This is a genomic window from Corynebacterium sp. HMSC074A09, from assembly GCF_001811545.1.
Classification (GTDB): domain Bacteria; phylum Actinomycetota; class Actinomycetes; order Mycobacteriales; family Mycobacteriaceae; genus Corynebacterium; species Corynebacterium hiratae.
On sequence record NZ_KV805150.1, the window covers coordinates 108,914 to 163,432 of the forward strand.

The following is a 54,519-nucleotide window of genomic DNA, read 5'->3' on the forward strand; positions in this document are numbered from 1 at the left end:
ACCAGGTTCACCGCGCCGGGCCGGTGCGTGGGCGCCACTCGGGCAATCTGCTCGGCGTACTCGGTCGCGGCGTTTTCTACGCGCGTGGTGAGGGAATCAAGAAGTGGGCGCAAGTTCGACATGGTGCTCCTTCGTCGTGGCTGTCACCCACATTGTGCCGCGACTTCCTAGACCGCGCCACGGAAGCCGAGCTGCCGCCAGGCCTCATACACGGCTGTCGACGCCGCGTTAGACAGATTCATCGAGCGCCGCGCCGGCATCATGGGAATGCGCACGCGTTCGGTGACGCGCGGGTGGAAGGCGTGTTCCTCCGGCAGTCCGGTCGGTTCGGTGCCGAAGAGAAGGACGTCGCCCTCCTGGTATTCGACGTCCGTGAACCACTTATCCGTGTGGGTAGTGAAGGCGAAGACCCGCGCGCCGGGCAAGCTGTCCATGCAGGCCTCGAAGTCCTTGTGGATCTTCAGATCCGCCAAGTCATGGTAGTCCAAGCCCGCGCGCTTGAGGTGTTTGTCGTCGAAATTGAAGCCCAGCGGCTCAATGAGGTGCAGGCGCGCGCCCGTGACGGCGGCGGTGCGGATAGCGTTGCCAGTATTGGTAGGGATCACGGGGTTGTCGAAGACAATGTGCAGGCGGCTCATAAGCATCAGTCTAGGATGGTGGGCATGAGCGCTACCAAACTAGATGGCAACCTGTACCGCGACGAGATTTTTGAGGACCTGGCCCAGCGCGTGGCCGCCCTTAAAGAGAAAGGCATTACCCCGGGTCTGGCCACGGTCCTGGTGGGCGATGACCCGGGTTCGCATTCTTATGTGAAGATGAAGCACCGCGACTGCGAGAAGCTGGGTATTAACTCGATTCGCAAGGACTTGCCTGGCGACGTTACCCAGGAAGAACTCGAGCGCGTCATCTCAGAGCTCAACAACGACGACGCCTGCACCGGCTACATCGTGCAGCTGCCGCTGCCGAAGCACCTGGATGAAAACCGCGTGCTGGAGCTCATCGACCCGGCCAAGGACGCCGATGGCTTGCACCCGATTAACCTGGGCAAGCTGGTGCTCAACGAGGACGCCCCGCTGCCGTGCACGCCGAACGGCTGCATCCACCTGCTGCGCCGCTTCGGAGTGGAGCTTAACGGCGCAAAGGTGGTCGTCATTGGCCGCGGCGTGACCGTGGGCCGCCCAATTGGCCTCATGCTTACCCGCCGCAGTGAGAACTCCACGGTGACGCTGTGCCATACCGGCACCAAGGACCTTGCGGCTGAGACTCGTCAGGCTGACGTCATCATTGCTGCGGCCGGCAAGGCACACATGCTTACTGCCGATATGGTCAAGGAAGGTGCCGCGGTTCTCGACGTCGGCGTCTCCCGCGTCGACGGACAACTCGCCGGCGACGTCGCCGAGGACGTGTGGGACAAGGCCGGTTTCGTCTCCCCTAACCCGGGTGGCGTGGGCCCGCTGACGCGTGCATTCCTAGTGAGCAACATCGTCGAGCGCGCTGAGAAGCTGGCCGCGCAATAAAGCCGCAGATGACTACGCAGGGTCCACGGGAGGGGCGTCGAGAAGCGCCGGCAGCGCCGCCGGTGTCCTTGTCGAACCCACACGACGCGCACCTGAAGCCTTCGCCGTTGCCCCCGGCAGTGCAGTGGGTCGCCATTGGGTTGTTCGTGGCTGCGGTGGCGGTATCGGGAATCTATGCGGTATCCGAGCACTGGCGGCGCGCCACCATGCTGCTGGGAGGGGCGCTTATGTGGCTTACGGTGGTGCGCCTGACGTGTGATTCCTCGCGGGTCGGCGTGCTGGCGGTGCGCTCGCGGCGCTTTGACGCCTGCTTTACCGGGGCCTTGGGCGCGGCGATGGTGTTCGTGGCCTTTTCCATCGACGCGCTTGGATCATGACGCGTGTGGCTCCTAAAAAGAGCCAAACGGCTCTATCAGATGAAATACTCGTCGCCCACGTAGGCCGGTCCCACATCAAGGCCATTCGGGGCTGACAGCAACAAGAAGTTGCGCAGGATGCGGTTCATCTGCCGGGTCTCCGTCAGGAAGGCGTCGTGGCCCACGGGGGAGACAATCTTGGCCATCGCCAGCAGGTGGTTGACGTTGCGGGAGATGTGCTCCTGCTGGTGATAGGGGTAGAGGATATCCGTGTCCACGCCCACGACCATCGTCGGCACCTGGGATGCCGCCAACGCTTTGATGAGCCCGCCGCGCCCGCGGCCGACGTCATGCCGGTTCAACGCCTCCGTGAGCACCACGTAGGAACCCGCATCGAAGCGCTCGGTGAGTTTCGCCCCCTGGTAATCCAGGTAGGAGTTCACCGCGAAACGCTGATTGAGCTGGCGGTGCGGCCCCAAGGGATTCTCGCCTTGCTGTGCGGTAGCGCCGAAGCGCTCGTCGATCTCCTGCTCGCCGCGATACGTCAAATGCGCGATGCGGCGCGCCGCTGCCAGACCATCCCGCGGAGTCTTGTCCGTGAGGTAGTAATTTCCGCCATGCCAAAACGGGTCGCGCTCGATGGCGGAAATCTGCGCGGATTGGATGCCAATCTGCCAGCCCGAAGCCCGAGCAGACACCGCAATTACGCACACCGCGGACACGCTTTCCGGGTGCAGCAAGCTCCACTCCAGCGTGCGCGCGCCGCCCATCGAGCCGCCGAGTACCGCGTGCACACGCGAAATGCCCAGTTCCTTCAAGCAGTCGTGCTCGGCCTCCACCAAGTCCCGAATCGACAGCGCCGGGAAGCGCCCGCCCCACGGCTTTCCATCCGGGTGCAGCGACTTCGGCCCCGTCGAGCCATTGCAGCCGCCCAGCGCATTGGTCGCGATAACGCACCAGCGCGTGGTGTCCAGAGCCTTGCCAGGCCCCACCAGGTCGGACCACCAGTCCGCCACATTGGAATCACCGGTCAGCGCGTGCTCGACCACGAGGACATTGTTGACGCCGTCCGGGTCGCCGGCGAAAGCACCCCAGCGTTGGTAGGCCACGTGGGCGTCGGCAAGCACGGCGCCTGCTTCCGTGGTGAAATCCCCGATGGGGACGACGGCGAGCTCGCCTTCGGGCGCGAGTTCCGGGATGGCGCTAACCAATGGCCGCGAACCCACGCTCGAGGTCGGCGATGATGTCGTTGACATCCTCGATGCCCACCGACAGGCGCACCGTGGCCTGCGTAATGCCCGCGGCCTTGAGCGCTGCCTCGTCGGACTGGGAGTGCGTGGTGGTCGCCGGGTGCACCACCAATGAGCGAGTATCGCCGATGTTGGCCAGGTTCGAGTGCAGCTTCAGCGCATCGATAAACGCCCACGCCTCCTCGCGGCCGCCGTCGATGTCGAAGGAGAGCACGGAGCCGGTGTAGGCGTAACCGAGCTTCTCCTTGGTGGCCTTGTACGGCGAGGAGTCCAAGCCGGCGTAATTGACGGTGGTGACCTTGGCGTGGGACTCCAGGTACTCTGCCACGGCCTGGGCGTTGGCATTGTGCTTCTCGACGCGCAACTGCAACGTCTCAATGCCATTCAGCGTCAGCCAGGCGTTGAAGGGGGAGATGGCGGCACCCGTATCGCGCAGCAGGCCTGCGCGCGCCTTGACGGCGAAGGCCGGCGCGCCCAGGTCGGCGTACTTGAGGCCGTGGTAGGCCTCGTCCGGGGTGACGAAGTAGGGGAAGACGGGCTCGCCGTCGCGCTCGACGGTCCAGTCGAAGGAGCCACCGTCGATGATGGCACCACCGATGGCGGAGCCGTTGCCGCTGTAGAACTTGGTGGTGGAGACCACGACGATGTCTGCGCCCAGCTCCAGCGGGCGGGCCAGCGCGCCGGTGGCGATGGTGTTATCCACGATGAGCGGGACCTGGTTCTTGTGGGCTACCTCGGCGATGGCGGGGATGTCGAGGACATCGGCGACTGGGTTGCCGAAGGTCTCGCCGTAAAAAGCCTTCGTGTTTGGCTGGACGGCGTCCTGCCAGGAGGCCGGGTCATCCGGGTTCTCGACGAGGGTGACGTCAATGCCGAGGCGCTTCAAGGTCACGGTAAAGAGCGTGGAGGTGCCGCCGTAGAGGCGCGGGGAGGTCACGATATGGTCGCCGGCGGAGGCCAGGTTCAGGATGGCCGCGGTTTCGGCGGCCTGGCCGGAGGCGAAAGCTACGGCGGCGACGCCGCCCTCGAGCGACGCCAACCGGGCCTCCAACGCATCCTGCGTGGGGTTGGTCAGGCGGGTATAAATCGGGCCGGCATCCGAGAGGTTGAAGCGGTTGGCGGCGTGCTCGGCGTCGTTGAAGACATACGAGGTGGTTTGGTAAATCGGAACGTTGCGTGCGTTGGTGGAGCCGTCCAGGTTCTGTCCGGCGTGGAGGGCGCGGGTCGCGAACGACCACTCGTTGACTTCGGAATTATCGTATTTGGTGCTCATGTCACAAAAGGCTAGACCAAGCGGTTCAGTGCTGTTAGTGGCTTTCTAGAAACCGCAGGCAAGCCCGAGAATAAAAATAGACCGAGCGGTTGGTTTGGAGGCCTGTGTGTGCTGTAGATCTCCATGCAGTGCGAAGGCTCAAGGCCGCTGTTGGATGTCGATGCTTTCCCCAACGAGCAGGCGCTGGTAGCCGGTTACGCCGGCGCGTTGGAGCATGCCGTCGGTGATCTGCTTGCCGGCGTCGGACAGTACGGCGTCATGGATGGGCACCGTCAGCCGCGCGCCGATGCGCATGGCGTAATCCGCGGCGTCCGCCCCGCGCACCCACGGCCCGGCGATGGGGAGTAGGAGGACATTTACCGTGCGTCCCTTCGGGACGCACCATTGGTCCCCGGGGTGCAGCACACCATTAAAGAAATAGCCCAGGTTCTCGGGGCGCGGAATGCTGGGGTGGATTTCCTCGTGAAGCCCGCCCACCGCGTGAATCTCAAGGCCCAGAACCGTGAACGTCTCTCCAGCATGCACGATGGTGCCGGAGCCGAGGGCGTCGATGGCTTCCTGCGTTCCCCACACTGGCAGGCCGCTTGCACGCACGGCATCGACGTCGAGGTGATCGCCGTGCGCGTGCGTGAGCAGCACCGCCTCAGCGCCTTCCAGGCAGCTGAGGTCTGAAAGGGGGCCGGGGTCGATGACGATGCGCCCCTGGGGAGCCTCGACAGCCACGGCGGATTGCCCATGCAGAGAAACCTTCATGATCCCCACGCTAGCCAAAAGTAAAGGAATACAGCGAGAGGCCTTCGCTTACTTCCAGCTCGATTGTTTCGGTGTGATTGTCCGGTTCCCTGACGAGATCCACCGTGCCGTCCTCGGTGATGTCGAAGGTGCGGACCGAACCATTCGCGCGGTGCACGCGAACCGTTCCTTGCCCTGATGCCACGAGCTGTACCCAGGCGGCGCGATAATTCAGTCGCAGCCGCGCGTTAGGTCCGGCGGTGATGGGCTGGTCGGCCAAAGTCCACGTCCCGCCCAGCGAATACTGACCTAACGGCGGCTCGCTCGTGGTGAACTGGTGCGTGCCGTCGTGGTAATCGGGGTTGGTGAAATACTGTGCGCGTGCGGTGCCGAGGTAGGTCTCCGGCGAGCGCGGAGCGCTGTGAGCATCGGCGGCTTCAATGGGCTCAGGCAGTTCTATGCTGGGGTCGCGCTCGAGGAGAAGCTCACGAATGAGGCGCTCGGTCTCGGCGTAGTCGCCCTCGCCGTGGTGGGATTGGCGCAACATGCCGTGCTTGTCGACGAGATAGTGCGCCGGCCAGTACCGATTCCCAAAGTTCTTCCACGTGGCGAAGTCATTATCCTGTGCCACTGGATACTCGATTCCCTGCTCGCGGGCCGCACGGCGCACGTTGTCGGCCTCGTGCTCGAAAGCGTATTCCGGCGCGTGGATTCCGATGATGTCGAAGCCGTAGTCCTTGTAATGCGCATAGAGCTTGGTCAGGTGCGTGTTGTTGCGCTGGCAGTTGATGCAGGCATAGGCCCAAAAATCGATGAGCGTGACCTTGCCGGAGGTCCGCGGATCGACGGGCGCATCCGTGTTGAACCAGCCGGTCAGCCCCGCGAACGCGGGCACGGGGGTTCCTTCGGCTGTGAGGGTGGCCTGTTCAACGGGCGTGGCGTCGGTGTTGATACTGGGGAGCTTCTGCTGCAGCCACGCGGGCGCGCCGAGTGAGATGGCGCCGGCCATGGCGATCACCACAATTCCCGCGGTGACGCGTACCTCGCGTTGGTGGGAGCGGAAAGCATCGACGCGTTTGCCCACCTCGTTGCCGCCTAAGGCGAAAGCCAGCAGCGGGATCGCCACGCCGAGGGCGAAGGAGAGACAGAGGAGGAGGATGTGGGCGTCGACAGTCCCGGTGGCGCCCGCCACGGAGATTGCGGCCAGTACTGGACCCGCGCAGGGAACGAAGACAGCCCCCATGGCTAGGCCGACAATGAAGCCACTCTTGTCGCGGGCTGTGGCTTGCAAGCCGCCAGCTTTCGGCAGCTTCTGGAAAGGCCACTCGAGGGCTTCCTGCACGCGAGGGAACACCATTCCCAGGCCCACGAGAACGAGCAGCGCGATTCCCACTTTCCACAGGATGTCGGCGGGCAGGCCCAGGGCATTGAGCAGCGTTGTGGCGAAAAGAGTGACGAGGCTAAAACTCGTCACCAGCCCGCCGACGACCTGCCAGGGGCGCCACCGTGAGCCGCCGCTGACTGCGAGGACCAGCGGCAAGACCGGCAAGATGCAGGGCGAGATGCCGGTGATAAGACCACCGGTAAACCCGATGAATAGCGTAGATAACATCCTGTGCTCCTTCGCTTGTGATGCGGTGTGCGTATGCAACTAGTTCGGAACACGAGTGAAAAGCGGATTGCTTTTAAATCCATCCAATCCGCATCGCAGGGTGGCTCCGAATGGTCAGATACAGGGTCCGGAAGGCCGGACCCGAGGACCTGAAGAAGGAGTACCGAAATGAAGAAGCTTGTTACCGCCGCCGCTGCACTTGCCATTGCCGCCAGTGGGCTGGTTGCCTGCAACGACAAGAAGGAAGAAGTGGACATGAAGCCCAGCTCTGAGATGATGGCCCCGAGTTCTGATGCGATGGAGTCGGATTCCATGATGACTGAGGAAATGAAGAGCGATGAGATGATGGCGCCGAGTGAAGAAATGACTAAGTAAAAGTGCCATGTCCGCCCCGCTGCTGGAGGTAAGCTCTACACCCGTGTCTGCGATGTCCCCTGATGAACATGCGCGGCTGAACCACCTGCTCGTTCAGACCGCTGCGGCAGACAAGCATGCCTTCAGCGCGCTGTACGACGCCCTCGCGCCCACCGTGTACAGCGTGTGCCTGAGCGTTCTGCGCAATCCCGCCTTAGCCGAAGAGGTTGCCCAAGATGTCTTCGTTGAGGTGTGGACTTCCGCTGCGAAATTTGACCCGCAGCGGGGAAACGCGCGGTCGTGGGTGGGTAGGTTGGCGCATGGGAGGGCCGTCGATAAGCTGCGTAGCCACGTTGCTGCAGTGCAACGCGATAACCGCGACGCGCTGTTGGACCAGGCTACCTACACCGAGCCCCTCGAAGATGAGGCCCTGGGACATGTCGAAGCGCAGCGCCTGCGCCGGGCTATCGACGAGATTGGGGAGCCGCATTCCACCGCGGTAGCCCTCGCATTTTTCAATGGCTTGACGCATGCTGAACTGGCAGAATCAACGGGAGTACCGCTGGGTACGGCGAAGACGCGTGTGCGCGAGGGCGTTAAGAAGCTAAAAGCGATTCTCGGAAGGGAGGGAAGATGAGCAATACGCATGAGTTTTCTGATGAGACTTTCGACGACTTCCTCGATTCCCTCCCCGAGGTCGAACCGCCAGCGCGAATGAAAGATGCTGTCTTTGCGGAAATTGACGGTGGCGAAGCTGCTGAGGTCATCGAGCTTCCACGCCGCCGCTGGCGGGCCTTCGTAGCGGTGCCGGCTGCCGCCGCAGTGCTCGTCGCAGGCGTGGTAGCCGCGCCGCAGCTCTTGCAGTTGGGTCAGCAAGATGCACCGGATAGCGCGCAAGTAGAGGCTGAATCGCCGGGCGAAAAATCCATGCACGACATCATGGGCGCAGAGGACCTTATGCAGGGCAATGCCGATGCCTCGGGCGCGCAACTGGATATCGTTTCCTCCGCCTCGATGGCGAAATCCGGCGCGATGGTCGATGGTCAGCCGCAGCTCGCCGACGGCATGGGCGCCCAAGTGTGGGCAGTTGGTGCCGATGGTGAGATGGCTTCGGCGGGGGTTATCGGCCAGGACCCACACGATGGGGTGTGGATGCCCTTCGACGGCGCAGCGGTCAAGGTCATGGTTACCGAGGAACCTGCGGGTGGCAGCGAGCAACCGACGGGCCGTACCCTCGCCACCGTGACCTTGGCCAGCGCAAGCTAGCCCAGTATGTGCTAGGCAAGTTATGCGTCAGCCAGCTACGTGTCAGCTAGTTAAGGCCTGCTTGACCAGCTCCAGCGCGGCGGCGAGCTCAACATCGCTCAAATGCCCGAAGCCCAAGACCACGCCTTCCTCGGCGGCCACGCCGCCCCAGTAGTCGCTGAGCGGGGTGAGCGTTAGCCCTAGGGAGGCGGCGCGGTCGACCACGGCGTTATCGCACAGCAGCACCGCGTGGAGCCCGCCGTGGATGGGCAGAAGGGTAGCGGGGGCGTCTTCCAGCGCGGCTTGGACGAGGTCGCGGCGGCGCTTGTAGGCGCGGCGCATCCGTCCGGTATGCCGCCGCAGCGCACCGCTGGCCAGATAGTTCGCCAACGCCGCCTGGGGGATTGCGCCGACAGGCTGGCCGAAGACCTCCCGCACCCGATCCACCGCCGTGCGTAAGCTCGGGGGCAACACCAGGTAGCCGCAGGCAATCGATGGCGAAATCACCGAGGAAAACGTTCCTAGCAAGACGGTGTGCTCGGGAGCGAGCGCGGTCAGCGCGGGCAAGGGCTGGCCGACGTAGCGAAGCTCGGAATCGAAGTCATCCTCGATGATGAGCACGTCGTTGTTGCGTGCCCACTCGACGAGCTCCGCGCGCCGGGCGGCCGGCAGGGAACCGCCATAAGGGTGCTGGTGGGATGGCGTGACGATGAGAACGTCGAGATCAACGGTGGGGACGGTGACGCCGTGGGCGTCGGTGGGGACGTCGACAAGCGTGTGGCCCAAAGCTTGGGGAACGCGGCGCAGGCTGGGGTAGCCGGGGGACTCCACGCCCACGCGCAAGTGGCCGCCCAGCGCGCGCAGCAGCACCGAGAGGCCGTCGCGGGCGCCGGCGGTGATGACGACGTAGGCCGGGTCGACGGTGAGCCCGCGCATGTGGCGCAGGTGCGCGGCCACCTCGCGGGGAAGATCGCCGGAAGGATTCACCGCGGCCTTGCGCCACGCCGCCCTCCATTCGGGGGTGATGATTCCTTCGGTATCGGGCAAGCCGGGGGTCAACTCCACGCGCGGTGGGGCAGAGCTGGGCCGCGGCGCGGGGTGAGGCTGTGGGGTGCGCCCATGGGGCAGGTGCGGGTTGATGACTGTGCCCGAGCCAACCGACGCAGTGAGGTAGCCCTCGGCGGTGAGCTGTTCGTAGGCGGTGACCACGCTGCCTCGGGAAATGCCCAGATCGCGCGCCAGCGAACGCGTCGACGGCACCTGCTCGCCGGGCAGCAAAATGCCCGCCGCGACTTGGGTGCGGAGGGCTTCGGCAATCTGCACCGGCAACGCGCGCGTATCAGATGGATCGAGGCGGAAAGACACGACCCCATCATAAGTGGTCTAATTCGACACTCGGAAAATGGCTCTTGTCTTGGACCAATTTTCTGGGCCACTATGTGAGCCATGACTGAACAGAAGATTGAACAGGGACGCGCCACCACGCGCGTCAAACGTGGACTGGCTGACATGCTCAAGGGCGGCGTCATCATGGATGTCGTGACGCCGGAGCAGGCCCGAATTGCTGAGGACGCAGGTGCGTCCGCCGTCATGGCGCTGGAGCGCGTGCCGGCCGATATTCGCGCTCAGGGCGGCGTGGCCCGCATGTCTGACCCGGACCTCATCGAGGGCATCGTCAACGCTGTGGACATTCCGGTGATGGCGAAGGCCCGCATCGGCCACTTCGTGGAGGCGCAGATTCTCGGCGAGCTGGGCGTAGATTTCATCGACGAGTCCGAGGTGCTCAGCCCGGCCGACTACGTCAACCACATCAACAAGTGGGACTTCGACGTGCCGTTCGTGTGCGGCGCGACGAACCTGGGCGAGGCCCTGCGTCGCATCACCGAGGGTGCGGCCATGATCCGCTCCAAGGGTGAGGCCGGCACTGGCGACGTCTCCGAGGCCGTCAAGCACCTGCGCACCATCAAGGGTGAAATCGCGCGCCTCCAGAACCTGGATCGCGATGAGCTCTACGTCGCAGCCAAGGAGTTGCAGGCGCCGTATGACCTGGTTGCTGAGGTTGCGGAGACCGGCAAGCTGCCGGTCGTGCTGTTCGTCGCTGGTGGCGTGGCCACGCCTGCCGACGCCGCCCTCGTCCGCCAGATGGGCGCCGAAGGCGTCTTCGTTGGCTCCGGAATCTTCAAGTCCGGCGAGCCTGCGAAGCGCGCGGAGGCCATCGTTAAGGCGGCCACCCTCTACGACCAGCCGGCCGAGCTGGCCAAGATCAGCCGCGGCCTGGGTGAGGCCATGGTGGGCATCAACGTCAACGATATCCCCGCCCCGCACCGCCTGGCTGAGCGCGGTTGGTAAACGCGGTGCGACCACTCGTCGGTGTCCTCGCGCTGCAGGGCGGCGTGGAGGAACACCTCGCCGTGTTGGAGAGCCTCGGTGTCGAAACGCGCCGGGTGCGCCTGCCGCAGGATCTCGACGGGCTGGACGGAATCATTCTGCCGGGCGGCGAGTCGAGCACCATCGATAAGCTGGCGCGCTCTTTTGGCGTCGCCGAGCCGCTGCGCCGCGCTGTCGAGGGAGGGCTGCCGGTCCTGGCCACTTGCGCGGGGCTCATCTACAGCGCCCGCGAGTTGGAGAACCCCGCGCCGGGCCAGCAGACGCTAGGGCTTATCGACGTCACCGTGCGTCGCAACGCCTTCGGCAACCAACGCTTCTCCCAGGAGCGCATCGTTCCCGTCGCGATGCAAGGTCAGCGGCCCGATGCAGAGACCTCAGAGGTTGGGGCGCGGCGCCGGGACGCCGAGGCTCATGGCATAGGACCCCGAAGCATCACGCTCGATATTGAGGCGAGCTTCATCCGCGCGCCCATCGTTACCCGCGTGGGCGACGGTGTCGAGGTCATCGCCACCCTGCCTGCCCCTGCGCTTGGTTCTGTGGCTGGTGGAGCGACAAGGGCTGGTGGCGCGATAAGTAGCAGCGGGGCCATCAGTGCGGGAGTGGGCGGCAAAGGTGGTATGACACACGCAGATTGCGCCAGACATGATGGGGCCGAAGTGATCGTCGGTGTGCAGCAGGGACGCGTCACAGCGCTGAGCTTCCATCCGGAAGAAAACGGTGACTCGCGCCTCCACGCCGCGTGGCTCGCTTCTTTTGCTAAATAACTATCGCCCGATAGTGCTCTGGGATACATTGAGATGTGCTAGCTGAACACATCACTCCCAGAAAGGCTCCTCGCCGTGAGCACACCTGCCCCAGAACAAGTCCGCGAAGACATCCGTTTCCTCGGCCGGGTGCTCGGCCGGGTCATCGCGCAGCAGGAAGGCGAGGACGTTTTTGAGCTCGTCGAATCCACCCGCCGCATGGCCTTCGACATCGCCCACGGCGATGCCAAGCCGGAAGACCTCGTCGCTATCTTCCGCGACCTCGACATCACCAAAGTCAACCTCGTGGCGCGAGCGTTCAGCTATTTCGCGCTCATCGCGAATCTAGCGGAGGACTTGGATGACGAGTCCGTCGAGGCGCCGGTTTCCCTGCGCAAGACATTCGCCAAGCTCAAAGAAGAAGGCGTCGCGCCCGCCGATGCCGCCTCCGTCATCCGAGGCGCTCACGTCGCCCCCGTTCTCACCGCGCACCCCACCGAAACCCGCCGCCGCACCGTCTTCGATACCCAGACCCGCATCAAGAATCTCCTCAAGGAAGCTCACCGCGGCGGCGACATGGCGGCGATCGAGAAGGAAATGTACCTGCGCATGACTCTGTTGTGGCAGACCGCGCTGATTCGTATTGCCCGCCCTACCCTCGAAGACGAGATTGACGTCGGCTTGCGCTACTACAAGCTTTCACTGCTCGACCAGGTTCCCGCCCTCAACCGCGCCATTCGCCACGCCATGCGTGAGACCTTTGGCCAGCAGCTTCCCGATTCCCCCGTCGTCCGCCCCGGCTCCTGGATTGGTGGCGACCATGACGGCAACCCCTTTGTTAACGAGCACACCTTGACCTACGCCACCCGCAAGGCCGCGGCGACGGTGCTGCAGTACTACGCCGACGAGCTCGGCGAGTTGGAGCGCGAGCTCTCCCTGTCGGATCGATATTCCTCCAGTTCCAAGGAACTGGGCGCGCTTGCCGACGCCGCCCACAACGACGAAAAATCCCGCGTCGACGAGCCCTATCGCCGGGCCATCTTCGGCATCCGGAAGAAGGTGCTGGCGAGGTTGGAGGGGGAGGCGTCGCCAAGCGCGTATGCGTCTCCGGAGGAACTCAAGCGGGACCTGGACGTGATCGACCGTTCGCTGCGCCAGTTCAACGATGACATCATCGCCGATGACCGCCTTGCCCGATTGCGCTCGGCGGTGACGACGTTCGGGTTCCACCTTTCGACGCTGGATATGCGCCAGAACTCCGAGTCCTTTGAGAACGTTCTCACCGAGATTTTCGCCGCGGCCACTATCACCCCGGACTACAGCGCGCTGGGGGAGGAGGAGAAGGTCACCCTGCTCGTGCGCGAGCTGCAGACCAACCGTCCGCTGCTCTTCCCCGGCTCCGAGCGGGAGTTCAGCGAGGATACCTCGAAGGAGCTGGGGATTTTCCGTGCGGCGGCGCGCGCCGTGCAGGACTTTGGGCCGAAGTCGGTGTCGCACTGCATTATCTCCATGACCGGCACCGTCTCCGATATCTTGGAGCCGATGGTGCTGCTCAAGGAGGTGGGACTGAGCGAGGTCGATGTGGTGCCGCTGTTTGAGACCATCGAGGACTTGAAGGCCGGCGCCGGCATTCTGGAGAAGCTGTGGCAGGTGCCCGTGTACCGCGAGCATCTGCGCTCGCGCGGGGATATCCAAGAAGTCATGTTGGGGTACTCGGATTCCAACAAGGATGGCGGCTACCTGCAGGCAAACTGGGCGCTGTACGACGCCGAACTGGCTCTCGTTGAGCTCTGCGCGCGCCACGGCGTGGAGTTGCGACTGGCGCATGGTCGCGGCGGTGCGGTAGGCCGCGGCGGTGGCCCGACCTATGATGCGATTTTGGCGCAGCCGAAGGGCGCGGTATCAGGTTCGGTGCGTATCACCGAGCAGGGAGAGGTGATTTCTGCGAAGTATGGTGCGCCGGAGACTGCGCGCCGCCACTTGGAGGCGTTTGTTTCCGGAGCGCTGGAGGCATCGTTGTTGGATACCGAGCCCATTACGGATCCGGAGCGCGCCTACGACATCATGCGCGAGCTGGCGGCGTTGAGTGGCGTGGCCTACCGCCAGCTTGTCGACGACCCCGGGTTCATCGCCTACTTCACCCAGTCCACCCCGCTGCACGAGATTGGTGATCTCAACCTGGGTTCGCGCCCGACCTCGCGTAAGCAGACCACCGCGATTACGGATTTGCGAGCGATTCCCTGGGTGCTGTCGTGGTCGCAGTCCCGCACCAACATCCCGGGCTGGTTCGGCGTGGGCAGTGCGGTGACGGCGTGGGTGAAGCAAGCCTCCGGAGGATCGACAGCTGTCAACGGCGCAGTAAACACCGACGGAATAAACACTGCCCCAGCAGACGAAGAGAAGCGCTGGGAAGAGCTGCGCGAGCTGTACCGCACGTGGCCCTTCTTCCGTTCTGTGTTCGCGAACATGGCGCAGGTCATGGCTAAGGCGGAGATGCAGCTGGCGCGCCTGTATGCCAACTTGGTCGACGACAAAGAAATCGCGGACCGTATCTTCGGCCTGATTTCCGAGGAGTTTGAGCGCACCCGCGAGGTCTACCTTAAGGTCACCGGCAACGCGGAGTTGGTTAGTGAGAACCAACGCCAGGCGCGGTCGCTCAAGCGTCGCTACCCGTACCTGCTTCCGCTTAACGCCATCCAGTTAGAGTTGCTGCGTCGCTACCGTAAGGGCGATGATCAGTTCCTGGTGTCGAAGACCATTCAAGTCACGATGAACGGGTTAGCCACCGCGCTGCGCAACGCCGGCTAGAATCTACGGCCAACCGACCCGCACGCCGAATGCCCCGCGAGGAAGTGATTTCCTGCGGGGTACGACCAAACAGTGCTGGAAGAGTGCCCTGGCGGAACGGGGCACACTGGTGCGCAAGATGACCTTGAGGTTTGTTGAAGCGTTAGTTGAAGGCGCTGGTGAAGACCGGCGCGGCGTCGTATGGCGGGATCCATGCCACCCGCCCGCCGATGCGATCCATGTGGCCGCGTGAGGGCGGGGCATCGGGGTCGTCGTCGTTGACCCCGTTGTGGTACGGACACAGCGGCACCAGGTTGAGGATGTTGGTGGGCCCGCCGCGGGCCCAAGCCTTAATGTGGTGGATTTGGCACTTCTCAAAGGGAACCTTGCAGCCCTCCCAGGCGCAGCAGGGATTCTCCGCGGCCAAGGCAAGACGCTGCTTGGCGGTGGCGAAGCGCTGGAAGCGGAAGACATCGAGCGGACCGTGTTCGCGGCTGACCGCCACGATGACTCCCTTGTCTAGCAAAGCGCGCTCCACCAGCTGCGAGCCGGTCATGGTCGCGCCACTGGTGGTGCGGACGATGAACTCTTCGCCGTCCTTGTCGGTATTGCCCTTGAGCAGCTCGGCGTAGTCATCAAGCTGCAGGACCGCCATGGTGGCAACCTCAGTCTTGACACCGCCACCGTCTAGATTCTCCAGGAAGCTTTCACCGGGGCGTTCCTGGTCGATGCCTTCGAAGACGCCGGTAAGCTGCAACGAGTCCGCGGTGACCGTGAGCGTGGCCAGACCGTTGCCATGCTGGGTGAGCTTGGCGCGCTCGGCATACGTGCGGGGCTTGCGCATCTGGCGCAGCCTTTTGCGCGCTACCTTTTCCACCAGCTCCGCGCTGGTCTGGCATAGCTCCACACGCAAATCCCACGCTTTGTGGTGGTCCCGAACTTTGGCAACGAAGTGCTCGATGAGCTGCAAGGTCACCAGCCCGTGCCCGCGCCGGCGCGCGGCTTCCACTGCCGTGCGCTGCTTCTTCGTCGAGGATGTGTGCCCGAAGTAGGTGTGGTGGAGGGAGAGGAACACGGTGGCGTCGGCAGGCGTGGCGCCGAGGGCCACCAAATCAGATTCAGACAGGCCCGCGCACTCGGCCACCAGGTCAATGGCGCGGCCGAGGGCGGCGAAGAACGTCTGTAATCTCATACCCCGCAGCCTAAAAGCACTCCACCCCACCTCCAAGCCCCGAACTAGCCATCCGATGAAATCTGTGGATAACTAGTCGGCACTCGGCTTTAGGCGCCGGCGAGGCCGCGGCGCTTAAGCAGCGGCGCAACGTCCTTGTCGCGGCCGCGGAACTCGCGGTAAGCCTCCGTGAAGTCGCGAGACGCGCCCTTCGACAGGATGACATCGCGGAACTTCTGACCGGCCTCGCGCAGGTCGGTTTGCTCTTTGAACCACTCGAAACCATCGGCGTCGAGCGCTTCGGCCCACAGGTAGGAGTAGTAGCCCGCCGAGTAGCCGCCGGCGAAGATGTGGTTGAAGTAGGTCGAGCGGTAGCGAGGCGCGATGAGCTCGTTATCCAGCCCGGCCGCGCGCAGGGCTTCGGCCTCAAATTCGGCGACGGCCTCCGGGGTAGCCTCCAACTTGGCGGCCTCGGCAGCACTTAGGGAATGCCACGCGAGGTCGATGATCGACGCTCCCAGATACTCCGAGGTAGCGAAACCCTGGCCGAACTCGGAGGCGGCGGAGATAGCGTCGAGAAGCTCGTCCGGAATAGGTTCGCCCGTCTCGACGTGGCGGGCGTACTCCTTGACCAAGTTCTTATCGAGCGCCCAGTTCTCGTTGATCTGCGAGGGGAACTCCACCCAGTCGCGCGGGACGTTGGTGCCGGCGAAGGTGGGGTAGCGGACGTCGGAAAGCAGGCCGTGCAGGGCGTGGCCGAATTCGTGGAAGACGGTGCGGACCTCGTCCATGCTCAGCAGCGGCTGGGAGCCGTCGGCGGGCTTGGTGATGCCCATAACGTTGACGATGACCGGCTTCCGCTCCAGCAGCCTAGACTGCCCCACGAACTCGCTCATCCATGCGCCGCCGCGCTTGGTGGGACGCCCGAAGTAGTCGGTAAGAAGAAGGCCGATCCCCTTATCCCCGTGCGAGTCGATATCTACGTGCGGGTCCTTATTCACGTGATTGACGTCTCCGTCAATCACCTCCCACACGCGAACCCCCTCCGCATAGCCTTCGAGGTCATCGCGGGGGATAACGGTGATGCCGTAGAGGCGCTCGGCGGCGGCGAAGACGCCCTTCTCCAGGACCTGGTCCAGCGGGAAGTACTTGCGCAGCTCCTCCTCATCGAGAGAGAAGTCGCGGGCGCGGACCTTGGATTCCCAATAAGGCCAGTCCGCGGCGCTGAAACCCTGGCCGTTGAGCGTTGCTTCCTCCGTGAGGAGCTTCTGCTCGCCTTCGGCGTTGGCCGCGGCGGCGGGGGCGAGGTCGAAGAGCATGGTGCGGGCGGCGTCGGCAGTCGCGGCGGTTTCCTCGGCGATGACGTAGTCGGCATGCGTGGCAAAGCCCAGCAGCTCGGCTCGCTCGGCGCGCAGCTGCACGGCCTCGATGAGCCCCGGGATGTTGTTCTCGGAGCCCCTGCTTGCCGACGCCCCATACAGCCTCCCCCTCGCATCCTCCCGCGCCAGACGACTCAGCTCGGACTGCACGGTCGGCAGCTCCAGCGGGATGACAAAACCTTCGCGGCCCAGTGCTTCGGCGTCGGCCTTGGCGGAGGCGATGCGCTCGGCGGGCAGGCCCTCGAGTTCCTCCTCGGTGAAGGAGACCGCGCGCTCGCGGGTAGACGCCATGAGGTTGCGGCCAAATTCTTCAGAGAGCGCGGAGAGGCGCTGGTTGATCTCGGACAGGCGGGCCTTGCCGGCAGCGTCGAGGTCCGCGCCCTTGCGGGCAAAGGTGCGCAGGAGGTGGTCGTGGAGGCGCTGGCCTTCCGCGTCGTCGGCAGGCGGCGTGGCCTCCTTGATGCGCGCGTAGAGCACCTCGTTCTGGTAGATCGCGTCATAGTGCGCGGACAGGCGCGGGTAGATGTCGGCGGCGATCTCCTCCATTTCATCGGTGACGTCGGTGCCGGAGAGGTTGCCAAAGACCGCCATGACGCGGTCGAGGTCCTGCCCGGAGCGCTCGAGCGCCTCCACGGTGTTTTCCCACGTAGGCGTGGTGGGGTTGTCGGTGATGGAGGCGATTTCGGCGTCGTGAAGCGCGAGTGCTTCGTCGAAGGCGGGGCGGTAGTGCTCGACCTTGATCTCCGCAAACGGCGGGAGCTGGTAGGGCAGCGTGGAAGGTGTCAGTAGTGGGTTAGTCATAAGAAACTACCGTACCTAATAAGCTCCGCCCTATGTGATGGCTTTCACTAAATTATCCGACCGGGATTGGCGTGCGTTCCCTGCGCGGGGCGGTGGCACGGTTCACAAGGGTGACATCGAGAATCAGGAACGCTGCCAAAGTGATTCCCAAAAGCGGCAGGAAGACGCCCACGGTGGCGGCGAAAAGCGCGCCCAACCCTGTGGTGGCCCAGGAAAAGTGGGCAGTCGGGAGGAAGCGTGGGCGACGTTTCCACCACATGTAGTACCCCAGTACTACGAGAGCGGCGGTGGCGAGACCCAAGGCGAGGAGCGCAATCTGCAGCGGCAGTCCGAACATGATGCCCATGTGCAGGTAGATGCCCCAGCTGCTGAGCTTGCTAAACAGCGGCAGGCTGGAGAAAGGCTGGCGGTCGATGACGTCGCCGGTAGTGCCATCTACCGAAATTGCATCGGAGGTGGTGCGCCATTCCACCCAGCGTTCGCTGACCTGCCAGGCGGAGTTGGCGTCCTCCGGCGGGTAGAGGCGCAGCGGTCCGGTCAGTCCCTCGGCGCGGCCGGTGGCGAGGACGCGTTCGGCCTCGGCAGCCACGTTCGCGCTTGACCACGCCCCTCCAACCCCATGACCTTCATGTCCTTCATGGCCGGTGTGCTCATGCGTTTCAGCGGTGGTGCCGGGGAGGGCAGTCTCGATGGGGGTGGCCTTCCAGTTCATGCGCTCGACGAGGGAATCGACGTTCCCGCCGGCCAGTCCCGACCACGTGATACCGGTGGCAGAGAGGCCAAGCAGGCCGATGAAGATCCAGGCGCCAACAGTGGAATGCAGGCGGGTGGCCTTCCAGCGGGCAGAGCGCTTGGGCTGCTGCTGCGCTGCGTTCGCGGTTGCCTTGTTCTTCGGGCGGCGGCGAATCCACCACATATAAAGACCGCCACAGGCCATGACCCACAGCCAAGAAGCAGCCAGCTCCGAGTAGAGCTCACCGACCTTGCCCAAGTGGAAGCTTTCGTGCAGGGAGGAAATCCAGCGGCGCAGCGGCATCTCACCCAGGCCCGAGTAGGTGGGGTAGTCCCCGATGACCTCGGCGTTGGCAGGATTGATGAAGACGGTGCGCTGGAGGCTTTCGTCGATGCTGTCATCGGAAACCAGCACGCGCGTCGAATCCGTCGGTGTCGTGGCCGGCCAGACCTGCGTGACCGGCATGTCAGGCTGTTTGTGCTGCGCGGCCTGGATTTGTTCCTCCAAGCTCACGGGGTGCTCGACCGCCGGAACGGTCATGACGTCGCGGTACACCACCTTCTCCAGGGTGGGTGCCATGGCATAGAGACAGCCAGTCAATGCCGCAACGAGGATGAAGGGGCCGACGAACATACCGCCGTAAAAGTGAATGCGCTGAATGAAAGATCGCAGAGCCGTCCGACTCATATGTAGTGCTCTTTTCAGTGTGTACAGGTAGGGCCCGTAGTGGGTGCCTGAGGGTGAATGCTTTCGGGCACTCAAGACGGGCGATGGACAGGCGCTGATATCAACTGCACTACTAGTCGGAGGCGGTGGTTGCTTGGTTCCCGTGGATTGAAAAACTCTCTCTTTTGCTGTGCGGTGTAGCTTTTACAACCTTTGATGAGGTTAGGGGTTTGCATAAGCCGTTGTCGGACTTCAATTGATGGTCGGCTACAGAGATCTGCCAATAGGGATAGCGAGGCTAATCTCATATTGATAGCCTGAGCACATGAGCATTATGAAGATCTGCCCCCCCTGCACGACAACATAAGACTACCGCGGTAGTCATTGCTGGCGTAATGCTGGCAGGCTTTGTGAAGATTCCAACTGCGCATGCGCAAAACTACAACAATCCGTTTCCCACTGAACCCTCCGACTCTTACATCCAAGACTGTGCGAACAATCCGGCTACGTGCAAATTGCCAGAAGGAGTGGCAACTGGTGCATCTCCCGAGAAGCAGGAGGCATGGAACAGATGCTTAGTGGCGATGACCGTTGCTGGTGTTCCTGCGGGCCGGGCGGTGCAAGGAATGCTTAAGGCAATTGCGACCGGAGTTGTAGCGGGTGGCCTAAACGGTTACGCCAGTTGCGACTGGGATGCAATTCTCGCTAAGTAGAGGTGTTGAGAGCATGAAATCATTTTTGGCTGGTTGGATTTTGTCGATAGGCGCGGTACTTATGGTGGGGTATTCCTCTGCTGACTTGATGTGGGTAGTCCGGACGGCCCTACTTACGACGATTCTCTGGGTATCAGCCTATTTCATTTCTAAGAAGCGCCAGATTCAAAAAGTGGATGGCATCGACCGTAGCTGATGCTCCCATGGTTGTACGGGACGCTAGTCACCTGATTTTAGGCAGCGGAGAAATTGCCCAATGGCATCGGAGGAGGAGGGGGTGTTACACCGCCGGTAGAGCGTGAGGTGGGACCATGTCTCGCGTCACGCAGCGGCGTCGAAGGCGACTTGGTGGTTAAGGACGTCTTCGTAGGAAAACGACGGCGCCGCGCGCTCCACTACGGAGAGGATGCGCGCGGCGGTCGGAAACATGACGGGAGAAAGAGTTACTTCTTCAGGCCATCAATGATCTCGTTGAAGGCAGCGACCGGGCGCATGGTCTGGTTGAGCTTCTCCTCGTTCGGGGCGTAGTAGCCGCCGAGGTCGACGGGGGAGCCCTGGACGTCGAGAAGCGCCTGCTCAATCTCGCCTGCCTTGGCCTCGAGGGCCTCAGCAACCGGCTTGAAGGCCTCGGCCAGCTCGGCGTCGTCAGTCTGCGCAGCCAGCTCCTTGGCCCAGTTGAGGGTCAGGAAGAAGTGGGAGCCGCGGTTGTCGTTCTCGCCGACCTTGCGGGACGGGGACTTGCCCTCATCCAGCAGGGTCTCGGTGGCCTTGTCCAGCGCTGCGGCCAGCACGCCAGCCTTGGCGTTGCCGTTGGTGTTGTTCTCGTGGCGGAAGGACTCTGCCAGAGCCAGGAACTCACCGAGGGAATCCCAGCGCAGGTGGTTCTCCTCCTGGACCTGCTGGACGTGCTTCGGGGCGGAGCCGCCGGCACCGGTCTCGAACAGGCCGCCGCCTGCCATGAGCGGAACCACGGACAGCATCTTGGCGGAGGTGCCCAGCTCCAGGATGGGGAAGAGGTCGGTGTTGTAGTCACGCAGGACGTTACCGGTCACGGAGATGGTGTCCTCGCCCTTGCGGATGCGCTCGACGGAGATCTTGGTCGCGGTGACCGGGTCCTCGATGGAGATGTCGAGGCCCTCGGTGTCGTGATCCTGCAGGTACTTCTTGACCAGCTCGATGAGGTTGGCGTCGTGGCCGCGCTCCGGGTCGAGCCAGAAGATAGCCTTCATGCCGGACAGGCGAGCACGGTTGACAGCCAGCTTGACCCAGTCCTGGATCGGGGCGTCCTTGGTCTGGCAGGCGCGCCAGATGTCGCCGGCCTCGACGTCGTGGGAGATGAGAGCCTCGCCCTTGGAGTTGCGGACCTCGACGGTGCCCGCAGCCGGGACCTTGAAGGTCTTGTTGTGGGAGCCGTACTCCTCAGCCTTCTGTGCCATGAGGCCGACGTTCGGGACGGTACCCATGGTGGTCGGGTCGTAAGCGCCGTTAGCCTTGCAGTCCTCGATCACGGCCTGGTAGACACCGGCGTAGGAGGAATCCGGGATGACGGCGAGGGTGTCCTGCTCCTCGTCGTTCTTGTTCCACATGTGGCCGGAGGTGCGGATCATGGCCGGCATGGAGGCGTCGATAATGACGTCGGACGGAACGTGCAGGTTGGTAATGCCCTTGTGGGAGTTGACCATGGCGAGGTCCGGACCCGCGGCCAGCGCGGCGTCGAAAGCGGCCTTGATCTCAGCGCCATTCTCCAGCTTGTCCAGGCCCTCGTAGATAGCGCCCAGGCCGTTCTCGCCATTGAGGCCAGCGGCCTCGAGCTCCTCGCCGTACTTCTCAAAGACATCAGCGAAGAAAGCGCGCACGACGTGGCCGAAGATGATGGGGTCAGAAACCTTCATCATGGTGGCCTTGAGGTGAGCGGAGAAGAGAACGCCCTCTTCCTTGGCGCGGGCAACCTGCGCCTTGAGGAACTCGTCGAGTGCCTTGGCGGACATGAAGGTGCCGTCGATGACCTCACCCTTGAGGACCGGCAGCTTCTCCAGCAGGGTCTGCTCGCCCTCGGCGGTCTTCAGCACGATGGAGAGGGTGTCCTCCTCCGGCATGATGACGGACTTCTCGTTGTGGCGGAAGTCGTCAGCGTCCATGGTGGCCACGTTGGTCTTGGAATCCGCCGACCACGCACCCATCTTGTGCGGGTTCTTCTTAGCAAAGTTCTTGACCGCAATCGGGGCGCGGCGGTCGGAGTTGCCCTCACGCAGAACCGGGTTGACGGCGGAGCCCTTGACGGCGTCGTACTTCTCCTGAGCCTCTTCGTACTCCGGAAGGTCGTAGCCGGCGGCCTGCAGCTCAGCGATGGCCTTCTTCAGCTGCACCAGGGAAGCGGAGATGTTCGGCAGCTTAATGATGTTAGCTTCCGGGGTCTTGGCCAGCTCGCCGAGCTCAGCCAGGGCATCGGAGACCTTCTTGTCACCAAGGCGCTCCGGGAACTGGGCCAGGATGCGGCCGGCCAGGGAAATGTCGCGGGTTTCCACCTCGATGCCTGCGGTGGACGCGAAGGCCTCCACGACGGGCTTGAAGGAGTAGGTCGCCAGCAACGGCGCCTCGTCGGTACGGGTCCAGATAATCTTTGCCATGGTTCTCCTAAAGAAGTTGAAAACTGTTCAACCTCACAGGATACCTGTCTTATTTTCTCGCGGTGCCGGTCCCCCTGTGACTCGCACCACCAGCGGGGGAAGTCTGTGTACTTGGCACAACCTTTCCGGCTGGACTTACGAGCTCGGCAGGGAAAGTACTAAGGTCTGCCCACGTGAAACCGATGAATACCCGTATCCAACGCCGCCCCGTCCCACGCCAGACGGAAATCTCCGCGACGCGCCGCACCATCGTCATGATTGCCATGGCGCTGGGTGCTTTCGCCATCGGTACCACGGAGTTCACCTCCATGGGCCTGCTGCCGCTCATCGCGGATGATTTCGGCATTACGGAAGACACGGCGTCGGTAGTCATCTCCGTCTACGCACTCGGTGTCGTCGTGGGCGCCCCAGTCATCGCCGCACTTACAGGCAAGCTCCCACGCCGCCGCCTCATCATCCTGCTCATCGCCTTCTTGCTCGTGGGTAACCTGCTGACAGCCCTGGCCCCGAACTACGGCGTCCTGCTGGTGGCGCGCTTCATCGCGGGTCTGCCGCATGGCGCATACTTTTCCGTAGCTAATCTGGCTGCGGCATCGATGGCGCCACCGGGCAAGCAAGGGTTTGCCATGTCGATGGTGGGCATGGGTCTGTCCATCGCCACCGTGATCGGCGTGCCCGCGGCCCAGGCCCTAGGCCAAGGATTGGGCTGGCATGCGGCGTACTTTTTGGTCGTGGCCATTGCGGGGCTCACGATGGTCCTGCTCTTTTTCCTCTTCCCGCACATGACGCGCATGCCGGAAACGGATATGTTTACTGAGCTCGGCGCGCTGAAAAACAGCCAGGTTCTGCTCACCGTATTCCTCGGCACCGTCGGCTTCGGTGGCATGTTCGCCGTCTACACCTACATCACGTGGACCATGACGGAGGTCGCCGGCATGGACCCGAGCCACACGTGGATTGTGCTCATGGCCTATGGCATCGGTATGACTGTTGGCAATGTCGCCGGTGGTGCGCTGGCGGACCGAAACCTGGAATTCGGCATCATCTTTGCTCTCATCTGCATGGTCGGTGTGTCCGTGGCCTTCTACTTCCTGGCTCACAACGCATGGGCGGGCACGATTGCCTTTGGTGTCTTGGCCTTCTTCGGCTCCATTCTCGTGCCTTCCTTGCAGCTGCGCCTGGTCAACGTAGCGGGGGATGCGCAGACCCTCGCGGCGGCGTTGAACCAGTCCGCGCTCAACATCGCTAATGCAGCGGGCGCGGCTATCGGTGGCGCGGTCGTGGGCGCGGGCTACTCCTATAACTCCACCGCGCTGGCCGGCGCGGGCCTGGCGGTGGCCGGCTGTGTTACTTGGGTCGTCACCATGTGGGACAAGCGCCGCCGGGGCCCTTCCGTGAAGATTATTGAACAGAGTTAGACTGACCGGCATGAGTTTCACCATCGCCTCCGTCAACGTCAACGGCATCCGCGCGGCCTGCAAACAGCGCAATGAGAACAACCCGGGGATGAACGCGTGGTTGGATACCACGCCGGCCGATGTCGTCCTCATGCAGGAGGTGCGCGCCAATCCCGAGCAGACCCAGAAGGCCCTGGCCCCGGCTCTGGAGGCCGGATGGAACCTGGTGCAGGCCGAATCCGCCGCCAAGGGCCGCGCGGGCGTGGGCATCTTATCGAAGCATGCGCTTGGCGACGTCTCCGTGGGCTTCGGCTCCTTCGCCGAATCCGGCCGCTTCATTGCCGCCACCGTGGAAGGCGTGCGCGTGGCCTCTTTGTATCTGCCCTCCGGCGATGTGGATTCGCCGAAGCAGGATGAGAAGTACCTCTTCCTGGACGAGTTTTCTTCAGTCTTGGATGAGATGGCTGCGACCTACCCGGAGGCTGTTATCGGTGGTGACTGGAATATTTGCCACCGCGCCCAGGACTTGAAGAACAACAAGCCCAACGAGAAGAAGTCCGGCCACCTGCCGGAGGAGCGCGCTTTCATGGATCGCGTCTTTGGCTCCTTCCCGGATGCGCAGCCGCAGGAGAAGAAGGGGCTCGGGGATTGGCTCGGCGTGGTGGATTATGAGACCAAGACCGCCTGGGAAGCGGCCGCGGACCCGCAGTGGTTTGACGTCGCCAGGCGCCTGCACCCGGAGGCTGAGGGGCCCTATACCTGGTGGACCTACCGCGGCCAGGCTTTCAATAACGACGCTGGGTGGCGCATCGATTATCAAGCGGCCACGAAGTCTATGCTGGAGCGCGCGCAGCGCACGTGGGTGGAGAAGGCGCCGACGGTGGAGGAGCGCTGGTCCGATCACTCTCCTCTTCTGGTGGAGTACAAGTAGCCGAATCCAAGTAGTGGTACGATAATCCCGTCTTAACGTCCTTTTCTATTTCGCAGGAGATACTCATGACCCGCGCAATCATCTACTTTGTCCTCGGCGCTATTCTGCTTGCCCTGGGTATCTGGTGGTGGACCATCGTCGGACCGTCCTTTGCCTTCCTTGGCCCGATCGTCCTCCAGGGTGTTGGTGGCGCGTTCATGGTGGCCGGTTTCGCCGTCATGATGGACGTTATTAGCCCGACCTCCCGCAAGATTTAACTGAGGCAGCGCCGCCCCAGCGGAGGCGGCAGAGTAGAGTAGTCAACCATGACTGACTCCACTTCTGCATCGACCTCCGCTTCCCGAGTCCTCTCCGGCATCCAGCCCACGGCGGACTCCTATCACCTGGGTAACTACCTCGGAGCGCTCAAGCAGTGGATTGACCTGCAAGACTCTCACGAGGCTTTTTATTTCATCCCGGACCTGCACGCCATCACGGTGGAGCAGAACCCGGAGGAGCTGCGCCACCGCACCGTGGCGGGCGCCGCGCAGCTCATCGCATTGGGCATTGACCCGGCGAAATCTACCCTCTTCGTCCAATCCCACGTCCCCGCGCACGCGGAGCTGACGTGGGTTTTGCAGTGCCTGACCGGCTTCGGTGAGGCCTCCCGCATGACCCAGTTCAAGGACAAGTCCCTCAAGCAAGGCCAGGACCGCACGTCCGTGGGCCTGTTTACCTACCCCGTCCTGATGGCCGCGGATATCCTCCTGTATTCCCCGCACTATGTGCCGGTGGGGGAGGACCAGCGCCAGCACCTCGAGCTCACTCGCAACCTGGCGGAGCGCTTCAACAACAAATACGGCGAGGTCTTCCGCGTGCCAGAGGCCTTCATTCCGGAGGGCTCAGCCAAGATTTATGACCTGCAGGAGCCGACGTCCAAGATGTCGAAGTCGGGCGCAAACCCGAAGGGCATCGTGAACCTGCTCGATGCTCCTAAGACCTCCGCTAAGCGCATTAAGTCCGCGGTGACCGATGACCTCGGCGTGGTGGCCTTCGACCGCGAGAAGCAGCCCGGCGTGTCCAACCTGCTGGCTATCCAGTCTGCGCTGACCGGTGAGAGCATCCCGAACCTCGTGGACAAGTACGCGGGCCAGGGCTATGGCCACCTGAAGGTGGACACAGCAGAAGCGCTGGAGGCCTTCACCACTCCGCTGAAGGCACGCTACGACGAGCTCATGGAAGACCGCGGCGAGCTCGAGCGCATCTTGGCCCAGGGTGCCGAGCGCGCCACGGAGATCGCCTCCCCGCTCGTGGACAAGGTCTACGAGGCGGTGGGCTTCCTCCCCGCGCGCCGCGGCTGAGTTGGTTAGCATGATGAAGACTGTGTAGAGGACTCTGTAACTTATTTCTGTAATTCATAAAAAGGGGAAAGCCTGTGGCGCCAACGACTCAACCCGATGAGAAGAAGACCGATGACTACGGCATCGAGCGTGCTAATGCCGATGAGCCGGGCGCGGTAGATAAAGTCCGCGAGAAGTCCGGTTTTATCGACCACATCATGAAGATGCTGGACCGCTACGGCAGCCAGGGCGGAAACCAGTTCGCGGCCGGAATTACGTATTTCTCGGTTCTGGCTATCTTCCCCATCTTCATGCTCACGGTGGCAGCCATCGCCACCGTGTTGGCCAATCGCCCCGATCTCATGCAGCAACTGGAGGAGCAGATCGCGAACTCCGTGTCTGGCGATCTGGGGGATTCGATTACGCAGATTCTGCATACCGCGATTGAACAGCGCGGCGCGATGTACGGCATCGGTGGCCTGACTACCCTGTGGTCCGGGCTGGGCTGGATGAACAACCTGCGCATTGGCATTTCGGCGATGTGGATGCAGGATCCGACTGACGCCCCGGGCAACTTTGTGACCAAGAAGCTCAGCGATCTGCTGGGGCTCATCGGCCTGCTCGTGGCCATGGTTATCGCCTTCGGCGTGACGGCGGCGGGTTCTTCCGGACTGACCCAAAAGATTTTCGAGTGGGTCGGTATTGAGTCTTTCCCTGGCATGGGCGCAGTGCTGGTTGTGGCCGGTATCGTCATCGGCCTTATCGCCAACTTCCTCGTCTTCTGGTGGATGGTGGCCTTCCTGCCGCGCACGAAGGTTCCCACCAAGTCGGGACTGATGGGCGCGGCCATTGGTGCGGTGCTCTTTGAGGTAATCAAGCAGCTGTCCACCGTCATCATGTCCTCCGCGGCGGGCAACCCGGCAGGCGCCGTGTTCGGCCCCGTAATCGTCCTCATGGTGGTCATGTACTTGGTCTGGCGCGTCGTCCTGTACGTCTCCGCATGGACGGCCACCACCGAGGAATCCCTCGAGCTGCTCGTGCCGCCCGTCCCAGACCAGGCTGTCATCCGCGTCCGCAACGAGATCCGCCAGGGCCCGAACCCGGGCGTGACCCTGGGCGCCGGTGCTGCCCTGGGTGCAGCCGCAGCTGGTGCCTGGGCCCTGCTGCGCCGAAAGTAGGCCGATGCTACCAGCGTCTTTTGCCCCGAACCTGTACGAGCACTTCAGCCTCGATTCACGCGCGACCTCACGAGAACTGGGCGTGCAGTTGGCGGCTGCCGACGCTCACCTCGAAGGCCTCGGCTACCTCCCCGAAGCCCCAGAGCGCGAGGAGCTTGCCGTTGCCTCCCGCATTCTATGCGAGCCTTCCTCCCGCGCCAGCTATGACCAAAAGGTCGAGTCCGGCGCCCAGCTCACGTGGGCGCAGCTGGAGGATTACGCGACTACCGGCCGGTGGGGTGAGAGCGCGCACGCCCCAACGCCAACTCCGCCCCGCGATGATGCGCGGCGCGCCTCTCCCGGCAACCGCGTGCTCATGGCCGTCATTGACTACTTTCTCGCGGCCCTCGTGGTGTCCTTCATCGTCGGCTTTGGCTTTACCAACCCGGATGATAATTCGGTGTGGATCGTCAGCATCTCCAGCATCTTCACGGTGGCTTACTACATCTGTTTCGAGGTCCTCGCCGGGGCAACACCTGCGAAGATGATTGCCGGGTATACCGTGCGCGATGTGACGACCCACGAGAAGCTCACCTGGCAGCAGAGCATCAGGCGCAACTGGTGGCGCGTGGCCTCCCTCGTGCCGCTCATTGGGCCGCTGATCGCCTTTTTTGGTGCCCTCTACGTGGTGACCACGATTGGGGCCAAGAACAATCTACGCGGCCAGCACGACATCATGGCTAACGCCGAAGTAGTGAAAAAGTAGCAACCACTACGACGAGGAGCGCGACGAGCCCCGCCACCATCCAGCCAATCCAGCCCTGCGAGCCTTCGAAGGACGAAGACTCCGCAGCCACCTCCGCGGTGGCGGGCGCAGCCGGGGTGGTGGGAGCCGGGCTCGTAACCGCAGACTCCGCGGGCTCTTCCTTTCCGGCTGCGAAGTCATCTAGGTGCCCGACGCCATCGCCGGCGCGGACGTCGGAGGCTTCGTCGAGAAGCATCTGCGCCTGCTCCCAGGCGCGGAACCCATGCTCGACGGTCGTATCGAGGAGAACCGCCTGGAGGCGGCGCCCATCGCGGTCGATAGCGCCGACGAAGGTATGGTGTGCGTCCTCGGTATAGCCCGTCTTGCCGCCGATGCCATCCGGGTCGTTGAGGAACAGCCCATTGTCGTTCCACAGCTCATAGCCGGGCATGTCACCCCAGCCGGGAAACTCCACGTGCTCGGTGTCGACGATGCGCGCGAAGGTGTCGTTGGCAAAAGCCGTGCGGTAAATCAGCGAGATATCCGCCGCGGACGTCGACATGCCTGCCGCGTCCAGCCCCGAGTAGCTCGCCGCTACCGTCGAGCGCGTGCCAATCTCCTGTGCCTTCGCATTGACCTTTGCCAATGCTTCATCGTCCCCGCCAACAGCCTGCGCGAGAGCGTGCGCGGCGTCGTTGCCGGAAGCCATGAGCAAACCCTGCAAAAGCTGCTCCACGGTGTAGACCCCATCGGGGCCGAGGCCGACAGCGGAGCCCTCGATGGAGGCGTCGTCAAGCGTGGCGGTGATGCGCTGGTCGAGGGGAAGCTCCTCGATGACCACGAGCGCTAACAGTGCTTTGATGATGGAGGCCGGGCGGTAGCGCCCATTGGGATCCTTCATGGCGATGATTTCGCCGGTGTCCAGGTCACTGACCATCCACGCCGACGCCACCACGTCCTTATTGACCCGAAAACCGCGCGGAGCGGTCACGCCGCAGGCAGCGCCCTCAACAGCGGGCAGGGGAGTGGGCGCGACTTGGCCGGGGGAGAGTCGCTCGGAGGTGGTGGTTGGCTCCTCGGGAACGAGGGAGTGCGGGCAAGAGTCGGTATCCGGCGCGGTGGTGCGCGTGGGCGACGTTGACTCTTCCTCCTCTGCAAACGCCGGTGGCGTCGCGGCTAAGGCGAGGGCAGTCAGGATCGCGGGGACATGTTTCATAGCGTGCTTAATCCTAGACCCCGTCCTAGGATGAACCTCATGCATGACGCACCTCTGATTAGTCCCGAAAACAAAGACTCCGGCGCCGAGATTTTCGCCGGCCTGCCCAAGGTGACGCTCTTCGCGCCGCTGCCCACGGATGCTTCGACCCCGGACGAGCTCCGCGCGGCCACGCACGCTGTTGTACAAGCGCTTGCCGACGACCACGTGGTCTACGCCGAGCTCCGGCTGAGCCCCGGCGCCTTCCCCTTCGACGCGGCCGAGGCCCTCGCCGCCGCGCAGGAAGGGTTGGATGTTCCTGGAATCGATGCTCGGCTTATCGTCGAGGGCGATGCCAGCGAGGCCGCGGTGGGCGTGGCGCTGACCGAGCTGTCTGCGGCTGAGAAGCTCCGCGCGGACTTCATCCCGTGGGAGCGCGATGTCGATTCTTATGAGGATGCCGTGGCTGCAGTGCAGGCGGGTGCGACGCGCCTTGTTCATGCCACTGATCTTGTCGATGACTTCAGCGCGGATCTCGACGGCGTTCGCCCAGGCAGGGCCTCTGCGTGGGTGCGGGATCGCCGCATCGCGCTGACCTTCGCGCCGCTGGAGGAGCTGCCCGCAGAGGAGTTGGCTGATCACCCTCTGCCGCTGCTGCAGCAGCTCGGCTTTACCTGCACGGTGGCGGGGGAGAAGCTCAGCGACGTCTTCTTGGCCCTGAGCGAGACCTTTGGCTACGGGCTGGAGGAGTTCTTCGACCTCACCATCAAGGCGATTGAGAACTCTTTTGCCAGCGAAGAGGACCGCCAGCGCCTCATCGAGCAGAAGATTCTGCCCGCGTACGAGGAGCTGGCGGATCCGGAATTCGCGGAGGACGCTTCCGAGACAGAAGAAGCGGAAGAAGAGACTGAGTCCTCCGACTAGAAACTAAAAGCGGGAGAAGCGCTTCGTCAGCATCTCCTCCAGGCCCTTCCAGGACTCCGCGTGCTCGGTGTAGGGCTTGGAGGGAACGTAGCCTGCGTGCTCGGTGGAGCCGAGCATGTAGCCCAGGTAGTCCTGGAATCGCGGGTTCTGCAGCATGTAGGAGTTGATGGAGTCATCCCCGGACCAGTCGGCAGCATCGGCGCAGACTTCGTAGCAGCGACCCATCTGATCCGTATCGACCGCCTCCGGGCCCTTCTCAATGTCACGCACGATGCCGTTGAAGTTGTACTGGTTATCCGGGTGAACCGTGACCTCCAGCTCACCGGCGTTCGCTGCGGCAACGACCTCCTCCCAGGTGGAGACCTTGGCCAAGTCGTGGTCGTCATTTTCCATGATCCAGCGCACGAGCACCTTGGAGCTGGGGAAGGTGAAGATCTCGCCCCACTTGCCCAGGAACACTGGCTTGCCGTCGAGGTAGGTGCGCAGGGTGTAGACAGTCCTTTGGTCGGCGGTGATCTTTACCGGGTCGATGCCTGCGGCTGCCCACGGGGAGCTGTCATAAGGATCTGCCGATTGTGCGGCGGCCTTGCGCTCTTCTTCGGCCTTTTTGCGTGCTTCCTCCGCCGCTTCGGTGGCGGAGGAAATGCGGGTGGCGGCGCTCGTGGTTGCATCCTGGGTGAAATCAGAAGAAGGAACGACCTTGACCACCTTGTCGAGGTCTTCGATCACTGCGCGCCAGTTGCTGTGGATAACGCGGCCCACGCCGGACCACTCGCTCATGCCCTGGTCGCCGGCGTAGTGATCTGCACCGCGGGCAGGGTTGCGCAGGATGGAGTGCGAAGCGAAGAAGATGACGGTGTGCTCGGCGCCGCTGACCTCTGCCAGCGAGTGCGCAATCTCCAAGCAACGCGCGACCGTGGAGACGTTCTCGTGGCTCGGGCGGCCAGCGAGGTACTTCGGCATGCCGACGAGGTCGTACACGTGCTTCTTTTCAGGAACCACGCGGTCTGCCGCTTGGGAGTTGAACACTTCCCACTTGGGGTGATCGAGCAAGTCATGCTTCGTCCCCGACTCGAGGAAGCACAGCATTTCGGCTTCCGTTTTAAAGAGCAGGACAGACTCGTCATCACCGAGAAATGCCTGCCACTCGGAGCCGTTCTGGCGCCACTTTGGCGCCCATAGGGTATAAAAATCGCCCTCGGAAAGGGAGAGTTGGATAGGGACAATAGCGCGGGTGTTCATGGGGAAACAGTCTACCCTGTGGGCCTCCAGAAGCCTTTGAAAGCCATCCCCATGTTGTTGGTGCGCAATGGATTGGTTTGCACGGGGCTTCCGGCCTCCACCATCTGCCCGTCGCCGGAGTACATAGCCACGTGCCCATCCCACACGATGAGGTCACCGGGTTGCAGCTCCTCCGCGCTGACCTGTCGGCCCACGGTCTGGCTTTCAGCGGTGCGTGGCAGTTCCACGCCGGCCTGTCTCCAGGCCCATTGGGTGAGTCCTGAGCAGTCGAAACTACCGTTGCCGGTTCCTCCCCACCCATAAGGAGTCCCCACCTGGGATAGCGCTGCTTGTGCTGCGGCCTGTCCCTGCGTGGTTGCCCCGTTCTCCGCCGCCGGAGCGACGAGCGCGTGGCGCGCCATGTTTTCTTCTTGGGGGCCACGCACCGAAGGCTGGACCGCGCGCTGGCCGATGGGAACGAGGGGAGCCGCCGCCTGCAGAAGTTCGCCGGCTAAGTGCTTCAAGCGCTGCAGTGCCTTGCCGACGTACTCCATAGCGAGAGCCTGCAAAGCTGAGCGTGCCGCGGCCTGTGCCGCCGGGTTCGGAATGAACAACCCCAGAGCTATAGGTAAACCGCGCTGGAGTAGCTCGAAGCCCAGTCCGATGAGTTCCCTGACGGCCGCTGAAATCAGCCCGCGCGCGGAATCCAGAGCGGAGCGGGCCGTGGAAAGATCCTCAGTGGCTTGGCGGGCGGTGTCCAACAGCGTTCGCGGATCACCGTGCGCTATCTCCGCGAGGGGTCCCGCGGCAGTGAGATCGGGCACAGTGGGCAGGGAGACGTCGGGAAGCTGCGCCGGCTGCATCCGCGCAATCTGAGCTATCGCTGATTCCAACATCACAGACCTCCACACGCGCTCGCGAGGCCACTATCGGTCTCCTCGGCTTCCCGCGCCATGCGGAAGCTGGACTCTGCCACCGCTCCGGCATCGGCTCTGACCTGGGCAAGGCGTGCTGTGAGATTCTCCATAGCGGCGTTGAACGCACTGCTAAAGCCGTCCACGACCGGCTCTATCGGTAGCTCGGGAGAAGGAGCGGGAGAGGCCTGAGAGACAGCGGCAAGTTCGTGGGCTAAGCGGCGAGTGTGTTCAGTATCAATGGTGAAAGTATCGAAGCTAGTCATGCCTTATTAGACTTCACCGCCCGCTGATCGGTTCCCGACCAATTCTTATACAGTGAAGGACATGGATATCCACGTAGTAGACCACCCCCTCGCCACATCCCGGCTGACCCTCATGCGCGATGCCCGCAGCGACAACGCCGCCTTCCGTGCTGCCTTGCGAGATCTGGGCACCATGCTTGTTTATGAGGCGGCGCGCGACCTGCCCGTTGAGCACTTTGAGTGCGTCACACCCGTCGCCACGGCCGACGGTACCCGCCTGCAGGACCCTCCGATCATCGTGCCCATTATCCGCGCTGGCCTGGGCATGATTGATCCGGCACTGTCCATGATCCCGGATGCCCAGGTGGGCTTCATTGGCATGGCGCGCGATGAAGAAACCCACGAGCCGGTGCCTTACCTGGAAGCCCTGCCGGAGGATCTCAGCGGTCGGAGTGTCTTCGTGGTTGATCCAATGCTGGCCACGGGTGGTTCCCTCCTGCACTCCCTGAAGCTCCTGGCAGATCGCGGCGCTACCGACATCACGGCAATCTGCATGGTCTCCGCGCAGCCGGGCGTTGATGCGCTGGCCAACTCGGGGCTGCCAGTCCGCTTGGTCACCGCAGCGATTGATCCCTCCCTCAACGAGGACGCCTACATCGTCCCGGGCCTTGGCGATGCCGGCGATCGCCTTTACGGTCCCCGCAATATCGACCTGTAGCGAAACCGTCGGACAGGGCAGACCGCTCAGTATATCTGGCGCGTGACCTGCCCGACTAACTGAACCGCATGGTCTAGTTGTAGACTCTTCCCAGTAGGAAACCACGGAGGAGGAAGCAGTGATCTCGGACTACGTCAGTGAGTGGTTCAGCAACCACCGCGCGGAGGTCATCGCGTGGCGCCGCCATATCCACCGCCACCCGGAGACCTCCAATAACGAGGTGGAAACCACCCGCTTCCTGTCCCGCACCCTGCGCGAGTACGGTTTGGAGCCGCAGCTTTTCCCCGAAACCGGCCTCATGGTGGACATCGGTCCCGATACGGAACTCGGGCGCCTGGCCTTCCGCGCCGACATCGACGCGCTTCCTGTCACCGAGGTCACCGGCCTCGAATACACCTCCGAGGTGCCCGGCGTCATGCATGCGTGTGGGCACGACATGCACACCACCATCGCACTTGCTACGGCCTGCGCCTTGGCGGACCTCAACCGCGAGCATCCGCTGGATTTCGGTGTTCGTGTTATCTTCCAGCCCGCTGAAGAGGTGTGGGTGGGCGGTGCCACCGACGTTATCGAGTGGGGCGCGCTCGAAGGTGTGAACTCCATCTTCGCCGTCCACGTTGAACCGAAGCTGCGCGTCGGGCGCATCGGCGTCCGCGCCGGCGCGATCACCTCGGCCACCGATGTTGTGGAAATTAACGTCTCTGGCCCGGGCGGGCACACGTCACGCCCGCACTTGTCGGCAGACGTCGTCTATGCCCTGGGCAAGCTGCTGACGGATCTGCCGGGCTTGCTCTCGCGCCGCGTCGATCCGCGCACCGGCACCGTTTTGGTGTTTGGCCAGGTGAATTCGGGTTATGCCCCGAACGCGATTCCCGAGACCGGCTCTGTGTCCGGCACGATGCGCACGGCGGACATTGGCATTTGGCGCGACATGCAGCAGCTCTTCGCTGAGTTGGTGGAACAGGTGCTAGCGCCCTTGGGCGTGGAACATGAGTTGGTCTATCACCGTGGGGTTCCGCCCGTGCTTAACGACGACGTCTCCACCGCCCTCCTCGCCAGCGCTGCCCAGGCCATCGACCCGCAAGCCGTGGTTCAGGCCCCACAATCCTCGGGCGGCGAAGACTTCTCGTGGTACCTAGAGAAGGTTCCCGGCTCCATGGCCCGTTTGGGCTGCTGGTCTGGTGAAGGAGAGCAGCATGATCTCCACATGGGGGATTTGGCGCCTGATGAGCGGGCCATCGGCGTGGGTGTCAAACTCTTTGGTTCCGTAGCAGAACAGTTCGCCAACGTGGAGGATTAAGCGCCTAAGCACTACACTGTGACAAGGATTTCCCAGAGTTCTTATAGGCAGAATTTTAAAAAGGAGCGACAGTGTCACAGGAAGCCCCCCGCATCGTAATTATCGGCGGTGGCCCCGCAGGCTACGAGGCTGCGACCGCCGGCGCCAAGTACGGCGCGCACATTACGTTGGTTGAGGAACAGGGCCCGGGTGGCTCCTCCGTTCTCTTGGACTGCGTGCCCTCGAAGTCTTTCATCGCTGGCGCCAACATTCGCACCGACTTCCGCCGCGCGGATGATATGGGCCTGAACCACCAGCTCGGCTCGCTGCAGCTGAGCCTGGAGGCCCTCAACGGCCGTGTGCAGGCGCTGGCTGCTAACCAGTCCCGCGACGTGCGCGCGGGCCTAGAGAAGATCGGCGTCAAGGTCATCGATGGGCGCGCTGCCTTCTCCGAGGACCAGCACGGTGTGAAGGGGGCAGCGCATAAGATCGATGTCACCCACAAAGATGGCACCACCGAAACCCTCGACGCGGACCTGGTCCTCGTTGCCACCGGTGCCACCCCGCGCATCTTGCCGGGCGCGCAGCCGGACGGCGAGCGCATCCTGACCTGGCAGCAGGTCTATGACCTCAAGGAGGAGCCGGAGCACCTCATCGTGGTGGGTTCCGGTGTGACCGGTGCGGAGTTCGTTTCTGCTTTCGCGGAGATGGGAGTGCGCGTGACCATGGTGGCGTCCCGCGACCGCATTCTGCCGCACGATGACGCTGACGCTGCCGACGTCCTCGAGACCGTCCTGGCTGAGCGCGGCGTGGAGCTGGAGAAGAACTGCCGCGTGGAGACGGTCTCCCGCACAGAAGACGGCAACGTCGTGGTCAAGACTCAGGATGGCCGCGAGATCCACGGTTCCCACGTCATCATGTCGATTGGTTCCATTCCGAACACCAAAAACCTCGGCTTGGAGCACGTTGGTGTGGCCACCACGCCGTCCGGCCACATTGAGGTTGACCGCGTCTCTCGCACCAACGTCGCCGGCATCTATGCCGCCGGTGATTGCTCCGATCTGTTCCCGCTGGCTTCCGTTGCGGCAATGCAGGGCCGCATCGCCATGTACCACTCCCTGGGTGAGGGTGTGTCCCCGCTGCGCTTGAAGACCGTGGCAACCGCCGTGTTTACCCGCCCAGAGATCGCTGCCGTGGGCTTCACCCAGGCAGAGATTGAGGCCGGTGAGGTCGCTGCCCGCACCGTCATGATGCCGCTGAACACCAACCCGCGCGCCAAGATGCGCTCCCTGCAGCATGGCTTCGTCAAGCTCTTCTGCCGCGCTACCTCCGGCCGTGTCATCGGCGGCGTTATCGTCGCGCCGACCGCCTCCGAGCTTATCCTGCCCATCGCCGTGGCGGTGACCAACCAGCTCACGGTGAACCAGCTGGCGGATTCCTTCGCGGTCTACCCGTCCCTGTCGGGCACCATCACGGAGGCGGCCCGCCGCCTTGTCGCCCACGACGACCTTGAATAAAGACCGCGAGTAAATCAGACCTGGCTCTGGTTTAGCTTCGGCTCGGATTTATAAGCCCAGTGTGCTCACGGCATGCTGGGCTTCTTCCATGGTGAATCTCTCGCCGTACTCGCTGGTGAGCTGATCGAGCAGCGCCGGGCCGGACATCGGCATCATCTCCTGGTAGTTTTCCGCTGCCTCGACGGCTTCGGCCATCCAATCAGCATTTGCCGTGTCCACGGCGTACTGTGCCTGTTCCGGTGTGAACTTCTCTCCGTACTCGGAGGTCAGCTGGTCATAGAGCTTGGCCTTGGAAAAGGCGGCGAAATCCACGTAGTGTTCGGCGGACTCGAGAGCCTCGGCATTCCAATCCACATCGAGCTGATCCATGGCGTACTGCGCCGCCTCCGGGGAGAATTGCGAGCCGTATTCGCTCGTGAGCTGGTCATAGAGCTTAGCCTCAGAGAAGGCAGAAAAGTCCACATAGCGCTTCGCCGCGCGCAGAGCATTCTTGTGCTCTGTGGGTACGGCGTTGTCATCGTTGCCAGTATCGCTTGCAGTGGATTCCACGTCAGCTGCGGCATTGTTGATATCGACGGCCGTGATGCTTGTGCTTGGCTCCGGTGCGGCGGTGTTGGTCGGGTCATCGCCGTCAGAACCCGCATTGAGGGCGACGCTGCCGAGCACCAATACCGCGATTGCCCCCGCGCCCCACTTGAGGCAGCCGCCTTTCTTCTTTTTCTTCGGTGCTGCCTGCCCTGAGGTTGGTTCCGGAGAGAACTGGGGAGCTGCATAAGGGTTGGACATGAGAGAGAACCTCCTGCATAGGTGAGTGAAGAGAACTCGGCGTGGTGCCGAACACGTCCTATAGTGGCAAGCCCACCGGACATCGCCGCAAGAGATTCGAAAGCCTAGGCGAAAATGAGAGAACTACGAGGTGGCGTATGCCGTCACCGGCGTGGCATTGAGGTCGAGGCTGACGGGCCGGCCCGCCTGCGGGAAGGCGCGCTGCGGGCACGCCGGGCGCGGGCAGGCGGCGCAGCCGGGGCCGATGGGGGTCGCCTCGGAAGGGGAGAGGTTGAGCGCGTCCGCGTAGACCACGCGATCCGCTTGTGCGATATCGCAGCCTAGGCCCACGACGAATTCCTTGCGCGGCGTGCCCCAGGCCTGGGCCTGTCCTTGGACGAAGCGCGCGATCCATAAGTAGGTGTGGTCATCGGGCATCGAGGCCACCTGGCGCGTGATGCGGTTGGGCGTTTCAAACGCGCGGTGCACCACCCACAATGGGCAGGAGCCGCCGCTGCGGGCGAAGTGGAAAGCGGTGGAGGACTGGCGCTTGGAGATATTGCCCGCGCGGTCGGTGCGGATGAAGGAGAAGGGAACACCTTGGTGGCCGGGTCGCTGTAACGTCGCCAAGCGCTGCGCGGTGGTTTCGAAACCAGTGCCAAAGGCCGTCGCGATGACGTCGATGTCATAGCGCGTTTCCTCTGCGGTGGCGAGGAACTGGGTATAAGGCATGGTCACGGCGGCGGCAAAATACTGCGCGAGGCCCAGAGTGCCAATGGTCTGCGCTTCCTCGCCCGGCAATTCTGCGACGAGTTCCGCGCAGTGCTCCGGGTAGGCCAGCAGGCAGTACTGAAGGGCCATCTCAAAAACCAGCTGGGATTCCGTAAGGCCCGCGCGCAGGTGCAGCTCCCGGTTGTGGAAGGTGCGTCGGCGCGGGGACGAGGAGGAAAATCGCGTCGTAACGCCGAACTCATCTTGCAGGACGGAAGCCAAGCGCCCGCGGCGCAGAACTCGGTCCCCGAGCGAATCGGAAAGCTCCTCGGCAGCGATGTCGAGACTGTGGACGTAGTTGTGCGCGTCGTAAAAGAAGTCGCGGACCGCTTCGAAAGGGCCGGGTTCGGCGGGGGTGTGCGCGGCGGCGTCGACAAGCCGGGGCAGAAGTTCGGGGAAGCGCCCGCTGAGATCGGTAAGAGTTGCCTCAGATGCTTCGGGGAAGAGTTGGCGCAGCTCGGCGAGCGCACGCAGGTCACGGTCCCCAGCGAAGTAGGTGGCATCAACGCCGAAGCGTTGGGTCAGCTGCATGAGGACGGTGACGGTGAGCGGGCGCTGGTCATTTTCCAACTGATTGAGATAGCTGGTGGATAGCCCCAGCTGCTTCGCCATGGCGGCTTGCGTGAGGTGGCGTTCCTTGCGTAATGCGTGGATTCTCGCCCCCGCGTAGTGCTTGGTCACCGTCTGTTTCCTCCTAAAAAGCCTTCCTGCCTGGGGATTCCACAAGTTTTGCAAGTAACGCAAATCCCTGCAACAGATAGTCACAGTTTACACATGTGGCAGGGCGCACGGACTGGGGTTAGTGTGATGCCTATCGCAATCGTTGTTCTTGTCTAGGAGGAGAACCCCTTTGATTAACCACGAAGTACGTACCCACAAGTCAGCCGAGAACTTCCCCATCGAAGAGCACCTCGCCTACAAGATCGCCAAGGTAGCCGCCGATCCCGTCGAGGTTCCGGCCGAGACCACCGAGATGATCATCAACCGCATCATCGATAACGCCTCCGTGGCCGTCGCTTCCGCCACCCGCCGCCCGGTTACCTCCGCCCGCGTCATTGCGCAGGCTCACCCGGTGCAGGAAGGCGGCGCCACCATCTTCGGTGTGGACGGCGCTTATTCCGCAGAGTGGGCAGCCCTAGCCAACGGCACTGCCGTGCGCGAGCTGGACTACCATGACACTTTCCTCGCCGCCGATTACTCCCACCCGGGCGATAACATCCCGCCGATTCTGGCCGTGGCACAGCACAAGGGGCTGACCGGCAAGGACCTCATCCGCGGCCTGGCTACCGGCTATGAAATCCAGGTCAACCTGGTTAAGGGCATCTGCCTCCACGAGTGGAAGATCGACCACGTGGCGCACCTCGGCCCCTCCGTCGCCGCGGGCCTCGGCACCATGCTGAACCTCGACGTCGAGACCATCTACCAGGCCATCGGCCAGGCGCTGCACACCACCACCGCTACCCGCCAGTCCCGCAAGGGCCTCATCTCCTCCTGGAAGGCTTATGCACCGGCCTTTGCCGGCAAGATGGGCATCGAGGCAGTGGATCGCTCCATGCGCGGCGAGGGCGCCCCGGCCCCGATTTGGGAAGGTGAGGACGGCTTCATTGCGTGGATGCTGCACTCCCCGGAGCGCACCTACACCGTCCCGCTGCCGGCGGAGGGTGAGGAAAAGCGCGCCATCCTGGACACCTACACCAAGGAGCACTCCGCGGAGTACCAGGCACAGGCCCCGATCGATATGGCCTTTGCACTTAAGAAGACGCTCGCGGAGAAGGGACTGAAGACCGAGGACATCGAGTCCATCGTCCTGCACACCTCGCACCACACCCACTACGTCATCGGTACCGGCGCCAACGACCCGCAGAAGATGGACCCGAACGCCTCCCGCGAGACCCTGGATCACTCCATCATGTACATCTTCGCCGTGGCACTGCAGGACGGCGAGTGGGACTACGAGACCTCCTACTCCGACGAGCGCAAGCACCGCCAGGACACCATCGACCTGTGGCACAAGATTTCCACCGTCGAGGACCCCGAGTGGACCCGCCGCTACCACTCCAACGACCTCAGCGAGAAGGCCTTCGGTGGCAAGGCCGTCATCACCTTCAAGGATGGCACCGTGATCGAGGACGAGCGCGCGGTGGCCGACGCCCACCCGCTCGGCGCCCGCCCCTTCGGCCGCGAGGAGTACATCAACAAGTTCAAGAAGCTCGCCGCCGGCAAGGTGTCGGAGGAGGAGCAGGAGCGCTTCCTCGCTGCCGCCCAGAACCTGGAAAACCTCACCGACCTGAGCGAGCTCAACGTTCGCCTCACCGACGAGGCCATCGCCACCGCACCCGAGACCCCGAAGGGACTGTTCTAAATGGCTGGCCTATTTGGCTCCACTATCAGCAACGCAGACAAGCGCAAGAGCTTCCGCGAGGCGCTGAACGCACCGGGAATCACCACGCTGCCGGGCGCCTTCAACCCATTGACCGCGCGGCTCATCCAGGACATCGGCGGCTTCGGCGGCGTCTACGTCTCCGGCGCGGTGCTGGCTAATGATCTGGGTCTGCCGGACATTGGTCTCACCACCCTCACTGAGGTGGCGCAGCGCGCCGGGCACATCGCCCGCGCCACGGACCTGCCTGTGCTTGTCGACGCCGACACAGGCTTCGGCGAACCCATGTCCGCCGCCCGTACCGTCGCCGCGCTGGAGGACGCCGGCTTGGCTGGCTGCCACCTGGAAGACCAGGTCAACCCGAAGCGCTGCGGACACCTCGATGGCAAGGAAGTGGTGCCGACGGATCTCATGGTTCGCCGCATCACCGCTGCCGTCAACGAGCGCCGCGATGAGAATTTCATCATCTGTGCGCGTACCGATGCCGCCGGCATCCACGGCATCGATGAGGCCATCGAGCGCGCCAAGGCCTACGCCGACGCCGGCGCGGACCTCATCTTCACCGAGGCCCTGTACTCGCCGGAGGACTTCGAAAAGTTCCGCGCCGCCGTGGATACCCCGCTGCTGGCCAACATGACGGAGTTTGGCAAGACCGAGCTGCTGTCGGCTAAGCGCATTGAAGACTTGGGCTACAACGCCGTCATCTGGCCGGTGTCCACCCTGCGCGTGGCCATGGGCGCTACTGAGGAATTCCTGCGCGACATGCAGGAAACCGGACTGCAATCCGAAGAGTGGCTCGAGCGCATGCAGCACCGCTCCCGCCTCTATGAGCTGGTGCGCTACGACGAGTACAACGCCTTCGACCAGAGCGTGTTCACGTACTCCAAGGACAGCTACAAGCCCACCTTCGACTAAAACCTGCGGTCCTAAACCCGCCCGAAAACTCACCCGATCCTTCTATCAAAGGAGAAAAACACCATGTCTGAAACCCCAGAAATCCGCAAGGGCCTCTACGGCGTCGTCGTCGATGAGACCGCCGTCTCCAAGGTCGTCCCGGAAACCAACTCCCTGACCTACCGCGGCTACCCGGTTCAGGAGCTGGCTCGCTACTGCTCCTTCGAGGAGGTCGCCTACCTGCTGTGGAACGGCGAGCTGCCGAGCCAGGATGAGCTGGTCCGCTTCTCCGCCCGTGAGAAGGCGCTGCGCCACCTAGACCGCCACCTCATTGACCTGATCACCTCCATGCCGAAGTCCTGCCACCCGATGGACGTGCTGCGCACCGCGGTCTCCTTCATTGGCTCCCAGGATCCGGAGGAGTACACCAAGGATTCCGAGCACATCCGCCGCACCGCTCTGGAGCTCATGGCGAAGCTGCCAACCATCGTCGCACTCGACATCCGTCGCCGCCGCGGTGAGGGCTACATCGAGCCTTCCCGCAAGAAGGGCTTTGCGGAGAACTTCCTGTGGATGGTCTTCGGTGAGGAAGAAGGCTCCCCGGCCCTGTCGCGCTCCGACATCGAAGCCTTTGACAAGTCCCTCATCCTCTATGCGGAACACTCTTTCAACGCCTCCACCTTCGCTGGCCGCGTAGTCACCTCCACGATGTCGGATACTTACTCCGCTGTTACCGCGGCTATCGGCGCGCTCAAGGGCCCGCTGCACGGTGGTGCGAACGAGGCCGTGATGAAGAACTTCCTCGAGGTCGGTGACCCCGCCAAGGTAGAGGAGTGGACGCTGAACAAGCTCAAGAACAAGGAGCTCGTCATGGGCTTCGGCCACCGCGTGTACAAGAACGGCGACTCCCGCGTTCCGACCATGGAGGCCGCCTTCCGCGAGCTCGCCAAGGACCACGGCCAGGAGCAGTGGGTGGAGATGTACGAGAAGATGGCTAAAACCATGTATGAGAACACCTCCATCAAGATCCAGCCGAACTTGGACTTCCCGGCTGGCCCCGCCTACCACATCCTGGGCTTCGACATCGAGTTCTTCACCCCGATCTTCGTGATGGCCCGCATCACCGGCTGGACCGCACACATCGTGGAGCAGAATGAGAGCAACTCCCTCATTCGCCCGCTGTCTGCCTACAACGGCAAGGAGCAGCGCTCCGTTCCGCCGAAGCAGATCTAAGAGAAGCGGAACTAATCAGAGCACAACCAGCGCACGAAACTTTCTTCCTGTGCGCTGGTTTCTTCTTTGTCCGACTTATGTGCAGCGTGTGGATTTCTGTTGACCTATATGTCGATTCTCGCCCGCGTTGTCGCCTCGGACACTATCCTTGTCTTCGTATTGTTCCTATCTGAAAGGATCACTCCTAGTGTCTGATACCGCCCACAAGTCCTTCTCTAAGATCTTGGTGGCCAACCGCGGTGAGATTGCCGTGCGTGCCTTCCGCGCCGCCTTTGAGGTCGGTTCCAAGACCGTTGCAATTTACCCCAAGGAAGACCGCAACTCCTTCCACCGCGCCTTCGCGGACGAGGCCGTGCGCATTGGTACTGAGGGGCAGCCGGTTAAGGCTTATCTCGATATCGATGAGGTGATTCGCGCCGCCAAGAAGTCCGGTGCGGACGCCATTTACCCGGGTTATGGCTTCCTTTCGGAGCGTGCTGATTTGGCCCGCGCGTGCCGCGACAACGGCATTAAATTCATCGGCCCCACCGCCGAGACCTTGGACCTGACCGGTGACAAGGCCGCTGCAGTGGCCGCAGCCGAGGAAGCAGGGCTGCCGACTCTGAAGGACTCGAAGCCCTCGACGGACGTCGACGAACTGGCGGAATACGCCAAGGACTTTGAGTTCCCAGTCTTCGTGAAGGCCGTGGCCGGCGGCGGTGGCCGCGGCATGCGCTTCATCGAGAACGAGGCCGAGCTGAAGACCAAGTGCGCTGAGGCATCCCGCGAGGCAGAGGCCGCCTTCGGTGACGGCCACGTCTACCTTGAGACCGCGGTGATTCGCCCGCAGCACATCGAGGTGCAGATTCTGGCTGACTCCCAGGGCAACGTCATGCACCTGTATGAGCGCGATTGCTCCGTGCAGCGCCGCCACCAGAAGGTCGTGGAGATTGCCCCGGCACCGACGCTGGACCCGGAGCTGCGTGACCGCATCTGCGCGGACGCCGTGAAGTTCTGCGAGCACATCAACTACGAAGGCGCCGGTACCGTCGAGTTCCTCGTCGATGAAAAGGGCAACCACGTCTTCATCGAGATGAACCCGCGCGTGCAGGTTGAGCACACCGTGACCGAGGAGGTCACGGGCGTGGACATCGTGAAGTCCCAGATGCAGATTGCCGCGGGCCTCTCCCTGGAGGAGCTGGGCCTCAAGCAGGAGGATATCCACATCACCGGCGCGGCGCTGCAGTGCCGTATCACCACTGAGGATCCCTCCAACGGCTTCCGCCCGGATACCGGCACGCTGACCCAGTACCGCTCGCCGGGCGGCGCGGGCGTGCGTCTCGACGGTGCAACGGCCGTCGGTGCGGAGATCTCGCCGAACTTCGACTCCCTGTTGGTGAAGATGACCTGCCGTGGTGTCAACTTTGAACAAGCCGTGGCACGTGCGCAGCGCGCGCTCAACGAGTTCACCGTGGCCGGCGTGGCCACCAACATCGGCTTCCTGCGCGCTCTGCTGCGTGAGCCGGACTTCGTCAACACCCGCGTGGACACCAGCTTCATTCCGGAGCACCCGGACCTGCTGAAGGCCCCGCCGGCCGTGGACGAATCTGGCCGCATCATCGACTACATCGCGGACGTGACTGTCAACAAGCCGAATGGCGAGCGCCCGACCACCCTGCGTCCCTTCGATAAGCTGCCGGATCTGGACTTTAACTCCGAGCTGCCGCGCGGTTCCCGTGACGACTTGCTGGAGCTGGGCCCGAAGAAGTGGGCGGAGAAGATCCGCAAGCAGGACGCCTTGGCCGTCACCGATACCACCTTCCGCGATGCTCACCAGTCCCTGCTGGCCACCCGCGTACGCGGCACTGCTCTGGTCACCGCGGCGGAAGCCGTGGCCCGCATGACCCCGGAACTCTACTCCGTGGAGGCATGGGGTGGCGCCACCTACGACGTGGCCATGCGCTTCCTCAAGGAGGACCCGTGGGTCCGCCTGGACCTGCTGCGCGAGGCTATGCCAAACCAGAACATCCAGATGCTGCTGCGCGGCCGCAATACCGTGGGTTATTCGCCGTACTCCAACGATGTGTGCACCGGCTTCGTGCAGGAGGCTGCCAAGTCCGGCGTGGATGTCTTCCGCATCTTTGATGCGCTGAACGACGTCACCCAGATGCGCCCGGCTATCGACGCCGTCCTGGAGACCAACACCACCGTGGCCGAGGTTGCCATGGCCTACTCCGGTGACATGTGCTCCCCGGATGAGAAGCTCTACACGCTGGATTACTACCTCAAGCTGGCCGAAGAGATCGTCAACACCGGTGCCCACGTCCTGGCTATCAAGGACATGGCGGGCCTGCTGCGTCCGGAGTCCGCATCCAAGCTGGTTATGGCTCTGCGCAAGGAATTCGACCTGCCGGTTCACGTGCACACGCACGACACCGCCGGTGGCCAGTTGGCTACCTACTACGCGGCAGCGCTTTCTGGTGCCGACATCGTCGACGGCGCCTCCGCACCGCTGGCGGGAACCACCTCTCAGCCTTCGCTGTCCGCCATCATCGCGGCGTTCTCGAACTCTTCGCGTGACACCGGTATCTCCCTCAAGGCAGTCTCCGACTTGGAGCCCTACTGGGAGGCAGTGCGTCAGCTCTACCATCCGTTCGAGAAGGGAATTCCTGGCCCGACCGGCCGCGTGTACCGCCACGAGATTCCGGGTGGACAGCTGTCCAACCTGCGCGCACAGGCTACCGCGCTGGGCTTGGAGGACCGCTTCGAAATCATCGAGGACACCTACGCTGCGGTGAATGAGATGCTCGGCCGCCCGACCAAGGTGACCCCGTCCTCCAAGGTGGTTGGTGACCTCGCCCTGCACCTCGTGGGTGCTGGCGTGGACCCAGCTGACTTCGAGGCCAACCCCACCAAGTACGACATCCCGGATTCCGTCATCGCCTTCCTGCGCGGTGAGCTCGGTACGCCTCCGGGTGGCTGGCCGCCGCTGCGCGACAAGGTCCTGGAGGGCCGCGCGCCTGGCGACGTCACCGTCAAGCCCGTCCCTGAAGAGGAGAAGGCACACCTGACTTCGGATGATTCCACCGAGCGCCGTGCTTCCCTCAACCGCCTGCTCTTCCCGAAGCAGTTCGAAGAGTTCAACGAGTTCCGCCGCACCTACGGCAACACCGAGGCGCTGACGGACACCGTCTTCTTCTACGGTCTGGAAGAAGGTAAGGACTACATTGTTCACCACTTCCCGGAGGGCTCCAACGATCGCGCGGACCTCAAGCCCATTACCTTGCGTCTTGACGCGATGGGCGAGCCGGACGAGAAAGGCATCCGCAACGTCGTGCTCAACGTCAACGGCCAGATCCGCCCGCTCAAGGTGCGCGACAACAACGTCGAGTCCACCGTCGCCACCGTGGAAAAGGCTGACCCGTCCAACGAAGGCCACGTGGCCGCACCGTTTGCCGGCGTGGTGAACCCGACCGCCAAGCCTGGCGACGAGGTCAAGGCCGGCGACCAGATCGCCGTCATCGAGGCCATGAAGATGGAAGCCTCCATCTCCGCCACCAAGGATGGCACCATCGAGCGCGTCGCCATTGGCGTCGCCACCAAGGTTGAGGGCGGCGACCTCATCGCCGTTATCAACTAAAAGTTGACTTAGGTTATGGATGGGTGAGCAGCGTCATTCTTGGCGCTGCTCACCGGTGGTTTTCGGCGGTGGGGTGGGATTTTTCCGCACTGCATTGGCCTAAGTCAGGAGGGTGTCTCGCAAAAGGCATCTGGTAGAAGGCATCTTTGGGTCTAAAAACGCCATCTGCCCTGAGTAAAAGGCGTTTTTAGCCGTGAAAACGCCTTTTGACTGATGCCTTTTGCCAGGTGCCTTTTGTCAGATGCCTCCAGCATCTCGATGGAGGCATGCAGACGTTGCGCGTTGTTAGGGGAGCGAAGAAGCTAGTCGCGTTTCGCGAAGATACGTGCAGCGTTCTACGGAAACGGTCGTTGTGACCCGACCTAGGTTATAGGCGGGTGAGCAACGTCGCTCTTGGCGCTGCCGTCGGCGCGCCGACGAAGGTGTCGAGTATAGTCGACACCCTTTGTCGGCTTGCGGTACTAGAAGCGCTTGAGCATCACGTGGGCATCCGGGCGGCCCGGGATGTCGATGTCGACGAAGCCTTCGGATTCATATAGCTTGCGGGCACCGCTGTTCTCCGGCTCAATCCACAGCGATACCGCAGGAGCCTCTTGGGCTTCGGCCAGGTCGCAGGTGTTGCGCAGGAGGCGTCGTCCAGCGCCGAGGCCCCTGTAGCGGGACTCCACAGCAATGAAGAGCTCGGGGATTTCCTCCGGATCTAGGTCGGTGGCCCACTGGGACTCATCAAAAGGATCTGCCTCGGGGTTGCCGGTGTAGGCGGCACCCTTCGCTTCAGTGGTGTAGTAGCGCAGCCACGCACCACCGACGGGAACGCGGTGGCTGGAGACTGCGATGACGCCGCCGTCGACATGGGGAGACCATTCATCGATGTACAGCCCTACGTCAGGTGTGTGGAAATCCCCGATATGGGCGTCCTCGTCACCGAGGACATCGGCGAGGAAAAGAAGGCGGGAGAGGTAGGTACGGTCGTGCTCCTTGGCCAACCGTACGCCGAACTCGGAATCGTTAACGCTCATGCCTTTCGAGGCTACTTGATCTCTGAATTTAGCTACTCACAGAGTGACTCGAGGGGGCGTGGGTGGCGCTATCCTGATGCGCCACTGTTGCATCCCCCCCAGAGCGACAAGTCAGCACCCCGGTAAGTAGTACTCAGCGGGCCAGTGACCCGGAGCAGAGCTCCACCGGGGTATCACGGACAGAGAGTACGTAACGTTGCTGACTGAAGCAAGGTTATTGCAGTGCTCCCTGGCCGCAAGGAAGCACCGGCAAATTACTTGATCTCCAGAATCGGCTCGCCCTTGTTGATCTGCGTTCCGGTGGATACCTTGAGGTCGGCCACGGTGCCGGACTTGTGGGCCTTGACGGGGTTCTCCATCTTCATGGCCTCGAGGACGACGACGACCTCGCCCTCTTCCACTTCCTGGCCTTCCTCGACGGCGACCTTGATGACGCTGCCCTGCATCGGCGCGGTCACGGTGTCACCGGACACGCTTGCCGACGCTCCCTTGCCACGACGCTTCTTCGACTTCTTGCGCTTGCTACCACCGCCCAAGAGCAGGTTGCCCGGCAAAGCCACCTCGATGCGGCGGCCGCCCACCTCGACGACGAACTTCTGGGCCGCCTCCTGCTCTTCGTCCTCGGCTGCTTCGGCGGGGTCGACGTATGCGGGGAGCTCGTTAACCCACTCTTCCTCGATCCACTTGGTGTAGACCGTGAAGTTGCCGTCCTCGGCGGTGAAAGCGGGATCGGTGAGGATGGCCTGGTGGAAGGGGATAACTGTGGGCAGGCCCTCGATGCGGTACTCGGCCAGGGCGCGGCGTGCGCGCGCGATGGCGGTGGCACGATCCGGACCCCAGACGATGAGCTTGGCCAGCATAGAGTCGAACTGGCCGCCAATAACGGAACCTTCGCGCACGCCGGAATCCATGCGCACACCCGGACCGGAAGGCTCGGAGTAGGTGACAACCGTGCCGGGCGCCGGCATGAAGCCCGCGGCGGCGTCTTCGCCGTTGATGCGGAATTCGATGGCGTGGCCGCGCGGGGCGGGATCCTCGGAGATGGAGAGCTCGCGGCCCTCGGCGATGCGGAACTGCTCGCGTACCAGGTCGAAGCCGGTGGTCTCCTCCGTAACGGGGTGCTCCACCTGGAGGCGGGTGTTGACCTCGAGGAAGGAGATGAGTCCGTCAGAACCGACGAGGTATTCCACGGTGCCGGCACCGTAGTAGCCGGCCTCGCGGCAGATGCGCTTGGCCGACTCGTGGATGGAGGCGCGCTGCTCATCGGTAAGGAAGGGGGCAGGAGCCTCCTCGACGAGCTTCTGGAAGCGGCGCTGCAGGGAGCAGTCACGGGTGCCCATGACGACGACGTTGCCGTGCTGGTCGGCGAGGACCTGGGCCTCGACGTGGCGGGCCTTATCCAGGTAGCGCTCGACGAAGCACTCTCCGCGGCCGAAAGCGGTAACGGCCTCGCGGGTGGCGGATTCGAAGAGGTCCTTGATCTCCTCGCGGGTGTGCGCGACCTTCATGCCGCGGCCACCGCCGCCGAAGGCGGCCTTGATAGCAACGGGGAGGCCGTGCTCATCGGCGAAGGCTTCGACTTCTTCTGCGCTGGCGACGGGATCCTTGGTGCCCGGTGCCATAGGAGCATCAGCGCGCTCGGCGATGTGGCGGGCGGTGACCTTGTCACCCAGCTCCGCGATGGATTCCGGGGACGGGCCGATCCAGATCAGGCCGGCGTCGATGACGGCCTGAGCAAACTCGGCGTTCTCGGAGAGGAAGCCGTAGCCGGGGTGGATGGCGTCGGCGCCGGATTTGGAGGCGGCGTCGAGAATCTTGCCGAAGTCGAGGTATGACTCCGCGGAAGTCTGGCCGCCGAGTGCAAAGGCTTCGTCGGCAAGCGTGACGAATGGGGCATCGGCATCGGGCTCGGCGTAGACCGCTACGGATGCAATGTTGGCGTCGCGAGCCGCGCGGATAACACGGACCGCAATCTCACCGCGGTTGGCCACGAGGACCTTGGTGATGTTCTTGGTTTCAACTGCCACGGCAGGAACCCTCCTCCATGATTTGTGATAGGACTGCGTACTATTCTTGCACACCAAAACATGAGGATACCTTCACATCTTGGTTTCGTGTCAAAAAATAAACCCGCACCAGCGCGGATGCGGGCTTATATCGGCGTGTTGCTAGCGCTCAACGGGCATGCGAACCATGTTGCCCCATTCTGCCCACGAGCCGTCGTAGACACGGGGTGCCTCGAATCCGAGCAGGTACTTGAGGACGAACCATGTGTGCGCGGCTTGGGCTCCGACGTGGGAGTAGAGGACGGTTTCCGTTGCCGGTTCGAGCTCGCCGTAGTTGACCTTCAGCTCGCTGAGCGCGCGGAAGCAGCCGTTCGGGTAAATCGCGCGGTCCCACTCGAGGTTGATGGCGCCGGGAATGTGGCCGTGGGTCATTGTGGTGCCGTAGGCGGACTCGCCGGCTCCAGCCTTGTGGGCGGCCTCGCCACAGAACTCCTCTGGGCTGCGGGTGTCAACCACCGTGGCGGAGGAGTCACGCAGCTCGTCGACGAAAATGCGCGAGGATTCCTCGCGGGAAACCTCCGGGTAGGAGGAAGCAGAAGGCTCGGGGACCATGAAGGAGGTGTCGCGTTCTTCGGACATCCAGGCGTCCCGTCCACCGTCGAGAAGCCGCACGTCCTCGTGGCCGTAGAGCTCGAAGACCCACAGCGCGAAAGCAGCCCACCAGTTGGACTTGTCGCCGTAGAGGACGACGGTGTCGTCGCGCTCAATACCCTTGGAGCGGAGGAGTGCGGTGAAATCCTCTGCGCTGATAATGTCCCTCGCTGTGCTGTCGAGCAGCTCAGTTTGGACGTTGATGCGGATCGCGGTGGGGATGTGGCCGATGTCGTAGAGGAGTGAGTCCTCATCAACCTCGATGACGTGGAGGCCGTTGATGCCCAGTCGCGCGGACAGCCACGGTGCGGACACGAGGCGCTCAGGGTGCGCGTATTCCTGGAAAGGGGGATTCGGGTCGAATTCGGCCACGGTCCACCTGCCTTTCTCGTTGAGGGGGAACGTTCGGTTCAACTCTAGCGTGCTGGGCGGACATGTGGTCACGGGGGAGGCGTATTTGTGGTGTTGGATACATTTCTTCTGCAGTTAGCGCTGCTGCACGTTCACTGGTTATAACAAGCGTGCAGGTCAGCGGCCAAAAAGTGCGGTACGCTTGCTTTTTATGCCTTTTCGGGGGTGCTTTTCTAGGTGAGCGCGAGGGTCCAACCTGGGTTATTTTAAGAAGTGACACTCACTAACCCCCTAGTGGAAGGGAATCACTGTGCACAAAGCAATCGTCGTCTTCGAGGTTGAGGGCGGATCCGATAAGCAGATCAACGGACACCGTAAGGACACCATGCCGATCGTCGACTGCATCAAGGATGCAGGTTGGCACGCCGAGGTCGTGTTCTACCGCCCTGAGTGGTCCGAGAAGCTCTTCGAGTATGTATCGGAGAACTTCGATGCCTACATCTCCCGCGTGAACCCGGGCAACATCCCGGGCGGTGAGAAGGGCTACTTCGATCTGCTCACCAAGGTGTCCGAGGCCGGACTGGTCGGCATGTCCACCCCGTACGAGATGATGGCCTACGGCGCTAAGGATGCCTTGGTCAAGCTCAATGACACGGACCTGGTTCCGGCTGACACCGCCGCCTACTACGACGTCGAGTCCTTCCACAAGACCTTCCCGACCTCGCTGTCCTACGGTGAGCGCGTGCTCAAGCAGAACCGTGGCTCCACCGGCTCCGGCATCTGGCGCGTGCGCCTTGCCGACGAGAAGCTGGCCGAGTCCGTCGAGCCGGGCACCGCACTGCCGCTCGACACCAAGATCAAGTGCACCGAGGCTGTGGACAACCACACTGAGGAGCGCGAGCTCGGCGAGTTCATGGACTTCTGCGACCAGTACATCGTGGGTGACAACGGCATGCTCGTGGACATGCGCTTCATGCCGCGCATCGTCGAAGGCGAGATCCGCATTCTTCTCGTGGGCCCAGATCCGGTCTTCGTGGTGCACAAGAAGCCGGCCGAGGGCGGCGACGCCTTCTCCGCCACCCTGTTCTCCGGTGCCAAGTACACCTACCAGAAGCCGGAGGAGTGGCAGGAGCTGGTCGACATGTTCGCTGACGTCCGCCCGGTCATCGCTGAGAAGCTCGGTGGCGACAACATCCCGCTGATCTGGACTGCGGACTTCATGCTGGCTGATGGTGAGAATGGTGAGGACACCTACGTCCTTGGTGAGATTAACTGCTCCTGCGTGGGCTTCACCTCTGAGCTGGACATGGGCATCCAGGAGAAGGTGGCTGCTGAGGCCATCAAGCGCGTGGAGGCCAAGCACGCCTAAGCGTGTTGCTGCGCACTAGCCTTTGAGCACAAGCTTGTGATTGTTCCCCCGCCTGCGGCGGGGGAACTGTCGTTTTCTGGGGCGTGTTCCCCAAGCCGCGCTGCCGGTGAGCGAGATCTCAGGTACGTTCGGAGGGGTAAAAATTACGCCATTGTAGTGCTGTAGCGCGCTGCGAATTTCGATGATTCTCCGAAAGGTCTAACGAAAAAATGACGAACCCCAACCAGTTTGGTGAGAACGGCGATAACAGCGATAACCACGTCAACGGGTCCAACGGTGAGAACGCCGGGAACAACGGTTACAGCAGCTTCGGCGGTTACGATAGCTCCCAGTCAGGCAACGATGACGCTGCGTCCGCGTGGGGTAGCCAGGCATCGAACTCCGGTTTCGGCTGGGGTGGCCAGGCAGGATATGGCGACTACTCCGAGGGCTCCGCCGACTCGTCTGGATTCGGTTATTCCGCTCCCCAGGGTGCGCAGCCGGATGCTGAGAATCGCGGCTTTGACGCGTCCGGTTCGGGCTTTAATGCGTCCTCCGATTCCGCCGCGGACTCGGCCTATGATTCGGCGAAGAACAGCACGGAGTCTGGCACCGAGCACTCTTCCAGCTCCTCTGTCCCTGCTTCCGAAACCTTCGGCGGGCAAGATTCCCAAGCCTCTCACGGTACCTTTGGCGCTTCCTACGGCTCGTACAATGCCGACAGCGACGCGGGTGCGGCGCAGAACTCCAGCGCCGAGCACAACGCTGGCACCGATCACAATGCTGGCGCTCACAATGCTGGCGCTGATCACGCTGCGGACTCCGTGAACTCGAACCAAAGCTATGGCGGCCAGAACTACGGTAATCAGGGCTACGACAACCAGGGTTATGGCAGCCAGGGATTTTCTAACCAGGGCTATGGCTACGGCACCCCGTCGGAGTCGCACCAAGACCATGGCTTTGGTCAGCAGTCGGGAGAGGGCTTTGGAACCACGGCTTCCCACTCAACCTCCGGCTTTGGTGGCTACCCCCAACAGAACCAAGGATTTGGGGCACAAGGCCAGCAAGGTTTCGGCGCCCAAGAACAGCAGGCTTTCGGCACGCAGGATCAGCAGGGCTTTGGTCAGCAGAACAACTCGCCCTTTGCCGCCTCCCCGCAGCAGGACTACCCACAGCAGAATTCACAGGGCGGCAGCCCCTCCAAGGGCGCTGGCTTCTTCAAGGCGCTGTTTGACTTCTCCTTCAATGACTTCGTCACCCTGAAGTTCTCCTCCTTCATCTACCTGCTGCTCGTCATCGTGGCAGGGGCAGCATGGGCGGGAATGATCCTCTTCTCCTTCTTTGCTTTCACTGACAGCTTTCTCATCGGAATCTTGACGTTCCTGGGCGCTGTCATCGGTGGCGGAATCGCGTTCCTTTTCTACGTCATTCAGTTCCGTTTGATCTTGGAGTTCTTCGTGGCGAACATCCGCACCGCGCAGAACACCGGAGACCTTGTCTCTCAGGCGGATGGCGATAGCGATAAGGAATAGGTGGTCTCACGCGCTGCGCTTTTCGCAGACACGCTAATCCCGCGGCCTCACATTCGAGGTCCGCGGGATTTTTACATGTAGGAGGGGCTGTCTGAGAATTCCGGTAGCCACCACAGTTGGTTTCAGTCGTATGGTTCAGGTCAGATGGTTCATGTGCCCCCAAACAAACCATCTGTGGCCTCCTAGATGGTTTACTTGCCCCCAACTAAACCTTTTGAGTAGAACCAGGTGACTAGAACCATGTGCTTAATCCAGTAGCGTAGCGACGCACTCGGGGTCGGCATCGGAGAGCATCTGGCGGATGCGGTCATATTCTGCGTCCTCACCGATGGCCTTCGCGGCATGGCCCAGTGCGGCAATCGCGCGCAGTACGCCTTGGTTTGGTTCGTGAGAGAAGGGGACAGGGCCCCAGCCCTTCCACCCATTGCCGCGCAGGCGGTCGAGGCTGCGGTGGTAGCCGGTGCGCGCATAGGCGTAGGCGGTGATGAATGCGGTGGGCTCAGCGCCCTTGTTCTTGTCTAGTTCTTGCTCCGCCAGCAGCGCCCAGAGCAGCGGGGAATCTGGGTGGGCGACAATTCCCGCGGTGAGATCAGCGGTGCTGTCAGCACCCGGATCGGCGGGCAGATTGATGGGTGGGGGAGCGAGCATGTCTTTCATTTCCATGCCGCCCCACTCTAGCCATGTGGCAGTGAGGCCACCAGAGGGGGCGAGCTTGGATACGACTAGTCGAGGCTAAGGCTGGGGTCCGACTGGCGCCGCGAAGGCTTTGAAGCGTTCGTATACGTCATAAGGGTTACTCGAGAACTGGGAGGGAATTGAACTCGGTTGCTTTAGGTAGTGCGCGTAAGACTGAACCCGCCACTATCAAGCAAGAGATAACCGAGCACAGAACACATAGTGCCATGCTTGCCTGAAAACCAATTGCAGAAAGAAGAACGCCTGCGCTGGTGGAGGCGATGATTGGAAGTAGTCCCATCATTAGGCGCGCTCCTGCCGAGCACTTACCTATCTTTTCAGGGGGTGCAGATAGTGCAAGTAGTCCACCAGAGTACGAGTTACATGCGATCGAGGGGATGACGATGAAAAATGCTGCGATTGCGATCAGCGGCCAATAATGGGAAAACACGAGAAGGAATATGTACCACAGGAATTCCCAGAGCATGGTTGCTCGGATTATGTTTCTTCCGGGGAATCGCTTGATGAGGTGGTCCTGAAAAAATCCTCCAACAATCATGCCAAGGGTGAACATGGTGGAAGTTAAGCCGATTATCCAGCCATCAACTTTAAGATAGGCCAACCAGAGGTCTATGGACGCGATGAGGAAGAAGTTGGCAAAATTCGAGCATAGATCGATGCTGAAAATTGCCCGGAGCACCGGATATTTCCAAATCCAAGCCAAAGAATATTTGCTATCGGACCAGAACTCTTTAAATGAATATCTTGGGCCGCTGATTGTTTCACCTAGGTTTGCATTGATGCTCCTTGAAGCATATACGGGACCAAGCCCTGACAGGGCTTGCGTAATAAAAGGAATAACCGGGGCGAGTCCGTAAAGGAGGCCTCCCAAGGGTAATCCGACCATCCAGATAATGTTGTCTCGAGTTTGGTTACGGCCCTGTGCTTGGACAAGTAGATTCTCTGGGATGATGAATCTTAGAATGGCGTTGGTTAGCCCTCCGAAGGTGCCTGTAATCATCCCAGCAAAAAAGCTGAAGAAGAATAAGGAGATGAAAGTGAATTTACCCAGGCAGAGGAGGAGGGAAAAGGAAGACCAGATAGCAATCTGACTCAGGCCGTAAAGGAGAAGCAGATTCTTCTTATCGAAGCGATCAATGATCATTCCGGCTGGGATGGTCATGATCAAGGAGCCAGCTGAGCTTGCTGCTCCGATGAGACCTGCTTGGCTTAGACTTCCAGTGAGGTGGAAGCTCGCAAGTGAAACAGGGATGGCAATGAGGGATGAACCCAAAGCGCTTGTTGTGTCGGCGAAGAACCACCGTAAGTAATCGGGCTCTTCCGGTTTTGGGGTGCGTAGCGGGGT

At 62.6% G+C, this 54,519-nt stretch carries 47 protein-coding genes (1 of these 47 running past the window's edge); 25 read left to right on the forward strand and 22 right to left on the reverse strand.

Features of this window, described 5'->3' with window-relative positions; translation table 11 throughout:
- Window positions 1-122, reverse strand: the 5' portion of a protein-coding gene (locus HMPREF2807_RS07005) for a pyruvate kinase (protein ID WP_070511406.1). The gene continues 1,741 nt to the left of window position 1, outside the view; the window shows 122 of its 1,863 coding nt (coding positions 1-122); the start codon lies at window positions 120-122; its stop codon lies beyond the left edge, outside the window.
- A 45-nt stretch (window positions 123-167) separates the two neighbouring features.
- Entirely contained in the window at window positions 168-638 is a 471-nt protein-coding gene (locus HMPREF2807_RS07010; RefSeq protein ID WP_070511408.1) for a tRNA (cytidine(34)-2'-O)-methyltransferase, read from the reverse strand.
- Between the two features lie 24 nt (window positions 639-662).
- Between HMPREF2807_RS07010 and HMPREF2807_RS07015 the strand changes: the two genes are divergently transcribed.
- Together HMPREF2807_RS07015 and HMPREF2807_RS07020 are read left to right on the forward strand one after the other, a co-directional pair.
- Complete coding sequence (locus HMPREF2807_RS07015; protein WP_070511410.1) at window positions 663-1,517, forward strand: bifunctional methylenetetrahydrofolate dehydrogenase/methenyltetrahydrofolate cyclohydrolase; 855 nt, start codon at window positions 663-665, stop codon at window positions 1,515-1,517.
- 8 nt (window positions 1,518-1,525) lie between these two features.
- The gene (locus tag HMPREF2807_RS07020; protein ID WP_070511412.1) at window positions 1,526-1,894 is read left to right on the forward strand and encodes a DUF3017 domain-containing protein; all 369 of its coding nucleotides are present in this window, start codon (window positions 1,526-1,528) and stop codon (window positions 1,892-1,894) included.
- A gap of 35 nt (window positions 1,895-1,929) precedes the next feature.
- On the opposite strand, the gene HMPREF2807_RS07025 is transcribed toward HMPREF2807_RS07020, so the two are convergent.
- The 4 genes from HMPREF2807_RS07025 to HMPREF2807_RS07040 form a co-directional block, all read right to left on the reverse strand.
- Window positions 1,930-3,129, reverse strand: a complete 1,200-nt coding sequence (locus HMPREF2807_RS07025) for a homoserine O-acetyltransferase MetX (RefSeq protein WP_232751640.1) — start codon at window positions 3,127-3,129, stop codon at window positions 1,930-1,932.
- Complete coding sequence (locus HMPREF2807_RS07030) at window positions 3,077-4,396, reverse strand: O-acetylhomoserine/O-acetylserine sulfhydrylase (protein WP_070511414.1); 1,320 nt, start codon at window positions 4,394-4,396, stop codon at window positions 3,077-3,079. The genes HMPREF2807_RS07025 and HMPREF2807_RS07030 overlap by 53 nt, the downstream gene beginning before the upstream one ends.
- A 138-nt stretch (window positions 4,397-4,534) precedes the next feature.
- Window positions 4,535-5,149, reverse strand: coding sequence for an MBL fold metallo-hydrolase (locus HMPREF2807_RS07035; RefSeq protein ID WP_070511481.1), 615 nt, complete (start codon window positions 5,147-5,149; stop codon window positions 4,535-4,537).
- Window positions 5,150-5,159: 10 nt separating this feature from the next.
- Window positions 5,160-6,740, reverse strand: a complete 1,581-nt coding sequence (locus HMPREF2807_RS07040) for a redoxin domain-containing protein (RefSeq protein ID WP_070511416.1) — start codon at window positions 6,738-6,740, stop codon at window positions 5,160-5,162.
- Window positions 6,741-6,908: 168 nt separating this feature from the next.
- Here HMPREF2807_RS07040 and HMPREF2807_RS07045 point away from each other — a divergent pair, with 168 nt between their 5' ends.
- Genes HMPREF2807_RS07045 through HMPREF2807_RS07055 form a run of 3 tightly spaced genes read left to right on the forward strand, consistent with a single transcriptional unit; the run spans window position 6,909 to window position 8,360 of the window.
- Window positions 6,909-7,115 carry a hypothetical protein gene (locus HMPREF2807_RS07045; protein ID WP_046648381.1) on the forward strand — a complete coding sequence of 69 codons (207 nt, stop codon included), beginning with the start codon at window positions 6,909-6,911 and terminating at the stop codon, window positions 7,113-7,115.
- A 7-nt stretch (window positions 7,116-7,122) separates the two neighbouring features.
- Window positions 7,123-7,731: a sigma-70 family RNA polymerase sigma factor gene (locus HMPREF2807_RS07050; RefSeq protein WP_070511418.1), complete on the forward strand. Its 609-nt coding sequence runs from the start codon at window positions 7,123-7,125 to the stop codon at window positions 7,729-7,731.
- Window positions 7,728-8,360 carry an anti-sigma factor gene (locus HMPREF2807_RS07055; RefSeq protein ID WP_070511420.1) on the forward strand — a complete coding sequence of 211 codons (633 nt, stop codon included), beginning with the start codon at window positions 7,728-7,730 and terminating at the stop codon, window positions 8,358-8,360. Before HMPREF2807_RS07050 ends, HMPREF2807_RS07055 begins: the two co-directional genes overlap by 4 nt.
- A gap of 42 nt (window positions 8,361-8,402) precedes the next feature.
- On the opposite strand, the gene HMPREF2807_RS07060 is transcribed toward HMPREF2807_RS07055, so the two are convergent.
- The gene (locus HMPREF2807_RS07060) at window positions 8,403-9,704 is read right to left on the reverse strand and encodes a MocR-like pyridoxine biosynthesis transcription factor PdxR (RefSeq protein ID WP_070511423.1); all 1,302 of its coding nucleotides are present in this window, start codon (window positions 9,702-9,704) and stop codon (window positions 8,403-8,405) included.
- A gap of 81 nt (window positions 9,705-9,785) precedes the next feature.
- On the opposite strand from HMPREF2807_RS07060, the gene pdxS reads away from it, so the two are divergent.
- The 3 genes from pdxS (at window position 9,786) to ppc (ending at window position 14,278) form a co-directional block, all read left to right on the forward strand.
- Entirely contained in the window at window positions 9,786-10,688 is a 903-nt protein-coding gene (gene pdxS, locus HMPREF2807_RS07065) for a pyridoxal 5'-phosphate synthase lyase subunit PdxS (RefSeq protein ID WP_049157099.1), read from the forward strand.
- Between the two features lie 5 nt (window positions 10,689-10,693).
- Window positions 10,694-11,491: a pyridoxal 5'-phosphate synthase glutaminase subunit PdxT gene (gene pdxT, locus HMPREF2807_RS07070; protein WP_070511425.1), complete on the forward strand. Its 798-nt coding sequence runs from the start codon at window positions 10,694-10,696 to the stop codon at window positions 11,489-11,491.
- A 75-nt stretch (window positions 11,492-11,566) separates the two neighbouring features.
- Complete coding sequence (gene ppc, locus HMPREF2807_RS07075; protein WP_070511427.1) at window positions 11,567-14,278, forward strand: phosphoenolpyruvate carboxylase; 2,712 nt, start codon at window positions 11,567-11,569, stop codon at window positions 14,276-14,278.
- A gap of 142 nt (window positions 14,279-14,420) precedes the next feature.
- On the opposite strand, the gene HMPREF2807_RS07080 is transcribed toward ppc, so the two are convergent.
- The 3 genes from HMPREF2807_RS07080 to HMPREF2807_RS07090 form a co-directional block, all read right to left on the reverse strand.
- Window positions 14,421-15,449, reverse strand: a complete 1,029-nt coding sequence (locus tag HMPREF2807_RS07080) for an HNH endonuclease signature motif containing protein (RefSeq protein ID WP_070511429.1) — start codon at window positions 15,447-15,449, stop codon at window positions 14,421-14,423.
- Between the two features lie 89 nt (window positions 15,450-15,538).
- Window positions 15,539-17,608, reverse strand: a complete 2,070-nt coding sequence (locus HMPREF2807_RS07085) for a M3 family metallopeptidase (protein ID WP_070511431.1) — start codon at window positions 17,606-17,608, stop codon at window positions 15,539-15,541.
- 52 nt (window positions 17,609-17,660) lie between these two features.
- Window positions 17,661-19,028, reverse strand: a complete 1,368-nt coding sequence (locus HMPREF2807_RS07090; RefSeq protein ID WP_046648374.1) for a PepSY-associated TM helix domain-containing protein — start codon at window positions 19,026-19,028, stop codon at window positions 17,661-17,663.
- Between the two features lie 705 nt (window positions 19,029-19,733).
- On the opposite strand from HMPREF2807_RS07090, the gene HMPREF2807_RS07095 reads away from it, so the two are divergent.
- On the forward strand, window positions 19,734-19,916 hold the full coding sequence (locus HMPREF2807_RS07095) for a hypothetical protein (RefSeq protein ID WP_046648373.1): 183 nt from the start codon (window positions 19,734-19,736) through the stop codon (window positions 19,914-19,916).
- 247 nt (window positions 19,917-20,163) lie between these two features.
- Here HMPREF2807_RS07095 and HMPREF2807_RS07100 read toward each other — a convergent pair whose 3' ends face one another.
- Window positions 20,164-22,347, reverse strand: a complete 2,184-nt coding sequence (locus HMPREF2807_RS07100) for an NADP-dependent isocitrate dehydrogenase (RefSeq protein WP_070511433.1) — start codon at window positions 22,345-22,347, stop codon at window positions 20,164-20,166.
- A gap of 182 nt (window positions 22,348-22,529) precedes the next feature.
- Between HMPREF2807_RS07100 and HMPREF2807_RS07105 the strand changes: the two genes are divergently transcribed.
- From HMPREF2807_RS07105 to HMPREF2807_RS07130, 6 genes are all read left to right on the forward strand, one after another.
- Window positions 22,530-23,765, forward strand: a complete 1,236-nt coding sequence (locus tag HMPREF2807_RS07105; protein ID WP_198531389.1) for an MFS transporter — start codon at window positions 22,530-22,532, stop codon at window positions 23,763-23,765.
- 10 nt (window positions 23,766-23,775) lie between these two features.
- Window positions 23,776-24,675 carry an exodeoxyribonuclease III gene (locus HMPREF2807_RS07110; RefSeq protein ID WP_070511440.1) on the forward strand — a complete coding sequence of 300 codons (900 nt, stop codon included), beginning with the start codon at window positions 23,776-23,778 and terminating at the stop codon, window positions 24,673-24,675.
- 65 nt (window positions 24,676-24,740) lie between these two features.
- Window positions 24,741-24,932 carry a hypothetical protein gene (locus tag HMPREF2807_RS07115; protein ID WP_049157254.1) on the forward strand — a complete coding sequence of 64 codons (192 nt, stop codon included), beginning with the start codon at window positions 24,741-24,743 and terminating at the stop codon, window positions 24,930-24,932.
- Window positions 24,933-24,980: 48 nt separating this feature from the next.
- Window positions 24,981-26,015, forward strand: a complete 1,035-nt coding sequence (gene trpS / locus HMPREF2807_RS07120) for a tryptophan--tRNA ligase (RefSeq protein ID WP_070511442.1) — start codon at window positions 24,981-24,983, stop codon at window positions 26,013-26,015.
- 74 nt (window positions 26,016-26,089) lie between these two features.
- On the forward strand, window positions 26,090-27,172 hold the full coding sequence (locus HMPREF2807_RS07125) for a YhjD/YihY/BrkB family envelope integrity protein (RefSeq protein ID WP_049157256.1): 1,083 nt from the start codon (window positions 26,090-26,092) through the stop codon (window positions 27,170-27,172).
- 4 nt (window positions 27,173-27,176) lie between these two features.
- The gene (locus tag HMPREF2807_RS07130; protein ID WP_070511444.1) at window positions 27,177-27,917 is read left to right on the forward strand and encodes an RDD family protein; all 741 of its coding nucleotides are present in this window, start codon (window positions 27,177-27,179) and stop codon (window positions 27,915-27,917) included.
- Here the strand turns inward: HMPREF2807_RS07130 and HMPREF2807_RS07135 are convergent.
- Window positions 27,892-29,112, reverse strand: a complete 1,221-nt coding sequence (locus HMPREF2807_RS07135; RefSeq protein WP_070511446.1) for a D-alanyl-D-alanine carboxypeptidase family protein — start codon at window positions 29,110-29,112, stop codon at window positions 27,892-27,894. The two genes, HMPREF2807_RS07130 and HMPREF2807_RS07135, sit on opposite strands and share 26 nt — an antisense overlap.
- A gap of 39 nt (window positions 29,113-29,151) precedes the next feature.
- Here HMPREF2807_RS07135 and HMPREF2807_RS07140 point away from each other — a divergent pair, with 39 nt between their 5' ends.
- Window positions 29,152-30,015: an amidohydrolase family protein gene (locus HMPREF2807_RS07140; RefSeq protein WP_198531387.1), complete on the forward strand. Its 864-nt coding sequence runs from the start codon at window positions 29,152-29,154 to the stop codon at window positions 30,013-30,015.
- A 3-nt stretch (window positions 30,016-30,018) separates the two neighbouring features.
- Here the strand turns inward: HMPREF2807_RS07140 and HMPREF2807_RS07145 are convergent, their stop codons facing one another.
- The 3 genes from HMPREF2807_RS07145 to HMPREF2807_RS07155 are packed head-to-tail and all read right to left on the reverse strand — an operon-like array spanning window position 30,019 to window position 32,416.
- Window positions 30,019-31,257: a hypothetical protein gene (locus HMPREF2807_RS07145; RefSeq protein ID WP_049157259.1), complete on the reverse strand. Its 1,239-nt coding sequence runs from the start codon at window positions 31,255-31,257 to the stop codon at window positions 30,019-30,021.
- 11 nt (window positions 31,258-31,268) lie between these two features.
- Window positions 31,269-32,132 (reverse strand): C40 family peptidase, encoded by an 864-nt coding sequence (locus tag HMPREF2807_RS07150; RefSeq protein ID WP_070511450.1) that lies wholly within the window; start codon window positions 32,130-32,132, stop codon window positions 31,269-31,271.
- The gene (locus HMPREF2807_RS07155) at window positions 32,132-32,416 is read right to left on the reverse strand and encodes a hypothetical protein (RefSeq protein ID WP_049157261.1); all 285 of its coding nucleotides are present in this window, start codon (window positions 32,414-32,416) and stop codon (window positions 32,132-32,134) included. The genes HMPREF2807_RS07150 and HMPREF2807_RS07155 overlap by 1 nt, the downstream gene beginning before the upstream one ends.
- A 61-nt stretch (window positions 32,417-32,477) precedes the next feature.
- Between HMPREF2807_RS07155 and upp the strand changes: the two genes are divergently transcribed.
- The 3 genes from upp (at window position 32,478) to HMPREF2807_RS07170 (ending at window position 35,909) form a co-directional block, all read left to right on the forward strand.
- Window positions 32,478-33,113, forward strand: coding sequence for a uracil phosphoribosyltransferase (upp, locus tag HMPREF2807_RS07160; RefSeq protein ID WP_046648363.1), 636 nt, complete (start codon window positions 32,478-32,480; stop codon window positions 33,111-33,113).
- A 118-nt stretch (window positions 33,114-33,231) separates the two neighbouring features.
- Window positions 33,232-34,413, forward strand: a complete 1,182-nt coding sequence (locus tag HMPREF2807_RS07165; protein ID WP_046648362.1) for a M20 family metallopeptidase — start codon at window positions 33,232-33,234, stop codon at window positions 34,411-34,413.
- A 71-nt stretch (window positions 34,414-34,484) separates the two neighbouring features.
- Window positions 34,485-35,909, forward strand: a complete 1,425-nt coding sequence (locus HMPREF2807_RS07170; protein ID WP_046648361.1) for an NAD(P)H-quinone dehydrogenase — start codon at window positions 34,485-34,487, stop codon at window positions 35,907-35,909.
- Between the two features lie 48 nt (window positions 35,910-35,957).
- On the opposite strand, the gene HMPREF2807_RS07175 is transcribed toward HMPREF2807_RS07170, so the two are convergent.
- Both HMPREF2807_RS07175 and HMPREF2807_RS07180 read right to left on the reverse strand, forming a co-directional pair.
- Window positions 35,958-36,695: an Ltp family lipoprotein gene (locus tag HMPREF2807_RS07175; RefSeq protein ID WP_070511452.1), complete on the reverse strand. Its 738-nt coding sequence runs from the start codon at window positions 36,693-36,695 to the stop codon at window positions 35,958-35,960.
- A gap of 123 nt (window positions 36,696-36,818) precedes the next feature.
- A complete protein-coding gene (locus HMPREF2807_RS07180) occupies window positions 36,819-38,126 on the reverse strand; it encodes a short-chain fatty acyl-CoA regulator family protein (protein WP_070511454.1) in 1,308 nt (435 codons plus the stop codon).
- Window positions 38,127-38,295: 169 nt separating this feature from the next.
- Between HMPREF2807_RS07180 and prpD the strand changes: the two genes are divergently transcribed.
- The 4 genes from prpD to HMPREF2807_RS07200 all read left to right on the forward strand — a co-directional run bounded on the left by prpD (window position 38,296) and on the right by HMPREF2807_RS07200 (window position 45,571).
- A complete protein-coding gene (gene prpD / locus HMPREF2807_RS07185; protein ID WP_070511456.1) occupies window positions 38,296-39,807 on the forward strand; it encodes a 2-methylcitrate dehydratase PrpD in 1,512 nt (503 codons plus the stop codon).
- Entirely contained in the window at window positions 39,808-40,740 is a 933-nt protein-coding gene (gene prpB / locus HMPREF2807_RS07190) for a methylisocitrate lyase (protein ID WP_070511458.1), read from the forward strand.
- A 63-nt stretch (window positions 40,741-40,803) separates the two neighbouring features.
- Window positions 40,804-41,952 (forward strand): bifunctional 2-methylcitrate synthase/citrate synthase, encoded by a 1,149-nt coding sequence (locus HMPREF2807_RS07195; protein ID WP_070511460.1) that lies wholly within the window; start codon window positions 40,804-40,806, stop codon window positions 41,950-41,952.
- Between the two features lie 187 nt (window positions 41,953-42,139).
- Window positions 42,140-45,571, forward strand: coding sequence for a pyruvate carboxylase (locus tag HMPREF2807_RS07200; RefSeq protein ID WP_070511462.1), 3,432 nt, complete (start codon window positions 42,140-42,142; stop codon window positions 45,569-45,571).
- Between the two features lie 461 nt (window positions 45,572-46,032).
- Here the strand turns inward: HMPREF2807_RS07200 and HMPREF2807_RS07205 are convergent, their stop codons facing one another.
- The 3 genes from HMPREF2807_RS07205 to HMPREF2807_RS07215 all read right to left on the reverse strand — a co-directional run bounded on the left by HMPREF2807_RS07205 (window position 46,033) and on the right by HMPREF2807_RS07215 (window position 49,619).
- On the reverse strand, window positions 46,033-46,590 hold the full coding sequence (locus HMPREF2807_RS07205) for a GNAT family N-acetyltransferase (RefSeq protein WP_049154352.1): 558 nt from the start codon (window positions 46,588-46,590) through the stop codon (window positions 46,033-46,035).
- Window positions 46,591-46,844: 254 nt separating this feature from the next.
- Window positions 46,845-48,617, reverse strand: a complete 1,773-nt coding sequence (locus HMPREF2807_RS07210) for an ATP-binding protein (protein ID WP_070511464.1) — start codon at window positions 48,615-48,617, stop codon at window positions 46,845-46,847.
- Between the two features lie 141 nt (window positions 48,618-48,758).
- On the reverse strand, window positions 48,759-49,619 hold the full coding sequence (locus HMPREF2807_RS07215; protein WP_046648352.1) for a sulfurtransferase: 861 nt from the start codon (window positions 49,617-49,619) through the stop codon (window positions 48,759-48,761).
- 289 nt (window positions 49,620-49,908) lie between these two features.
- On the opposite strand from HMPREF2807_RS07215, the gene HMPREF2807_RS07220 reads away from it, so the two are divergent.
- Window positions 49,909-50,967, forward strand: coding sequence for a Cj0069 family protein (locus tag HMPREF2807_RS07220; protein ID WP_046648351.1), 1,059 nt, complete (start codon window positions 49,909-49,911; stop codon window positions 50,965-50,967).
- Between the two features lie 209 nt (window positions 50,968-51,176).
- Window positions 51,177-52,478 carry a DUF4282 domain-containing protein gene (locus HMPREF2807_RS07225; RefSeq protein ID WP_070511466.1) on the forward strand — a complete coding sequence of 434 codons (1,302 nt, stop codon included), beginning with the start codon at window positions 51,177-51,179 and terminating at the stop codon, window positions 52,476-52,478.
- A gap of 246 nt (window positions 52,479-52,724) precedes the next feature.
- Here the strand turns inward: HMPREF2807_RS07225 and HMPREF2807_RS07230 are convergent, their stop codons facing one another.
- Both HMPREF2807_RS07230 and HMPREF2807_RS07235 read right to left on the reverse strand, forming a co-directional pair.
- Entirely contained in the window at window positions 52,725-53,141 is a 417-nt protein-coding gene (locus tag HMPREF2807_RS07230; protein WP_070511468.1) for a DUF3151 domain-containing protein, read from the reverse strand.
- 130 nt (window positions 53,142-53,271) lie between these two features.
- On the reverse strand, window positions 53,272-54,519 hold a 1,248-nt coding region (locus HMPREF2807_RS07235; RefSeq protein WP_070511483.1), incomplete at its 5' end, for an MFS transporter.

What these genes read in the sequence shown, in the direction of transcription:
- HMPREF2807_RS07010 (WP_070511408.1), bottom strand. Translation starts at nt 638, where the DNA reads ATGAGCCGCCTGCACATTGTCTTCGACAACCCCGTGATCCCTACCAAT.
- HMPREF2807_RS07015 (WP_070511410.1), top strand. Translation starts at nt 663, where the DNA reads ATGAGCGCTACCAAACTAGATGGCAACCTGTACCGCGACGAGATTTTT.
- HMPREF2807_RS07020 (WP_070511412.1), top strand. Translation starts at nt 1,526, where the DNA reads ATGACTACGCAGGGTCCACGGGAGGGGCGTCGAGAAGCGCCGGCAGCG.
- HMPREF2807_RS07025 (WP_232751640.1), bottom strand. Translation starts at nt 3,129, where the DNA reads ATGTCAACGACATCATCGCCGACCTCGAGCGTGGGTTCGCGGCCATTG.
- HMPREF2807_RS07030 (WP_070511414.1), bottom strand. Translation starts at nt 4,396, where the DNA reads ATGAGCACCAAATACGATAATTCCGAAGTCAACGAGTGGTCGTTCGCG.
- HMPREF2807_RS07035 (WP_070511481.1), bottom strand. Translation starts at nt 5,149, where the DNA reads ATGAAGGTTTCTCTGCATGGGCAATCCGCCGTGGCTGTCGAGGCTCCC.
- HMPREF2807_RS07040 (WP_070511416.1), bottom strand. Translation starts at nt 6,740, where the DNA reads ATGTTATCTACGCTATTCATCGGGTTTACCGGTGGTCTTATCACCGGC.
- HMPREF2807_RS07045 (WP_046648381.1), top strand. Translation starts at nt 6,909, where the DNA reads ATGAAGAAGCTTGTTACCGCCGCCGCTGCACTTGCCATTGCCGCCAGT.
- HMPREF2807_RS07050 (WP_070511418.1), top strand. Translation starts at nt 7,123, where the DNA reads ATGTCCGCCCCGCTGCTGGAGGTAAGCTCTACACCCGTGTCTGCGATG.
- HMPREF2807_RS07055 (WP_070511420.1), top strand. Translation starts at nt 7,728, where the DNA reads ATGAGCAATACGCATGAGTTTTCTGATGAGACTTTCGACGACTTCCTC.
- pdxS (WP_049157099.1), top strand. Translation starts at nt 9,786, where the DNA reads ATGACTGAACAGAAGATTGAACAGGGACGCGCCACCACGCGCGTCAAA.
- HMPREF2807_RS07080 (WP_070511429.1), bottom strand. Translation starts at nt 15,449, where the DNA reads ATGAGATTACAGACGTTCTTCGCCGCCCTCGGCCGCGCCATTGACCTG.
- HMPREF2807_RS07085 (WP_070511431.1), bottom strand. Translation starts at nt 17,608, where the DNA reads ATGACTAACCCACTACTGACACCTTCCACGCTGCCCTACCAGCTCCCG.
- HMPREF2807_RS07090 (WP_046648374.1), bottom strand. Translation starts at nt 19,028, where the DNA reads ATGAGTCGGACGGCTCTGCGATCTTTCATTCAGCGCATTCACTTTTAC.
- HMPREF2807_RS07095 (WP_046648373.1), top strand. Translation starts at nt 19,734, where the DNA reads ATGAAATCATTTTTGGCTGGTTGGATTTTGTCGATAGGCGCGGTACTT.
- HMPREF2807_RS07100 (WP_070511433.1), bottom strand. Translation starts at nt 22,347, where the DNA reads ATGGCAAAGATTATCTGGACCCGTACCGACGAGGCGCCGTTGCTGGCG.
- HMPREF2807_RS07105 (WP_198531389.1), top strand. Translation starts at nt 22,530, where the DNA reads ATGAATACCCGTATCCAACGCCGCCCCGTCCCACGCCAGACGGAAATC.
- HMPREF2807_RS07110 (WP_070511440.1), top strand. Translation starts at nt 23,776, where the DNA reads ATGAGTTTCACCATCGCCTCCGTCAACGTCAACGGCATCCGCGCGGCC.
- HMPREF2807_RS07115 (WP_049157254.1), top strand. Translation starts at nt 24,741, where the DNA reads ATGACCCGCGCAATCATCTACTTTGTCCTCGGCGCTATTCTGCTTGCC.
- trpS (WP_070511442.1), top strand. Translation starts at nt 24,981, where the DNA reads ATGACTGACTCCACTTCTGCATCGACCTCCGCTTCCCGAGTCCTCTCC.
- HMPREF2807_RS07130 (WP_070511444.1), top strand. Translation starts at nt 27,177, where the DNA reads ATGCTACCAGCGTCTTTTGCCCCGAACCTGTACGAGCACTTCAGCCTC.
- HMPREF2807_RS07135 (WP_070511446.1), bottom strand. Translation starts at nt 29,112, where the DNA reads ATGAAACATGTCCCCGCGATCCTGACTGCCCTCGCCTTAGCCGCGACG.
- HMPREF2807_RS07140 (WP_198531387.1), top strand. Translation starts at nt 29,152, where the DNA reads ATGCATGACGCACCTCTGATTAGTCCCGAAAACAAAGACTCCGGCGCC.
- HMPREF2807_RS07145 (WP_049157259.1), bottom strand. Translation starts at nt 31,257, where the DNA reads ATGAACACCCGCGCTATTGTCCCTATCCAACTCTCCCTTTCCGAGGGC.
- HMPREF2807_RS07150 (WP_070511450.1), bottom strand. Translation starts at nt 32,132, where the DNA reads ATGTTGGAATCAGCGATAGCTCAGATTGCGCGGATGCAGCCGGCGCAG.
- HMPREF2807_RS07155 (WP_049157261.1), bottom strand. Translation starts at nt 32,416, where the DNA reads ATGACTAGCTTCGATACTTTCACCATTGATACTGAACACACTCGCCGC.
- upp (WP_046648363.1), top strand. Translation starts at nt 32,478, where the DNA reads ATGGATATCCACGTAGTAGACCACCCCCTCGCCACATCCCGGCTGACC.
- HMPREF2807_RS07175 (WP_070511452.1), bottom strand. Translation starts at nt 36,695, where the DNA reads ATGTCCAACCCTTATGCAGCTCCCCAGTTCTCTCCGGAACCAACCTCA.
- prpB (WP_070511458.1), top strand. Translation starts at nt 39,808, where the DNA reads ATGGCTGGCCTATTTGGCTCCACTATCAGCAACGCAGACAAGCGCAAG.
- HMPREF2807_RS07195 (WP_070511460.1), top strand. Translation starts at nt 40,804, where the DNA reads ATGTCTGAAACCCCAGAAATCCGCAAGGGCCTCTACGGCGTCGTCGTC.
- HMPREF2807_RS07205 (WP_049154352.1), bottom strand. Translation starts at nt 46,590, where the DNA reads ATGAGCGTTAACGATTCCGAGTTCGGCGTACGGTTGGCCAAGGAGCAC.
- HMPREF2807_RS07225 (WP_070511466.1), top strand. Translation starts at nt 51,177, where the DNA reads ATGACGAACCCCAACCAGTTTGGTGAGAACGGCGATAACAGCGATAAC.
- HMPREF2807_RS07230 (WP_070511468.1), bottom strand. Translation starts at nt 53,141, where the DNA reads ATGGAAATGAAAGACATGCTCGCTCCCCCACCCATCAATCTGCCCGCC.